General features: G+C 63.7%; 52 protein-coding genes, 3 tRNA genes, 1 other RNA gene and 1 pseudogene (2 of these 57 only partly in view). 33 read left to right on the plus strand and 24 right to left on the minus strand.

The features are described 5' to 3' along the window. Together mfd and ACGHJ7_RS01115 are read right to left on the minus strand one after the other, a co-directional pair. Positions 1 to 1515 carry the beginning of a transcription-repair coupling factor gene (mfd, locus tag ACGHJ7_RS01110; RefSeq protein ID WP_390473865.1) on the minus strand. 1980 nt of this gene lie to the left of the window's left edge, so 1515 of the gene's 3495 nt are visible here — the first part of the coding sequence; the start codon lies at positions 1513 to 1515; its stop codon lies beyond the left edge, outside the window. Between the two features lie 65 nt (positions 1516 to 1580). Continuing rightward, positions 1581 to 1859 carry a succinate dehydrogenase assembly factor 2 gene (locus ACGHJ7_RS01115; RefSeq protein ID WP_390473866.1) on the minus strand — a complete coding sequence of 93 codons (279 nt, stop codon included), beginning with the start codon at positions 1857 to 1859 and terminating at the stop codon, positions 1581 to 1583. Positions 1860 to 1916: 57 nt separating this feature from the next. Here ACGHJ7_RS01115 and recG point away from each other — a divergent pair, with 57 nt between their 5' ends. Next, on the plus strand, positions 1917 to 3980 hold the full coding sequence (recG, locus tag ACGHJ7_RS01120; RefSeq protein ID WP_390473868.1) for an ATP-dependent DNA helicase RecG: 2064 nt from the start codon (positions 1917 to 1919) through the stop codon (positions 3978 to 3980). A gap of 18 nt (positions 3981 to 3998) precedes the next feature. Here recG and ACGHJ7_RS01125 read toward each other — a convergent pair whose 3' ends face one another. Next, positions 3999 to 4472 carry a low molecular weight protein-tyrosine-phosphatase gene (locus tag ACGHJ7_RS01125; RefSeq protein WP_390473870.1) on the minus strand — a complete coding sequence of 158 codons (474 nt, stop codon included), beginning with the start codon at positions 4470 to 4472 and terminating at the stop codon, positions 3999 to 4001. 74 nt (positions 4473 to 4546) lie between these two features. On the opposite strand from ACGHJ7_RS01125, the gene ACGHJ7_RS01130 reads away from it, so the two are divergent. Further along, entirely contained in the window at positions 4547 to 6298 is a 1752-nt protein-coding gene (locus ACGHJ7_RS01130; protein ID WP_390473871.1) for a DUF885 domain-containing protein, read from the plus strand. A 20-nt stretch (positions 6299 to 6318) separates the two neighbouring features. Here the strand turns inward: ACGHJ7_RS01130 and ACGHJ7_RS01135 are convergent, their stop codons facing one another. From ACGHJ7_RS01135 to ACGHJ7_RS01155, 5 genes are all read right to left on the minus strand, one after another. Then, the gene (locus ACGHJ7_RS01135; RefSeq protein WP_390473873.1) at positions 6319 to 6465 is read right to left on the minus strand and encodes an entericidin A/B family lipoprotein; all 147 of its coding nucleotides are present in this window, start codon (positions 6463 to 6465) and stop codon (positions 6319 to 6321) included. A 57-nt stretch (positions 6466 to 6522) separates the two neighbouring features. Next, positions 6523 to 7878 (minus strand): ABC1 kinase family protein, encoded by a 1356-nt coding sequence (locus ACGHJ7_RS01140; RefSeq protein WP_390473875.1) that lies wholly within the window; start codon positions 7876 to 7878, stop codon positions 6523 to 6525. A gap of 13 nt (positions 7879 to 7891) precedes the next feature. Then, positions 7892 to 8893 carry a GDP-L-fucose synthase family protein gene (locus ACGHJ7_RS01145; RefSeq protein ID WP_390473877.1) on the minus strand — a complete coding sequence of 334 codons (1002 nt, stop codon included), beginning with the start codon at positions 8891 to 8893 and terminating at the stop codon, positions 7892 to 7894. Then, positions 8893 to 9957 (minus strand): GDP-mannose 4,6-dehydratase, encoded by a 1065-nt coding sequence (gene gmd / locus ACGHJ7_RS01150; RefSeq protein ID WP_390473879.1) that lies wholly within the window; start codon positions 9955 to 9957, stop codon positions 8893 to 8895. Before gmd ends, ACGHJ7_RS01145 begins: the two co-directional genes overlap by 1 nt. A 217-nt stretch (positions 9958 to 10174) precedes the next feature. Beyond that, positions 10175 to 10251: transfer RNA gene (locus tag ACGHJ7_RS01155), tRNA-Pro, on the minus strand. Between the two features lie 113 nt (positions 10252 to 10364). Between ACGHJ7_RS01155 and thyA the strand changes: the two genes are divergently transcribed. From thyA to ACGHJ7_RS01175, 4 genes are all read left to right on the plus strand, one after another. Next, on the plus strand, positions 10365 to 11312 hold the full coding sequence (thyA, locus tag ACGHJ7_RS01160) for a thymidylate synthase (protein ID WP_390473881.1): 948 nt from the start codon (positions 10365 to 10367) through the stop codon (positions 11310 to 11312). A 107-nt stretch (positions 11313 to 11419) separates the two neighbouring features. Then, the gene (locus ACGHJ7_RS01165; RefSeq protein WP_390473883.1) at positions 11420 to 12736 is read left to right on the plus strand and encodes a 3-methyl-2-oxobutanoate dehydrogenase (2-methylpropanoyl-transferring) subunit alpha; all 1317 of its coding nucleotides are present in this window, start codon (positions 11420 to 11422) and stop codon (positions 12734 to 12736) included. Beyond that, positions 12736 to 13809, plus strand: a complete 1074-nt coding sequence (locus tag ACGHJ7_RS01170; protein ID WP_390473885.1) for an alpha-ketoacid dehydrogenase subunit beta — start codon at positions 12736 to 12738, stop codon at positions 13807 to 13809. The genes ACGHJ7_RS01165 and ACGHJ7_RS01170 overlap by 1 nt, the downstream gene beginning before the upstream one ends. Before the next feature lie 5 nt (positions 13810 to 13814). After that, positions 13815 to 15128 carry a dihydrolipoamide acetyltransferase family protein gene (locus ACGHJ7_RS01175; RefSeq protein WP_390473887.1) on the plus strand — a complete coding sequence of 438 codons (1314 nt, stop codon included), beginning with the start codon at positions 13815 to 13817 and terminating at the stop codon, positions 15126 to 15128. Positions 15129 to 15131: 3 nt separating this feature from the next. Here the strand turns inward: ACGHJ7_RS01175 and ACGHJ7_RS01180 are convergent, their stop codons facing one another. After that, positions 15132 to 15575: a hypothetical protein gene (locus ACGHJ7_RS01180; RefSeq protein WP_390473889.1), complete on the minus strand. Its 444-nt coding sequence runs from the start codon at positions 15573 to 15575 to the stop codon at positions 15132 to 15134. A 188-nt stretch (positions 15576 to 15763) separates the two neighbouring features. Here ACGHJ7_RS01180 and ACGHJ7_RS01185 point away from each other — a divergent pair. After that, positions 15764 to 15840: transfer RNA gene (locus ACGHJ7_RS01185), tRNA-Asp, on the plus strand. A gap of 197 nt (positions 15841 to 16037) precedes the next feature. Next, the gene (locus ACGHJ7_RS01190; protein ID WP_390473891.1) at positions 16038 to 17015 is read left to right on the plus strand and encodes an NAD(P)H-dependent flavin oxidoreductase; all 978 of its coding nucleotides are present in this window, start codon (positions 16038 to 16040) and stop codon (positions 17013 to 17015) included. A 66-nt stretch (positions 17016 to 17081) separates the two neighbouring features. Here the strand turns inward: ACGHJ7_RS01190 and ACGHJ7_RS01195 are convergent. The 6 genes and pseudogenes from ACGHJ7_RS01195 to ACGHJ7_RS01220 all read right to left on the minus strand — a co-directional run bounded on the left by ACGHJ7_RS01195 (position 17082) and on the right by ACGHJ7_RS01220 (position 20623). Further along, positions 17082 to 18584, minus strand: a pseudogene (locus ACGHJ7_RS01195) (MFS transporter). A 36-nt stretch (positions 18585 to 18620) separates the two neighbouring features. After that, positions 18621 to 18836, minus strand: a complete 216-nt coding sequence (locus ACGHJ7_RS01200; RefSeq protein ID WP_390473893.1) for a DUF2842 domain-containing protein — start codon at positions 18834 to 18836, stop codon at positions 18621 to 18623. Then, positions 18833 to 19420 carry a 5-formyltetrahydrofolate cyclo-ligase gene (locus ACGHJ7_RS01205; protein WP_390473895.1) on the minus strand — a complete coding sequence of 196 codons (588 nt, stop codon included), beginning with the start codon at positions 19418 to 19420 and terminating at the stop codon, positions 18833 to 18835. Before ACGHJ7_RS01205 ends, ACGHJ7_RS01200 begins: the two co-directional genes overlap by 4 nt. 67 nt (positions 19421 to 19487) lie before the next feature. Next, positions 19488 to 19680: non-coding RNA, 6S RNA (gene ssrS, locus ACGHJ7_RS01210), on the minus strand. A gap of 32 nt (positions 19681 to 19712) precedes the next feature. Continuing rightward, positions 19713 to 20369 (minus strand): cell division protein ZapA, encoded by a 657-nt coding sequence (zapA, locus tag ACGHJ7_RS01215; protein WP_390473897.1) that lies wholly within the window; start codon positions 20367 to 20369, stop codon positions 19713 to 19715. Then, complete coding sequence (locus ACGHJ7_RS01220) at positions 20366 to 20623, minus strand: hypothetical protein (protein ID WP_390473898.1); 258 nt, start codon at positions 20621 to 20623, stop codon at positions 20366 to 20368. Before ACGHJ7_RS01220 ends, zapA begins: the two co-directional genes overlap by 4 nt. 212 nt (positions 20624 to 20835) lie before the next feature. Here ACGHJ7_RS01220 and tkt point away from each other — a divergent pair, with 212 nt between their 5' ends. From tkt to ACGHJ7_RS01250, 6 genes are read left to right on the plus strand one after another with little or no spacing between them, the layout of a single operon-like run. Then, complete coding sequence (tkt, locus tag ACGHJ7_RS01225; RefSeq protein WP_390473900.1) at positions 20836 to 22848, plus strand: transketolase; 2013 nt, start codon at positions 20836 to 20838, stop codon at positions 22846 to 22848. 16 nt (positions 22849 to 22864) lie between these two features. Further along, entirely contained in the window at positions 22865 to 23869 is a 1005-nt protein-coding gene (gene gap, locus ACGHJ7_RS01230; protein WP_390473902.1) for a type I glyceraldehyde-3-phosphate dehydrogenase, read from the plus strand. Then, the gene (locus tag ACGHJ7_RS01235) at positions 23866 to 25068 is read left to right on the plus strand and encodes a phosphoglycerate kinase (protein WP_390473904.1); all 1203 of its coding nucleotides are present in this window, start codon (positions 23866 to 23868) and stop codon (positions 25066 to 25068) included. Before gap ends, ACGHJ7_RS01235 begins: the two co-directional genes overlap by 4 nt. After that, entirely contained in the window at positions 25065 to 25511 is a 447-nt protein-coding gene (locus ACGHJ7_RS01240; RefSeq protein ID WP_390473906.1) for a PaaI family thioesterase, read from the plus strand. The genes ACGHJ7_RS01235 and ACGHJ7_RS01240 overlap by 4 nt, the downstream gene beginning before the upstream one ends. Positions 25512 to 25518: 7 nt before the next feature. Next, the gene (locus ACGHJ7_RS01245) at positions 25519 to 27039 is read left to right on the plus strand and encodes a tryptophan halogenase family protein (protein WP_390473908.1); all 1521 of its coding nucleotides are present in this window, start codon (positions 25519 to 25521) and stop codon (positions 27037 to 27039) included. After that, entirely contained in the window at positions 27036 to 28499 is a 1464-nt protein-coding gene (locus ACGHJ7_RS01250; RefSeq protein WP_390473910.1) for a tryptophan 7-halogenase, read from the plus strand. Before ACGHJ7_RS01245 ends, ACGHJ7_RS01250 begins: the two co-directional genes overlap by 4 nt. Positions 28500 to 28504: 5 nt before the next feature. On the opposite strand, the gene ACGHJ7_RS01255 is transcribed toward ACGHJ7_RS01250, so the two are convergent. Beyond that, positions 28505 to 29269: a flavodoxin family protein gene (locus ACGHJ7_RS01255; RefSeq protein ID WP_390473912.1), complete on the minus strand. Its 765-nt coding sequence runs from the start codon at positions 29267 to 29269 to the stop codon at positions 28505 to 28507. Positions 29270 to 29420: 151 nt separating this feature from the next. Here ACGHJ7_RS01255 and ACGHJ7_RS01260 point away from each other — a divergent pair, with 151 nt between their 5' ends. Then, positions 29421 to 30317, plus strand: a complete 897-nt coding sequence (locus ACGHJ7_RS01260) for a fructose bisphosphate aldolase (RefSeq protein WP_390473914.1) — start codon at positions 29421 to 29423, stop codon at positions 30315 to 30317. Between the two features lie 7 nt (positions 30318 to 30324). Here ACGHJ7_RS01260 and ACGHJ7_RS01265 read toward each other — a convergent pair whose 3' ends face one another. Continuing rightward, positions 30325 to 30747 carry a hypothetical protein gene (locus tag ACGHJ7_RS01265; protein WP_390473916.1) on the minus strand — a complete coding sequence of 141 codons (423 nt, stop codon included), beginning with the start codon at positions 30745 to 30747 and terminating at the stop codon, positions 30325 to 30327. A gap of 78 nt (positions 30748 to 30825) precedes the next feature. Between ACGHJ7_RS01265 and thiE the strand changes: the two genes are divergently transcribed. Genes thiE through ACGHJ7_RS01280 form a run of 3 tightly spaced genes read left to right on the plus strand, consistent with a single transcriptional unit; the run spans position 30826 to position 33535 of the window. After that, positions 30826 to 31461: a thiamine phosphate synthase gene (gene thiE / locus ACGHJ7_RS01270; RefSeq protein WP_390473918.1), complete on the plus strand. Its 636-nt coding sequence runs from the start codon at positions 30826 to 30828 to the stop codon at positions 31459 to 31461. A gap of 56 nt (positions 31462 to 31517) precedes the next feature. Next, on the plus strand, positions 31518 to 32807 hold the full coding sequence (locus tag ACGHJ7_RS01275; protein ID WP_390473920.1) for a L,D-transpeptidase family protein: 1290 nt from the start codon (positions 31518 to 31520) through the stop codon (positions 32805 to 32807). A 17-nt stretch (positions 32808 to 32824) separates the two neighbouring features. Beyond that, positions 32825 to 33535 (plus strand): M23 family metallopeptidase, encoded by a 711-nt coding sequence (locus ACGHJ7_RS01280; protein WP_390473922.1) that lies wholly within the window; start codon positions 32825 to 32827, stop codon positions 33533 to 33535. A 22-nt stretch (positions 33536 to 33557) separates the two neighbouring features. On the opposite strand, the gene ACGHJ7_RS01285 is transcribed toward ACGHJ7_RS01280, so the two are convergent. Then, on the minus strand, positions 33558 to 33950 hold the full coding sequence (locus ACGHJ7_RS01285; protein ID WP_390473923.1) for a hypothetical protein: 393 nt from the start codon (positions 33948 to 33950) through the stop codon (positions 33558 to 33560). 130 nt (positions 33951 to 34080) lie between these two features. On the opposite strand from ACGHJ7_RS01285, the gene efp reads away from it, so the two are divergent. From efp to ACGHJ7_RS01315, 6 genes are all read left to right on the plus strand, one after another. After that, complete coding sequence (gene efp / locus ACGHJ7_RS01290; protein WP_390473925.1) at positions 34081 to 34644, plus strand: elongation factor P; 564 nt, start codon at positions 34081 to 34083, stop codon at positions 34642 to 34644. A gap of 22 nt (positions 34645 to 34666) precedes the next feature. Next, the gene (locus ACGHJ7_RS01295) at positions 34667 to 35485 is read left to right on the plus strand and encodes an inositol monophosphatase family protein (RefSeq protein ID WP_390473927.1); all 819 of its coding nucleotides are present in this window, start codon (positions 34667 to 34669) and stop codon (positions 35483 to 35485) included. 30 nt (positions 35486 to 35515) lie between these two features. Then, positions 35516 to 35600: transfer RNA gene (locus ACGHJ7_RS01300), tRNA-Leu, on the plus strand. A 102-nt stretch (positions 35601 to 35702) separates the two neighbouring features. Then, entirely contained in the window at positions 35703 to 36293 is a 591-nt protein-coding gene (locus tag ACGHJ7_RS01305; RefSeq protein WP_390473929.1) for a hypothetical protein, read from the plus strand. 83 nt (positions 36294 to 36376) lie between these two features. Then, the gene (locus tag ACGHJ7_RS01310) at positions 36377 to 38176 is read left to right on the plus strand and encodes an SLC13 family permease (protein ID WP_390473931.1); all 1800 of its coding nucleotides are present in this window, start codon (positions 36377 to 36379) and stop codon (positions 38174 to 38176) included. Positions 38177 to 38427: 251 nt separating this feature from the next. Beyond that, on the plus strand, positions 38428 to 39768 hold the full coding sequence (locus ACGHJ7_RS01315; RefSeq protein WP_390473933.1) for an amidohydrolase: 1341 nt from the start codon (positions 38428 to 38430) through the stop codon (positions 39766 to 39768). A gap of 15 nt (positions 39769 to 39783) precedes the next feature. Here ACGHJ7_RS01315 and ACGHJ7_RS01320 read toward each other — a convergent pair whose 3' ends face one another. The 3 genes from ACGHJ7_RS01320 to ACGHJ7_RS01330 all read right to left on the minus strand — a co-directional run bounded on the left by ACGHJ7_RS01320 (position 39784) and on the right by ACGHJ7_RS01330 (position 42232). Then, complete coding sequence (locus tag ACGHJ7_RS01320; RefSeq protein ID WP_390473935.1) at positions 39784 to 40299, minus strand: hypothetical protein; 516 nt, start codon at positions 40297 to 40299, stop codon at positions 39784 to 39786. 138 nt (positions 40300 to 40437) lie between these two features. Further along, positions 40438 to 40611 (minus strand): hypothetical protein, encoded by a 174-nt coding sequence (locus ACGHJ7_RS01325; RefSeq protein WP_390473937.1) that lies wholly within the window; start codon positions 40609 to 40611, stop codon positions 40438 to 40440. A 22-nt stretch (positions 40612 to 40633) separates the two neighbouring features. Then, positions 40634 to 42232 carry an isocitrate lyase gene (locus ACGHJ7_RS01330; RefSeq protein ID WP_390473939.1) on the minus strand — a complete coding sequence of 533 codons (1599 nt, stop codon included), beginning with the start codon at positions 42230 to 42232 and terminating at the stop codon, positions 40634 to 40636. A 147-nt stretch (positions 42233 to 42379) separates the two neighbouring features. Between ACGHJ7_RS01330 and ACGHJ7_RS01335 the strand changes: the two genes are divergently transcribed. The 6 genes from ACGHJ7_RS01335 (at position 42380) to ACGHJ7_RS01360 (ending at position 50877) form a co-directional block, all read left to right on the plus strand. Continuing rightward, a complete protein-coding gene (locus tag ACGHJ7_RS01335; protein ID WP_390473941.1) occupies positions 42380 to 43759 on the plus strand; it encodes a short-chain fatty acyl-CoA regulator family protein in 1380 nt (459 codons plus the stop codon). A 64-nt stretch (positions 43760 to 43823) separates the two neighbouring features. Beyond that, a complete protein-coding gene (locus tag ACGHJ7_RS01340) occupies positions 43824 to 44114 on the plus strand; it encodes a hypothetical protein (protein WP_390473943.1) in 291 nt (96 codons plus the stop codon). A 131-nt stretch (positions 44115 to 44245) separates the two neighbouring features. Further along, the gene (locus tag ACGHJ7_RS01345; protein ID WP_390473945.1) at positions 44246 to 45631 is read left to right on the plus strand and encodes a TIGR03013 family XrtA/PEP-CTERM system glycosyltransferase; all 1386 of its coding nucleotides are present in this window, start codon (positions 44246 to 44248) and stop codon (positions 45629 to 45631) included. Further along, the gene (gene prsK / locus ACGHJ7_RS01350) at positions 45631 to 47751 is read left to right on the plus strand and encodes an XrtA/PEP-CTERM system histidine kinase PrsK (protein ID WP_390473947.1); all 2121 of its coding nucleotides are present in this window, start codon (positions 45631 to 45633) and stop codon (positions 47749 to 47751) included. Before ACGHJ7_RS01345 ends, prsK begins: the two co-directional genes overlap by 1 nt. Next, positions 47751 to 49127 carry a PEP-CTERM-box response regulator transcription factor gene (gene prsR, locus ACGHJ7_RS01355; RefSeq protein ID WP_390473949.1) on the plus strand — a complete coding sequence of 459 codons (1377 nt, stop codon included), beginning with the start codon at positions 47751 to 47753 and terminating at the stop codon, positions 49125 to 49127. The genes prsK and prsR overlap by 1 nt, the downstream gene beginning before the upstream one ends. A gap of 1 nt (position 49128) precedes the next feature. Next, on the plus strand, positions 49129 to 50877 hold the full coding sequence (locus tag ACGHJ7_RS01360) for a tetratricopeptide repeat protein (RefSeq protein WP_390473951.1): 1749 nt from the start codon (positions 49129 to 49131) through the stop codon (positions 50875 to 50877). Between the two features lie 14 nt (positions 50878 to 50891). Here ACGHJ7_RS01360 and ACGHJ7_RS01365 read toward each other — a convergent pair whose 3' ends face one another. Together ACGHJ7_RS01365 and panB are read right to left on the minus strand one after the other, a co-directional pair. Continuing rightward, the gene (locus ACGHJ7_RS01365; protein WP_390473953.1) at positions 50892 to 51959 is read right to left on the minus strand and encodes a DUF475 domain-containing protein; all 1068 of its coding nucleotides are present in this window, start codon (positions 51957 to 51959) and stop codon (positions 50892 to 50894) included. 11 nt (positions 51960 to 51970) lie between these two features. Next, positions 51971 to 52843 carry a 3-methyl-2-oxobutanoate hydroxymethyltransferase gene (gene panB / locus ACGHJ7_RS01370; protein ID WP_390473955.1) on the minus strand — a complete coding sequence of 291 codons (873 nt, stop codon included), beginning with the start codon at positions 52841 to 52843 and terminating at the stop codon, positions 51971 to 51973. 147 nt (positions 52844 to 52990) lie between these two features. Here panB and ACGHJ7_RS01375 point away from each other — a divergent pair, with 147 nt between their 5' ends. Then, positions 52991 to 54421, plus strand: a complete 1431-nt coding sequence (locus ACGHJ7_RS01375; protein WP_390473956.1) for a sodium-dependent transporter — start codon at positions 52991 to 52993, stop codon at positions 54419 to 54421. Positions 54422 to 54508: 87 nt separating this feature from the next. On the opposite strand, the gene ACGHJ7_RS01380 is transcribed toward ACGHJ7_RS01375, so the two are convergent. Next, on the minus strand, positions 54509 to 54991 hold the full coding sequence (locus tag ACGHJ7_RS01380) for a pyridoxamine 5'-phosphate oxidase family protein (RefSeq protein ID WP_390473957.1): 483 nt from the start codon (positions 54989 to 54991) through the stop codon (positions 54509 to 54511). Between the two features lie 116 nt (positions 54992 to 55107). Between ACGHJ7_RS01380 and ACGHJ7_RS01385 the strand changes: the two genes are divergently transcribed. Together ACGHJ7_RS01385 and ACGHJ7_RS01390 are read left to right on the plus strand one after the other, a co-directional pair. After that, a complete protein-coding gene (locus ACGHJ7_RS01385; RefSeq protein WP_390473959.1) occupies positions 55108 to 55926 on the plus strand; it encodes a hypothetical protein in 819 nt (272 codons plus the stop codon). 8 nt (positions 55927 to 55934) lie between these two features. Beyond that, positions 55935 to 56002: the 5' end (the start) of a DUF6504 family protein gene (locus ACGHJ7_RS01390; RefSeq protein ID WP_390473960.1), read on the plus strand. The gene runs 1540 nt beyond the window's last position; only the first 68 of its 1608 coding nucleotides appear in the window; the start codon lies at positions 55935 to 55937; its stop codon lies off the right edge, out of view.

The following is a 56002-nucleotide window of genomic DNA, read 5'->3' on the forward strand; positions in this document are numbered from 1 at the left end:
GGGTTCCAGCCCCAAATACTTGCCGATGCCGTGCTCCACATGGACCACCAGGTCGCCGCGGTTCAGGGCCTGCAATTCGGCAAGGAAGGCGTCGCTGTCCTTGCGCTTCTTCTTGCGGCGCACCAGCCGGTCGCCGAGCATGTCCTGCTCCGTCAGCAGGTGCATCTCGTCATTGGCGAAGCCGGTTTCGATCGGAAGCACCACGGCGACAGGCTTGCCCTTGGCGGATTTGCCCAGCGCATCCTGCCAGCTTTCCGCAAGCAGCGTTTCCGATCCCGCCTCCGACAGAATGGAAGCGATGCGGCTGCGGGACCCTTCCGAATAGGTGGCGAGGATCGGCCGTTTCCCAGCCTTGGTCAGGCTGGCGAGATGTTTGGATACGGCCTCGTACACATTGTCGCCGCGCGCCCGTTCCGGTGCGAAATCCCGGGCGGAGGTAAAGCCGAAATCGACGACGGCATCGCTTTCGGGTTCGGCGAAGATGACGCTGCGATGGACCGGTGTTTTGACGAGCGCCTGCTGCCACTCGTTCGCTGCGAGATACAGCGCCCCTGTCTCCAGCGGGCGATAGCCGCCCTTGGCCTGTCCCGTCGCATTGGTCCGGGATTCGCGATAATCGGCAATGTCGGAAAGACGCTCGTCGCCTGCCTGCAGCACCGCATTGTCCGCGACGACGGTATCGTCGTCTCCAAGATGATCGAACAGCGTGACCAGACGTTCCTCGAACAGGGGGAGCCAATGCTCCATGCCCGCCTGGCGGCGACCTTCGCTAACAGCCTCGTAGAGCTGGTCCTGCGTGGCGGCGGCGCCGAATTTCTCGCGATACCGGCTTCGGAAACGCTTGATACTCTCGTCATCGAGCAACGCTTCGCTGGCCGGCAGCAGCAGGAAGCTGTCGAGCGTTCCCGTGGTGCGCTGCGTCGCGGGGTCGAACAGGCGCAGCGATTCCAGTTCATCACCGAAGAAGTCGAGCCGCAAGCCCTGGTCTAGGCCCGAGGGGAAGATGTCGACGATCGAGCCGCGCATTGCGTATTCGCCGTGATCGACCACCGTGTCGGACCGGGTGTAGCCCTGCTTGCGCAGGAGTGCGGACAGGGTTTCATGACCGATTTCGAAGCCGGGCTTCAGCTCCCGCACGCTTTCCCGGATCCGGAAAGGAGTGAGCACGCGTTGCAGGACCGCATTTACGGTCGTGACGAGCAATTGCGAGCCGACCTTGCCGCGCTGCAGGCTATGCAGGGTGGCGAGCCGCTGGGCGCTTATCGAGAGCGCAGGGCTCGCGCGGTCGTAGGGCAGGCAGTCCCATGCCGGGAATTCCAGCACTTCCAGTTCCGGCGCGAAGAACCGCGCCGCATCGGCGACGGACCGCATGGCCGCTTCGTCGGGCGCGATGAAGACGCCGCGCCCCGTTGCCGCGCGCGCCATGTCCGCCATGACCAGCGGCTGCGCCCCGCGGGCCACGCTGGCAAGCGTGAGCGGCTTGTCAGCCTTCAGGATGCGGGAGAGGTCGGGCATTCTCTGGCCTTAGCGTCGCAAGGGGCAGGGCGTTCCCGTGCCGCGATGTTTTGCGCTGATTCTTCTCAGCGGGGAATATCCACGTAGTCGAGCTTGCGCATGGTATTCATCAGCGTGCCGGCAAATTCGGCAGGTATGGCCTGCGTGCCGAGCGCCCAAGCCATGATATCCACATCGTCCTCATCCAGCAGCCGCTCGAACCAGCGAAGTTCCGCTTCCTCCCATGTGGAGGAATACCGGTCGAGGAAACCGCCGATCATGAAATCCGCTTCGCGTGTGCCGCGGTGCCATGCGCGAAACCGCGCGCGGGCGAGCCGACCTTCGAAAGAGAGTGCTTCAGGCATGGATGGGCGGTTAGGCCACTCGAAATCGGCGTGCAAGCGGCTATAGGTCCGTGTCAGATGCGCACCGAGATTCTCAATCCCCTGTTTGCCGAGATAGCGACGCTGGACGGCGTCGGCCCCAAGCTGATGAAACCGCTCGGGCGTCTCGGCCTGAACCGGGTGCGGGACGTAGCCTACCACCTGCCCGAACGTTTCGTGACCCGCCGCGCGGTGCAGAACGTGGACGAGGCCGGCGAGGGTGAGCAGATCGTGGTCCAGCTAACGGCGACGGAGCACCGCCCGCCGCGTAATCCGGGGCGGGGCCCATACCGCGTGCTTGCGCAGGACAGTGCGGGCAATATCATCGCCATCACCTATTTCGGGCGCGCGTCCTATACCGGCAAGAAATTGCTGCCTGTCGGTGAGCCGCGCTGGGTAGCCGGAAGGCTCGACCGGTATGGCGACATGCTGCAGATCGTCCATCCCGACCACGTGGTCGAGGATGGCGGCGAAACGCTGAAGCGTTTGTGCGAACCCGTCTATGCCCTCGCGGAAGGTTTGACCCAGCCCAAGGTTGCGGGCCTCGCCTCCCAATCCTTGGCCAAGCTGCCGGGCCTTCCCGAATGGATCGATCCCGCCCTGTTCGAGAAAGAGGGCTGGCCGGACTGGGCCGATGCGCTGAAACTGGCGCACAAGGGAGAGAACGCGAAGGCGCGGGAGCGTCTTGCTTACGACGAGTTACTTGCCAACAGCCTCGCCCTGATGCTGGTCAGGGCCGATAACCGGCAGCGCCGGGGGCGCGCACTGGTCGGCGACGGTTCGCTGCTGGGGAAGCTGCAACTGCCCTTTCCGCTGACGGGCGCGCAGGATCGGTCCGTGCGGGAAATCACCGGCGACATGGCGCAGGCGACACCCATGCTGCGCCTGCTGCAGGGCGATGTCGGCGCGGGCAAGACCGTCGTCGCGCTGGAAGCGATGCTGGTGGCGGTGGAGGCAGGGGCGCAGGCTGCCTTGCTCGCTCCGACGGAAATCCTCGCTCGCCAGCATTTCGAGACGCTGCGGGCAATGGCACGTCCCACGGGGGTGGAGATCGCCCTGCTGACTGGCCGGGACAAGGGCAAGGCACGTACCAGCATCCTGATGGGTCTGCTCGACGGCAGCATCGACATGGTCGTTGGAACCCATGCGATTTTCCAGGACAGCGTCGGGTACAGGGATCTGGGCCTTGTCGTGATCGACGAACAGCACCGCTTCGGCGTTGCCCAGCGATTGATGCTGGCAAGCAAGGGCCGCGTCACGCCGCACACGCTGGCGATGACGGCAACCCCGATCCCCCGCACGCTGACGCTGGCCCAGTACGGCGAGATGGAAGTCAGCAGGCTCGACGAATTGCCTCCGGGCAGGCAGGCAATCGATACGCGGGTGTTTCCGCAGGCGCGGATGGACGAGGTGGTGGACGGCATCGCGCGGCATATCGCGGGCGGGCAGCAGGCCTATTGGGTGTGCCCGATGGTCCGCGACAGCGAGACGGTGGACATTGCTGCAGCCGAGGCGCGCTATGCGGGGCTGAAGGAACGGTTCGGCGACGATGTCGTGCTGGTCCACGGGCAGCTGGCATCCGAAGAGAAGGACGCGGCCATGACCCGCTTCGCCAGCGGCGAGGCAAAGCTGCTGGTGGCGACGACAGTGATCGAGGTTGGTGTCGACGTGCCGTCGTCCACGTTGATGGTCATCGAACAGGCAGAGCGTTTCGGCCTCGCACAGCTTCACCAGCTGAGGGGGCGCGTTGGGCGTGGCAGCGAGAAATCGGTCTGCCTGCTGCTGCGCGGCGAGACCCTGTCGGAAACGGGCAAGAAACGCCTCGCCCTGATGCGCGAGACGCAGGACGGATTTCGTATCGCGGAAGAGGACCTGGAACTGAGGGGAGGGGGCGAGCTTCTCGGCACGCGACAGTCCGGTGATACCCCGTTCCGCATTGCCACGCTGGAGCAGATCCAGAAATGGCTGCCGGTCGCACATGACGATGCCCGCATCCTGGTAGAGCGGGACGGGGGGCTGGCGAGCGACAGGGGACAGGCGGCCCGCACGCTCCTCTACCTGATGGAGCGCGATTACGGCGTGCAGCTCCTGCGCGGCGGTTAGGCAATCGGCGCGAGGCCGTCAGGCGCGGTCGGTAAACCTCTCGACCAGCGCCTTTGCCGCCATGTCCACATCCTCCCACGTATCGCGAAAGTTTTCTTCGCCGCCGTAATACGGATCGGCAACGGCCGCGCCTTCCCGGCCCGGAACGGCATCCATCAGCAGGCCCACGCGGGCGGTCGCGTCGGGCGGGGCAAGCCGTTGCAGGTTTTCGAGATTGGAATGGTCGAGAGCGAGGATATGGGTGAAGCGCATGAAGTCGCGCATGAGCACCTGCCGCCCCTTGTAGTTCGCAATGTCGATACCGTGGCGCGCCGCCTCGGCGATACTGCGTTCGTCCGGCGGCGAACCGACATGGTAATCGGCAGTGCCGGCACTGTCCGCATCGGCGCACAGCCCCGCTTCGGCGGCGCGCCTGCGAAAGGCAGCCTCCGCCAGCGGGGAGCGGCAGATATTGCCGAGGCATACGAACAGGACGGAGGGGCGTGGTTCCATGGTTCCAGCGATACTGGACCAGACCCCTTGCGCGCAATAGGACGGTAACGAACGAACACGAGAGGATACCGATCATGCGCAGTTTCATCGCAGCCTTGGCCATAAGCACCGCGCTGATTTCGCCGGCCCATGCCGGACCGGCCGAGGATTACACAGACCTCCGCGAGGAAATCTGGCAGGCAACCCTCGATTCCTCGCCCCAGCTCGCAACCAGCGTCGGCGACCGGCGCGGCGACGGAAAGCTGGGCGATCTGTCGCTGGAGGAATATGATCGGCAGGTGGCGGAGAACCGGGCGTTTCTGGACCGGCTGAATGCCATCGACGAAAGCGCTCTGCCCGAAGACCTGCGGATCGATTACGCGATCCTGAAACGCAGCTTCGAAGACAATATCGAAGGGGCGGCTTTCGACCAGAACCGCTATGTCATCTTCACCAACAGGGGCGGCTGGTTCACGTGGTTCGCATCGCTCCCCTACCGCTCGCCCCTGTTCACCGCGGAGGATTACGAAAGCTACGTCTCGCGGCTGGAAGCCTTTGCCGCGGTCAATGCGGACGGCATCGCGCGCAGCCGGGAAGCGGTGACGCGCGGCCTGACGCAGCCCTGCGGCCCGATGGAGGGACTGGAGGACCGCATATCCCAGCAGATCGTGGACGATTACACGCAGTCCCCGTTCTGGAGCCCGTTCGCGGAAAAGCCTTCCACCATCGGCGATGACGAATGGGAGGCTCTCAAGGACCGTGCGAGCGTCGCGCTGGAAGAGGCGGTCTTCCCGTCCTACCGCGACTTCCGCGATTTCTATGTCGAGGAATACCTGCCCGAATGCCGCACCGGTACGCCGGGCATCCTGGCGACGCCGGGCGGCGAGGATTACTACGCCTACCGCGTACGCAGTTTCACGACCACCGACATGACGCCTGACGAGGTGCACGAGCTCGGCCTGTCGGAAGTTGCACGCATTCGGTCCGAAATGGCGGAGGTGGCAGCCAGCGCCGGCTTCGACAGCCGCGAGGCCTATATCGAGCACCTGCGCACCGACCCGCAATATTACATGACCGACGCGGACGAATATGTCCGATACGTGCAGGCGCTGGCGAAGGAGATCGACGGCTGGATGCCGAAGCTGTTCGGCACGCTGCCCCGCCAGCCCTATACCGTCTCGCCGATCCCCGCTGCGCAGGCGCCGGGCAACACGACCGCCTATTACGAATCCGGCTCGCTCGATACCGGGGCTGCCGGCATCTACCGGATCAATACGACCGAGCTCGACCAGCGTCCGCTGTGGGAACTGCCCGCCCTGGGCGTGCACGAAGCCGTGCCCGGCCATCACCACCAGATCGCGCTGCAGCAGGAGCTCGACATCCATCCGCTGCGGGCCAACGGCACGTTCTTCACTGCCTTCGTCGAGGGTTGGGGCCTTTATTCGGAACGTCTCGGAATCGAGATGGGGCTATACGACACGCCGGCGAAGGAGATGGGCCGGCTGAGCTACGAGATGTGGCGTGCAGCGCGGCTGGTCGTCGATACCGGCATCCATGCGAAGGGCTGGAGCAAGCAGGAGGCGGTCGACTTCATGCTCGACAATACCGCGCTCAGCCCCGGCAATATCGATGCCGAGGTCAATCGCTACATCACATGGCCGGGACAGGCGCTCGCCTACAAGATCGGCGAACTCAAGATCCGCGAACTACGCACCCGCGCCGAAGAAGCGCTCGGTTCGGATTTCGACCTGCGATCGTTCCACGATGCCGTTCTGGAAAACGGATCGGTCCCGCTCAGCGTGCTCGATGCGCATATCGATCGCTGGATCGCATCGCAGCAAAACTGAGCGCAGCCCGGTGGCCGTGCCTAGATGGCGCGGTCACCTGCTTCGCCGACGGATTCGATATCCCGGCCAAGGCCCTTGACCGTGTTGCAGGCGGTCAGCGTCACGACCGCTGCGCCGAGCGCGAGCGCGGCAACAGTCTTGCGAGCGAAATTTGTCTTGGAATGCATGGGTCGGATCCTTGGATAGCTTGTGCTGCGCGGTAGCGCGCGCGCCTGACCGGCAGATTAATCGCCGCCGTCCGTCTTCGCCAGCGTCTCCTCCACGACGCGCCTGACATTGACCCTGGCGCCCAGCCGCGCACCCAGCAGGGCCGTGCCGCTGACCTTGCGTTGCACGAACAGCGTTTCGGCGGGAGGCAGGTGCCAGGTCTGACGGTCTTTCGCTATTTCCATGCCTTCGTCCCTCAGCAGCGGTACGAAGGAGCGATCGCCGAAGTCGAACGGCGCATCCTCGCTCATCTCGCCGACAATGACCGCGATCATGCGTTCGACGCGCTCGGGATGCCGTTCGATGACCGCAGGGCTCATGAAGCCGGCAGCGATGGCCTCCGCCTTGATCTTGTTCGAATCCCCGGCGAGCCCTGCCTCCAATAGCCTGCGATAGGCGCGTCCCACATCCGGGGCGACAGCGCGGGTCGCACCGAAGTCGAGCAGGACGACCTGTCCCGCCTCCCCGTCATCTGCGCGCCGGTACCGGAAATTGGCGAAGTTGGGATCGGTCTGCATGACGCCGAATTCGAACAGTTCGCGCGCGACGAGGCGAATGCAGCGCTCGAACACGATGTCGCGAAGGTCCTGTGGCTCCGACGCGAGGCTTTCTATCGGGATGCCGTCCTCGAAGCTCATCGCCAGGATGCGGTCCCGCGTCAGTTCCTCGTCCAGTTCCGGTACGACAAACCCGTCAGTCCCGGCCAGAAGCCGGGCATAAAGCTGCATCTGTTCGCCCTCGCGGCGGTAATCCGCTTCCTCGTGCAACTGCTCCTTCGCCGCGGTAAGCAGCGGAGCGATGTCCAGTTCCTTCGGCAGCAGTCCCGATAATTTGAGCAGGCTGGCGACATTGTCGACATCGCTGTCGATGCTCTGCGCGACGCCGGGATATTGCACCTTGATGGCCAGCATACGGCCGTCGCGCGTCAGGGCCCGGTGAACCTGCCCGATACTGGCCGCGGCAATCGGCCTCGGCTCGAACCGGCGGAACATCGTGCGCCAGTCCTTGCCCCATTCCTGCGCCAGGACGGTGTCGAGCTGGCGCGGAGGCATAAAATTGGCGCGGTCGCGCAACGTGGCGAGAATATCGGCAAGCTCCGGCGGAAGCATGTCGCCCGCATCCATGCTGATCATCTGGCCCAGCTTCATGGCGGCGCCGCGAAGATGCGACAGCCGGTCCGCCAGCCGCGCGGCGTTCCCCGGGGTCAGCAGCAGGTCTTCCATCCGGGGTCGCTGGCCGGATGCAAGTTGCCGCGCCCCTTGCCCGATGACCGAGCCGGCCACACCGCCGGCCAGCCTGCCGAATCCGGCAAGACGGGCTATGCGCCCGCTGGGCACGGCGCGGTGGCGGTCTGTGTCTTCACGATTGGCCAATGGGCGGGGTCTCCTATGCCGGGGAAATCGTCCGGCAGCGCGGCCGTTCCAAGTTCTCGGAGGAAAAGGACGCTTCGCGCGCGGTGTCCTCGTTCGCGAGAAACCACTGATAGGTCGTCGCAAGCCCGTCGCGAATTTCGATCTGCGGGGTCCAGCCCATCGCCTTCAGCCGATCGGCCGCCATGAGCTTACGCGGGGTCCCGTCGGGCTTTGTTTCGTCCCGAACGATCGTCCCTTCAAAGCCGACGACATCGCAGATCAGCGTTGCGAGATCGTAGATCGGCAAATCCTCGCCCGACCCGATATTCACGTGCTCCTCGCCGCTATAGCCCTGCAGCAGGTGAACGCATGCACTGGCGCAGTCATCGACATGCAGGAATTCGCGGCGCGGAGTGCCCGTCCCCCAGATCGTGATAGTGTCGGCGCCCGAAACCTTCGCCTCGTGCGCCTTTCGCATCAAAGCGGGGATCACATGGCTCGATTCCAGGTCGAAATTGTCGCCCGGGCCGTACAGGTTCGTCGGCATTCCGGAGATGTAGTCGCGCCCATACTGCTTGCGATAGGCCTGGCACAGCTTGATGCCGGCAATTTTCGCTATGGCGTACCATTCGTTCGTCGGCTCGAGCGGGCCGGTCAGCAGCGCGCTTTCCTGGATCGGCTGTTCGGCAAACTTGGGATAGATGCAGGAGGAGCCGAGGAAAAGGAGCCGGTCGACCCCGGTGCGGTGCGCGCCTTCTATCAGGTTCGTCTCGATGACCAGGTTCTGGTAAAGGAAATCGGCCGGATAGGTGTCGTTCGCCATGATCCCGCCAACCTTGGCCGCAGCGACCACCACGGCATCGGGCCTGCGCTGCTCCATCCAGGCGAAAACTGCGCGCTGGTCCAGCAGGTCGAGTTCGTCGCGGGTCGCGGTGATGACCGTACAGTCATGCTTTTCCAGCTGCCGGACGATCGCGCTTCCCACCATGCCGCGATGGCCGGCGACATAAATCGTCTTCCCAGCAAGTTTGAACATCAGGCGCCCTTCTGGATCGGTGCGTCTGTCATCACGCCGAGATCGGCGCGGACCATCTCGCGGGCCAGTTCCTCCACGCTGGTCGAGTGCTTCCATCCCAGTTTCTCATGCGCCTTGGACGGATCGCCGATCAGCAGGTCGACCTCGGTAGGCCGGAAATAGCGCGGGTCCACTTCGACAAGCAGCCGGCCATCATCCGCGTCATAGCCTTTCTCGTCGACGCCTTCACCTTCCCAGCGCAGGGTCACGCCGGTCTCGGCAAACGCCATGTCGACGAAATGGCGGACGGTCACGGTTTCTCCGGTCGCCAGGACGTAATCGTCGGGTTCGTCCTGCTGCAGCATGCGCCACATGCCTTCGACATATTCCTTCGCATGGCCCCAGTCCCGCTTCGCATCGAGATTGCCCAGGTACAGCTTTTCCTGCCGGCCCAGCTTGATCGCGGCGGCTGCGCGCGTGATCTTGCGCGTCACGAAGGTTTCGCCGCGCAGCGGGCTTTCATGGTTGAACAGGATGCCGTTGGATGCGTGCATGCCGTAGGCTTCGCGGTAATTCACCGTGATCCAGTAGCCATAAAGCTTTGCCACACCATACGGGCTGCGCGGGTAGAACGGCGTCGTTTCCTTCTGCGGCACTTCCTGTACCAGTCCGTAAAGCTCGCTGGTCGATGCCTGGTAGAACCGGGTCTTTTCTTCCATGCCGAGGATGCGGATCGCCTCCAGCAGCCTGAGCGTGCCCACCGCGTCCGCATTGGCGGTATATTCCGGTGTCTCGAAACTGACCGCCACATGGCTTTGCGCAGCGAGATTGTAGACTTCATCGGGCCGGGTTTCCTGCATAATCCGGATGAGATTGGTGGAGTCGGTCAGATCGCCATAATGCAGATGAAGCCGGGGATCGTCCTCGTGAGGGTCCTGGTAGATGTCTTCGATACGACCGGTATTGAACGACGAGGATCGCCGTTTCACGCCGTGAACGTCGTACCCCTTTTCCAGCAACAACCGCGAAAGATACGCGCCGTCCTGTCCAGTGACACCAGTTATCAGGGCGGTTTTTCTGCTCACATCACTTCTCTTCGCAAAACGGCTTGGACGGTTCTGCAAAGGGGGTGAGGATTAGCAAGCCCAAGCGCAAGGTATGAATCGTCCTGGATTGGGATGAGGTATTCCGCGTTCGATGGGCGACGCTCCATACGAATGCAAACTAAAGCCGGAGCCTGTCATGCAGCGCTCGCAACGGCTCGGCAGGCGGTTCGCTTATATCGTTCGCAAAAAAATAAATTGGTCGGGGAGAGAGGATTCGAACCTCCGGCCCCTGCCTCCCGAAGACAGTGCTCTACCAGGCTGAGCTACTCCCCGACCGTGTCGGTCCCGTCCAGCGCGGTGGCTGTGCGGGTCGAGGCAAGGCGCGTGCCTATAGGTGGGGGCGTGCAGGGTGGCAAGCAGGCATTTTGCCGCTAAGGCATTTCGCGATGGAAAATCGCGCAGACCCGCACCCCGAACAGCAATATCTCGACCTCATGCGCCGCATCTGGCGCGAGGGAGACGAGCGGATCGATCGCACGGGCATCGGAACGCGCTCGATCTTCGGGACGCAATTGCGATTCGACCTGGGCGGCGGGGCCATGCCGCTGCTAACGACGAAGCGCGTCTACTGGAAGACCGCCACGCGCGAGATGTTGTGGTTCCTGACCGGGGAGACCAATATCCGGCCGCTGGTCCTGCAGGGCGTGAAGATCTGGAACGAGTGGCCCCATGCCCGCTACGTCCGTGAAACGGAGGACAGCATCGCACTCGATGACTTCGTGGCCCGTATTGCCGAAGACGAATCGTTCGCGCGTCGCTGGGGCGATCTTGGCCCTGTTTACGGAAAGCAATGGGTCGACTGGCCCACCTGGCGATATCGCAAGGACGGCCTCTACGAGCCGGGCGAGGGCATCAACCAGGTGACTCAGGTCGTTGCCTCGCTGAGGGAAAATCCCGGCAGTCGCCGCCACATCATCGAGGGCTGGAACGCCGCGGAGCTCGACCGGATGGCCCTGCCGCCGTGTCACAAGACCTACCAGTTCCATGTCGCCGGGCAGGGCGCCGATGCCCGACTGAACTGCCTGCTCTACCAGCGGAGCTGCGACGTAGCGCTGGGTCTGCCCTTCAACCTGTGGTCCGCAGCGCTGCTGCAACGGATGATGGCGCAGCAGACCGACCTGCTGCCGGGCGAACTGGTCTGGATGGGCGGGGACACGCATCTCTACCTCAATCACGCCGACCTGATCGAGGAACAGCTGGGGCGGGAACCGCAGGGTCGCCCGACGCTTGAGATTACGCGGCGTCCGGAAACGATATTCGACTATGCAATCGAGGATTTCGAGGTTCACGGCTACGCGCCGCACGGTCCGTTGAAGGCGCCGGTGGCCGTGTGATGCGCGGGTTTCGGCGGGGACCTTGACCGAAAGCTTCGCGCGAAATAAAAATACGCGCGATTGAAATTATGCGTCTGGCAATTCTGCCGGTCAGCGGGAGAGAACCTATGGCCGACAGGCCTGAAGCCGAAGCGGGAGCGGGGCATAACAAGCCCGCGCTGTCCCTGCACGTCCCCGAACCCAATTTCCGCCCCGGCGATACCGTCGACTACAGCCATCTGAAGATTCCCGATGCGGGCCAGCAGATGCGCCCGGACGAGGCCTGCGATGCGATGGAAACCGCGCCGCTGGCACATGACCTGATCCGGGTGCTGGGCGATGACGACCAGGCGCACGGCCCGTGGGATCCGAAGCTTTCGCCGGACACCCTGCGCGAAATGATGCGGCATTTCGCCCTCGTGCGTGCTTTCGATGAGCGGATGTTCCGCGGCCAGCGTCAGGGCAAGACCAGCTTCTACATGAAGTGTACCGGCGAAGAGGCAACCAGCGTCGCCACCGCCATGGCGCTCGCCAGCGATGACATGGTATTCCCCAGCTATCGCCAGCAGGGCGTCCTGATCGCGCGCGATTACCCGCTGATCGAGATGATCAACCAGATCTACTCGAATAAGGGCGACAAGCTGAAGGGCCGCCAACTGCCGATCATGTATTCCAGCCGCGAGAAGAGCTTCTTCAGCATTTCCGGCAACCTCGCCACGCAGACGCCGCAGGCGGTGGGCTGGGCAATGGCCAGTGCGATCAAGGGCGACAGCCGCATCGCCGCGACCTGGGTCGGCGAAGGCAGCACGGCAGAGGGGGACTTCCATTCCGCCTGCACATTCGCGACCGTCTACAACGCGCCGGTCATCCTGAACGTCATTAACAACCAGTGGGCGATCTCGAGCTTCAGCGGGTTCGCCGGCGGCGAGCGCACGACCTTTGCCGCGCGCGGCCTCGGCTATGGCCTCGCCAGCCTGCGGGTCGACGGAAACGACCCGCTTGCCTGCTATGCGGCCGAGAAATGGGCCGCCGACCGGGCGCGCTCCAATGCCGGGCCGACGCTCATCGAATTCTTCACCTACCGTGCGGAGGGGCATTCGACCTCCGACGATCCGAGCGGCTATCGCAGCGCGCAGGAACGCGAGGAATGGCCGCTGGGTGATCCGATCAACCGGCTGAAGAAGCACCTGATAGCCATCGGCGAATGGGACGAGGAACGGCAGGAGGCGCTAGACGCCGAATGCGTCGACCTGGTTAAGAAGACGACCAAGGAAGCCGAGAAGAACGGTATACTCGGCCACGGTCTCCACCACCCGTTCCGCACCATGTTCGAAGACGTGTTCGAGGAATTGCCCTGGCACCTGAAGGAACAGGCCGAACAGGCGATCCACGAGCGGGAGACCAAGTTTCCCGAAGGACTTCCGGCCAAGGGAGGGCAGGGCTGATGAGCGAGGCTGCAACCACCGAAGCGCCGCGTGACACGGCCCCGGCCGAAGCGGGCGCGGAACGCCGCCTCAACATGATCGAGGCGATCAACGAAGCGCTCGACATCATGCTGGAGCGGGACAAGGACACGGTCGTCTTCGGCGAGGATGTCGGCTATTTCGGCGGCGTTTTCCGCTGCACGGCCGGCTTGCAGGAGAAACACGGCAAGACGCGTGTGTTCGATACGCCCATCAACGAATGCGGCATCATTGGCGTGGCAGTCGGCATGGGCGCCTACGGCCTGCGGCCGATCCCGGAAATCCAGTTTGCCGATTACATCTATCCCGGGCTCGACCAGCTCATTAGCGAAGCGGCGCGGCTGCGCTATCGCTCGGCGGCGGAATATATCGCCCCGCTGACTGTTCGCAGCCCCTTCGGTGGCGGCATTTTCGGTGGGCAGACCCACAGCCAGAGCCCCGAATCGCTGTTTACCCACGTATCCGGCCTGAAGACGGTCATCCCGTCGACGCCGTATGATGCAAAGGGCCTGCTGATCAGCGCGATCGAGGATAACGACCCGGTCATCTTCTTCGAGCCGAAGCGTATCTATAACGGGCCCTTCAGCGGCTATTACGACAAGCCTGTCGAGCCGTGGAAGAAGCACGCGCAAAGCGTCGTTCCCGAAGGGTATTACAAGATCCCGCTCGGCAAGGCACGGCAGGTTACGCAAGGCGAGCAACTGACCGTGCTGGCTTACGGAACGATGGTCCACGTGGCCGAGGCCGTGTGCCGCGAGAAGGGCGTGGAGGCCGACATTCTCGACCTGCGTACCATGGTCCCGCTCGACATCGAGGCGATCGAGGCTTCGGTGAAACGCACGGGCCGCTGTATGATCGTGCATGAGGCGACCCGCACATCGGGTTTCGGCGCGGAGCTTTCGGCTCTGGTGCAGGAACGCTGCTTCTACCATCTCGAGGCCCCGATCGAGCGCGTGACCGGTTTCGACACGCCCTATCCGCATAGCCTCGAATGGGCCTATTTCCCCGGTCCCGTCCGTATCGGCGAGGCCATCGACAAGATCCTGAAGGACTGACCGCCATGGCGAAATTCATCTTCAACATGCCCGATGTGGGCGAAGGCGTGGCCGAGGCGGAAATCGTCGAATGGCACGTGAAGGTCGGCGACACCGTGTCCGAAGACCAGCACCTGGTCGACGTGATGACCGACAAGGCGACGATCGACATCGAAAGCCCTGTCGATGGCAAGGTGATCGAAGTCGCTGGCGAGGTGGGCGACATCATCGCCGTCGGCTCCATGCTGATCACGGTCGAAGTCGAAGGCGAAGTGCCCGATCAGGACGATGGCGAGGAGCAATGGGACAATGCCGGGGATCCGGCTCCGGCCCCAGCGCCGAAGGATGAAGAGGTCGAGGAGCGGATCGAGGTCGAGACCTCAGATCCCTCGGACGCCGACGATGCCATGGCGGCCGACCCGCAGCCGGCCCCTAAACAGGAAACTGCTCCTGCGCCTGAGCCATCTCCCGCATCGAAGGTCCTCGCGACCCCGGCCGTGCGCAAACGCGCGAAGGAGCTGGGAATCGACCTGGGGCAGGTCAAACCTGCCGAGGATGGCCGCGTGCGTCATGGCGATCTCGACCAGTTCCTGACCTATAATTCCGGCTATTCCGCCGCCACTCCGGCGCGCGAGGACGAGGAGAGGAAGGTCATCGGCATGCGGCGGAAGATCGCCGAGAACATGGCCGCATCGAAGCGCAACATCCCGCATTTCTCCTATGTCGAGGAAGTGGACGTGACCGATCTCGAGGAAATGCGCGCGCAGCTTAACGCCAATCGCGGCGAGAAGCCAAAGCTGACGATACTTCCGCTGCTCATCACGGCCATCTGCAAGACGTTGCCCGATTTCCCGATGATCAATGCCCGCTATGACGATGAGGCAGGCGTTGTGACGCGTCACGGTGCCGTGCACATGGGGATGGCGGCGCAGACCGATGCCGGGCTGATGGTGCCGGTGCTGAAGAATGCGCAGGCGAAGAACGTCTGGCAGCTGGCGAACGAGATTTCCCGGCTCGCAGAGGCCGCTCGCACAGGGAAGGCGACGAAGGACGAACTGACCGGCGGCACGCTGACGGTCACATCGCTGGGCCCGCTTGGCGGGATTGCCACAACGCCCGTTATCAATCGCCCCGAAGTCGCGATCATCGGTCCGAACAAGATCGTCGAGCGCCCGATGTATGTCGGCGACGGGCAGGGCGGCGAGCGGATCGAGAAACGCAAGCTGATGAATATCTCGATCAGCTGCGATCACCGTGTGGTCGATGGCTGGGACGCGGCAAGCTTCGTCCAGGCGCTGAAGAAGCTGCTGGAAACGCCGGTCCTGATCGTTTCGAACTAGGCGCTACCGAACGACGGCAGCGAAACTGACGGTCCCGCTGCCCAGCGCGGCTTCGGCATCACTGACATACCAGCGCAGGTGCGTGACGTCCTCGGGTATTGCGCGCCTGTCGCCTGCGCGCAGCTCCTCCAGCCGGCCCCAGCTCTTGCCGCCGTCGATCGACACGCGCGCGTCGCGGCCGCCGCTGCGGCGGAAGGCGAGATCGCGTGGCAGCTTGCTGGAGACGACGAAATCGCGGTCGCGTCCCGGCGCCTTCCAGTGCAGCATGAGGACTACGCGGTCGCCCTTTTGCAAGGTGGTGGCCGGTTGCAATGCACGCACGGCCTGACCGCCGCGCATTTCCGCCTGTTCGACGAAGACGGAACGCTTGATGGCCACGGTGCCCTGGGCGGCGACTGCCGATGCTGCGAGCAATGCCAGCGAACCGGCGATATAAAATCGGCGCATGAATTTCCCCCGAAACAGGCCGGCAGGGAGGTGTCCGACCGGCCGGGAGGGGAGTGACGGCAAAGCGCCAAGATATGGTTAATTTCCGCTCAATCGGAAAAGGTTCATTTTTCCCGCAGACAGCGATTGACAGCCACGGGAGGCTGGCCTAATTGCGCCGCTCCCAAGAGGCGCTGCCGCTTGAATGCGCGGGTGTAGCTCAGTTGGTTAGAGTATCGGCCTGTCACGCCGAGGGTCGCGGGTTCGAGTCCCGTCACTCGCGCCACTTGGGACTTTTCTTCTGAAAATGATGACGAGAGACGGGTGCCCCTGGCACCTGTCGCCCGTCTGCGTGCCACGCCTGGGCGATAGTTTTCATTTCCCCCGCCAAGACGTTTCGATTTGAAATCGATGATTGAGCTTTGCGCGCGGCTCGGCAAGGGTTCGCCCCGGATTCGATAAACCGGGAAGGAACCTGCAATCATGAAAACCGCCATCACCGAAATGTTCGGCATTCAGCACCCCATCATCCAGGGCGGAATGCACTATGTCGGATTTGCCGAAATGGCAGCGGCGGTTTCCAATGCCGGGGGCCTCGGCATCATCACCGGCCTGACGCAGGGCACACCGGAGAAGCTGGCGAACGAAATCGCCAAGTGCCGCGACATGACGGACAAACCCTTCGGCGTGAACCTGACGCTGCTTCCCACCCTGACTCCGCCCGATTACCCCGGCCTGGTGAAAGCCATCATCGAAGGCGGGGTGAAGGTCGTCGAGACCGCCGGACGCAACCCTTCCGAACTGCTTCCGCCGCTGAAGGATGCGGGGATCAAGGTCATCCACAAATGCACCAGCGTGCGCCACTCGCTGAAAGCGCAGGATATCGGCTGCGACGCGGTGTCGGTCGACGGCTTCGAATGCGGCGGCCATCCAGGCGAGGACGATGTGCCGAATTTCATCCTCCTGCCGCGGGCGGCCGATGAACTCGATATCCCCTTCGTATCGAGCGGCGGCATGGCCGACGGACGCAGCCTCGTCGCCAGCCTCGCCATGGGTGCGGAAGGCATGAACATGGGCACGCGATTCATCGCGACGAAGGAAGCGCCGGTGCACGAGAACGTGAAGAAGGCCATCGTCGCGGCGAGCGAGCTGGACACCCGGCTCGTCATGCGGCCCCTCCGCAACACGGAGCGCGTCATGACGAACGAAGCTGTCGAGCGCCTGCTGGAGAAGGAAAAGCGCCTTGGCGACGACATCAAGTTCGAGGACATCATCGAGGAGGTCGCGGGCGTCTATCCCAAGATCATGATGGAAGGCGACATGGACAAGGGCGCATGGAGCTGCGGCATGGTGGCCGGCCTGATCAACGACATTCCCACCTGCCAGGAACTGATCGACGGAATCATGCAGCAGGCGGAAGATATCCTCTCGCGCATGAACGGCCTCGCCAAGGCAGGCTGATTGCGGCGACGCGCCGGGCGGCAGAAGACGTGCGGTGCAGGATGCCAGTCCGGCACCCGCACCGCGTCAGCCGCCCCGGCGTTCCTGCAGGCGGCGAAGGTTCGCCTCGTGCGTCGCTTCGTCGATGCGATAGCGTGACACGGCCCCCAGCATTCCCATCCAGAGGATGAACAGCGCCGGGGCGTAGAGTGCGCCCAGCGTGAACAGCTTGTCCTCTGCGACGCTGGACGGGTCCGCGCCGTCGGGAATGGCCACGGCCGACAGGATCAGGCCGCCGATCAGCGCTCCGATGCCGACCACGGTTTTGCGGGTGAAGGTGATGGCGGAATAATACACGCCTTCCGACCGCCTGCCGGTCCGCAATTCCCCGCCTTCCACCAGGTCGGCGACCATCGAGTAGATGACGATCTGCGCGGCGATGACCAGCGCCATGTCTATGACGTAGATAACCGCGACCGTGGGGAAGAGGGCGGGGTCGCCGTTCTCGGGCAGAAGTCCCGCCAGCCTGAGCGCGACGATCCCCGGAAGGACGGTGAAGGCGACGATCCCCAGCCGGATCACCGCGCGCTTCTTGCCCCAGACACGCACCGCCAGCGGGGCGAGCAGGAAAGCGACCAGCACGGACAGGAATACGAACGCCGTCAGCAGGAACCGCTCGCCCTCGTCGAAGCCCCAGAAATAGGTCCACATGATGAAGGTTAGCGAAGTGGACACGCCGGTTGCGGTCGATCCCAGCACGGCGGTCCAGAAAATCGCCAGGAAGCTCTTGTCGGCGAGCGATTCGTAGATTTCGCGGAAGATTTCCCGGATGCTCAGGCGTCGATCCCGCACCGGAGGGTCGCGGAAATTGGCGATTTCTCTGTGCGTGCCGATACCGCTGATAACGATGCTTAGGAACATCAGGATCGAAGCGACGAAACCGTAGGTGGAATAGGCATCGCGGTTGAGGATGCCGTCACCGAATTCCTCCGTCGGCACCAGCCATACGCCGAACATCAGCGCTGCCAGGGACGCACCGCCCAGCTAGCCGAAGAAGACCCGGTACGCCTCCAGCCGCGTACGCTCCCGGTAATTGGACGAGAGTTCGGGCAGCATGGCGGAACTGGGCGTCTGGTAGAAGGTGATGGCCGTTCGGATGATGATCGCCACCACCAGCAGGTAGGCGAACAGCTGGGCGTCGCTCCACCCGTCGGGCGGATTCCAGAGGAACCAGAAACTGACCGCACAGGGCAGGGCAGAAGCGTAGATGAAAGGGTGACGGCGTCCCCATCGGGAGCGGAAATTGTCGGACCAGTATCCTACCAGCGGATCGCTCAGCGCATCGACGAACAGGGCGATGAAAATGGCAAGGCCGACGAGGCCGGGCTCCAGTCCGACGACCGTGCCGTAGAACAGCAGCAGGAAATAGTTGAAACCCCCGTCCTTCACCCCGAACGCCACCGCGCCGAGCCCGAAGGATATGCTGGTTCGCCATGACGGCCTGTCGGAAGGGTCTCCTCCAGCGCCGTTGGCAGCTTTGGTTATGTCCTGTTCGGAAGGTCGATTTGACAGACAGCTTCCCCTCTCCACTTTCCATGGAGTACCGCAAGGAAGCGCCGAGTCAATTCAACGCGGCCTGCCCGCTTCCATCCAGACCAGCAGGCGCCGCAGCGGCAACAGCCAGACGAGACCGAAGAAGAGATAGACGACCGTCTGCAGCACGGCATGCCAGTCCCCGACCACTTCCGGCACGTACCGGGCGACGACGAGCGCATAGACGATCAGGCCGAGTATCAGACCCAATATGCCCACGGGCACCCGCCAGGTCGGTTCGTCACTCATGCGTTTTCCCTCGCGAAGGGCCCATGGAAACGAGTGGGGGTTACGATCGCAGCCATCAGCCGGTCGTGTGGTTCTGTGGGCAGGGTGCCGGCCTGCTGCACATCCCACGCCATGCCGATGGGCAGCACATCCGGGTGGCCCGCCAGCCAGCGATCGTAATGACCGCCGCCCTGACCCAGCCGCGCCCCGTCATCCGTGAACGCGACAAGGGGAACGAACAGGGCATCGGGTACGACCGTTTCCGCGTCCGCTGCCGGTTGCCGGATGCCGAACGGGCCTTCGACCAGCGCGTCCTCCTGATACGGATCGGCGAAGGTCGCGAAGTGCATCGCTTCCGCTCCGCCTGCGAAACGCGGGAGGGCGAGGGGATGGCCCTGCTCGTGGAAATATCTGGCGTAGCCCATGGTGGGCGCTTCGGCATCGGTCGCTGCGTAAACACCGATGGTCGCGCCTGCCGGGATCATCGCGGTCAGCGGCGCAGGCGGGCGATGGAACAGCAGCGCCCTGATCCGGTCCGGCTGCGCGGCGACATGGTCGCGCCGTTCCTGCCGGAAGCGTTCTCTCAAGACCGTCTTCGCTTCCACGTTGGTTCCTTGCTTTGAAGATTGCGCCGTGCAGATTGCCGCATATCGCCGCCGGGGCGAAAGGGGTGGCGGAACCACCATGGGTCGTTTGCCGGGAAATCCTCTGACGCCTAAACGTCAGGTGGGTGCCGTATACCCCGGTTCCCGGGTTCCGCTCGCGAAGCGAACGCAGGGGCCCATGTTCCAGGGTAGGGACAGCTCCCTAGGATTGCTTATAGCCTCAGGGATATTCCAATCGGGCTCGTGCCGGGCAGTTCCGCCGCGTCCTATTTAGGAAACGATCCTGCCGACCTCAAGCGCCGCGCGCTTCCAGCTTGTCGGCGGTTTCTTCCAGCAATTGGGCAAACCTCTCCAGTGCCGGGGGAAGATCGGCCTCGTCCTGTCCGGACGGCGCTCCGCCAAGGGCCTGCCTCAGGGTATCTTCCGGCGGTGTGCGAGATCTTGCCTCCTGCGCTTCGGCACGTTGCTGTTCGAGATCCGCAATCCGGGCGCGCAGCGTGTTTTCCTCTGCTTCCCAGCCCAGCTCCTTCTCGCGCAGGTCGGTCAATTCCTGGCGAATGCCGGCCGTTTCTTCCGAAGCGCTCTGCTGGGCCGACTGCATCCGGCCCAGTTCCTCCTCCAGTTCGGCAATCTTCGCCTTCAACTGGTCTCGCTGGCCGAGGGCGGTATCGGCGTCTCGCTGGCGGTCCTGCATTTCGGCGCGATAGGCATCGAACGAGTCGGCGATGACTTTCTTGTCCGCGTTCGCCATCCGGGTCGCCTTGCGCGCCTCGTGCAGTTCGTCGGCCAGCTGGAGCGATGCGAACAGCAGGTTCTGCGCGAATTGCGGGGCCATGGGCTGGAATTTTTCGTCGATCGCCGCGCCCAGTGCCTGGACGTGCTCTTCCTGCCCCTCGGGACAGGAGATCGAGAAGGACTGTCCGCCAACGCGCAGTTCGATCGTTGTCATTGCTCGAATTTCCCGACCAGTTCATCGATCCGGCGGATCTGGCCCGCGATTTCCTCGCGCAGGGCCTCGTGCCGGACGACCAGTTGCGAGACGGATGGTGGCACTTCCGTGGCGTCGGTAGCGGGCGGCGAAGCCATGCTGTCGGTTTCGGCCTGCGTGCGGACCTGCGCGGGAAGGGCTTCAGCCACCCGCGCGATGCGCGCCAGCGCGGCCTCGATCCGCTGGATGGCCTGTTCGGTGCGATTATCGTCCATGGTGCGCGCGAATTTATCGCCTGATGGCAGGAAGGGCAAAGGGTTGCCGCCTCCTGTTGATAAAATGCCCGAAGATGGGCTTCCCGGCCTTGCTAGCAACTGCCTGACCTCGCTGTGCCTTGACCTCGGGCGGGTGCGCGGCAATGGCTTCGCGACAAGGACGAATCGCGCCCGCTGCGAGGCGCGGACCTGATGCAGGAGCTGCCCTTCCGATGAGCCCCCATTCCGCCGGGTTTGATACCGCCCGCCTCGTTCCCATGGCGAATGCCATCCGCGCGCTGTCCATGGATGCCGTGCAGGCTGCCAATTCGGGGCATCCCGGCATGCCGATGGGCATGGCCGACGTGGCCGCGGTGTTGTGGTCGAAGTTCCTGAAATTCGATCCCTCCACGCCCGACTGGGCCGACCGCGACCGTTTCGTGCTGAGCGCAGGTCACGGCTCGATGCTGATCTACAGCCTGCTCCACCTTTCGGGCTATGCCGCGCCGACGATGGAGGACATCCGCAATTTCCGCCAGCTGGGAAGCCCGTGTGCCGGACATCCGGAGAACTTCCTTCTGCCAGGCGTGGAAGCGACGACCGGCCCGCTGGGGCAGGGCGTGGCGATGGCCGTCGGCATGGCGATGGCGGAGCGGCACCTGAACGCCGAATTCGGCGATGACCTCGTCGATCACAAGACTTGGGTCATCGCCGGCGACGGCTGCCTGATGGAAGGCATCAACCACGAGGCGATCGGCCTGGCGGGTCACCTGAAGCTGGGCCGCCTGAACGTATTGTGGGACGACAACAACATCACGATCGACGGGGCGGCAGATCTGTCGACCAGCGAGAACATCCTCGCCCGTTACGAGGCGACGGGTTGGCATACCGTCCGCTGCGACGGACATGATTTCAAGGACATAGAGCGCGCTCTTGCCGAGGCGGAGGAGAGCGAGCGTCCCTCCATCGTCGCCTGCCGCACCGTGATCGGCCGCGGCGCTCCGAACAAGCAGGGGACCAGCGCTACCCATGGCGCGCCGCTGGGGCCGGAAGAAATCGCAGCCGCCCGGGAGACGCTGGGCTGGGAACACGATCCCTTCGTCGTGCCGGACGATATCCTGGGCGACTGGTCCGAAACGGCGAAATACGGCCGTGATGCACACGCCGCATGGGCGGGCCGCCTATCGGATTCCGGGCGCAAGGCGGATTTCGAGAACCGGATGGCTTCGGTCGCCGATCTGGCCGGCCCCGCGCTCGAGGAGCATATCGCGGCGCTGGCAAAGGAACCGCAGAAGGTCGCCACCCGCAAGGCATCGGAAATGGCGCTGGGCCCGCTGACGGCGAAGATCCCGCACCTGGTCGGCGGTTCGGCCGACCTGACCGGCTCCAACAATACCAAGACCGCGAGCACAGCGCCGTTCACCGCCGACAATTACGATGGCCGCTATGTCTATTACGGCATCCGCGAGTTTGGTATGGCTGCAGCCATGAACGGCATGATGCTGCATGGCGGCATCGTACCGTACGGCGGTACGTTCCTGATTTTCAGCGATTATTGCCGCAATGCGATCCGCCTGTCGGCCCTGCAGCAGGTGGGGGCCGTCTATGTCCTGACGCATGATTCCATTGGCCTTGGCGAAGATGGCCCGACCCACCAGCCGATCGAGCAGGTGATGAGCCTGCGCCTGATCCCCAATCTCAATGTCTACCGTCCCTGCGATACGATCGAGACGGCGGAATGCTGGGCGCTGGCCCTGCAAACGCCCGAAACGCCTTCCGTCCTCGCGCTATCCCGCCAGGGCCTGCCGCAGCTGCGCGGCGAGGGCGACGAGGACTGGTCGGCTGCGAACAACCGCAGCGCGAAGGGCGCCTATCGGCTCCGCGAAGCCGGTGCGGCGCGCAAGGTCGTCATCGTCGCAACCGGTTCCGAAGTCGCGCTGGCGATGGAATGTGCCGAGCGGCTCGAGGCGGATGGGACCGGCTGCGATGTCGTATCGATGCCTTGCATGGACCTGTTCGAACAGCAGGACGATGCCTACCGCACTGACCTGCTGCCGGAGGATGCGCTGATCGTCTCGATCGAGGCGGGCAGCACGCTGGGCTGGGAACGCTATACCGGGCGCAGCGGCCTCAATATCGGTCTCGACCGGTTCGGGGCGAGTGCGCCGGCGGGCGATCTGTTCGAGAAATTCGGCTTTACCGCGGACACCATCGTTCCGCAGATCACCAACAAACTCAACGCTTAAGCAGGAGCTTTTCATCATGGCTACCAAAGTCGCAATCAACGGTTTCGGCCGCATCGGACGCCTCGTGGCGCGCGCCCTGCTGGAGCGGGACGATCACGATCTCGAACTGGTCGCGATCAACGACCTCGCGGATACCAAGTCGAATGCCCTGCTGTTCGGCTTCGACTCGACCCATGGCCGGTTCCCCGGCACGATCGAGCACGGCGATGGCGAGATGACCGTCAACGGCAAGAAGATCGCCGTCACGTCGGAGCGCGAACCGGGCAATCTGCCGCACAAGGAAATGGGCATCGACCTGGTGCTGGAATGCACTGGTTTCTTCCAGAGCGACGAAGCCTGCCGCCCGCATCTGGAAGCAGGCGCGAAGAAGGTCCTGATCTCCGCCCCGGCCAAGGGCGTGTCGAAGACCGTCGTTTTCGGCGTAAACCAGGACACGCTGACGGCAGAGGACGTCATCGTCTCCAACGCCAGCTGCACCACTAACTGCCTGGCCCCCGTGGCCAAGGTGCTGAACGACACCGTCGGGATCGAGCGCGGTTTCATGACCACGATCCACAGCTACACCAACGACCAGCGGATGCTCGACCAGATGCATTCCGACATGCGCCGTGCACGCGGCGGGGCGCAGAACATGATCCCGACCACGACCGGCGCCGCCCGCGCGGTGGGCCTCGTCCTGCCGGAACTCAACGGCAAGCTCGATGGATCGAGCGTGCGTGTCCCGACCCCGAACGTGTCGCTGATCGACCTCGTCTTCACGCCCAGGCGCGACACCAGCGCAGAGGAACTGAACGCTGCGCTGGAGGCTGCGGCCGATGGCGCGATGAAGGGCGTTCTCGACTACACCGACCTGCCGCTGGTGTCGGGTGATTTCAATCACCACCCGGCCAGCTCGACCATCGACAGCTTGGAAACCAGCGTCATGGAGGGCAAGCTGGCCCGCGTCGTCAGCTGGTACGACAACGAATGGGGCTTCTCCAATCGCATGATCGACACCGCCGGGGTCATGGCCTCGCTGTGAGCAGTTTTCGCACCCTCGACGACTTGCCGGAGGATCTCTCCGGCAAGGTCGCGTTCGTCCGTGTCGATTTGAACCTGCCGATGCAGGACGGTTCGGCCACCGATGTCACCCGCGTGGAGGCGGCGAAGCCGACCATCCTGGAGCTGTCGGGCAAGGGTGCGAAAGTCCTGCTGCTGGCCCATTTCGGGCGGCCGAAGGGCCAGCGCAATTCCATGATGAGCACCAGCTTCGTGCAGGGCGACGTCGAGGAAGTGCTGGGCAAGGAAATCATGTTCGTGCCCGAGGTTTCGGGACCGGTGGTCGAGCAGTCGATCGGCATCCTTGGCGATGGCGATATCGGCCTTCTCGACAATGTGCGGTTCTGGCCGGGGGAGGAGGCAAACGACGCCGATTTCGCCAAGGCCATCGCCGCGCATGGCGATATCTACGTGAACGACGCGTTTTCCGCCGCGCACCGTGCCCATGCCTCCACCGAAGGGCTGGCACGCCTGCTGCCGGCCTATGCCGGCCGCGCCATGGAAGCCGAGCTGAAGGCGCTGGACGCCGCCCTCGGCAATCCCGAAACGCCGGTGGCCGCCGTCGTCGGCGGGGCGAAGGTTTCGACCAAGCTCGACGTGTTGCAAAACCTCGTCGGCAAGGTGCAGCACCTCATCATCGGCGGCGGCATGGCCAACACCTTCCTCGCCGCGCGCGGGGTCGATGTCGGCAAGTCGCTGTGCGAGCATGACCTGACCGCCACGGCGAACCAGATCATGGAAACTGCCGATCACGCGGGCTGCACGGTGCACCTGCCTTACGACGTGGTGGTGGCGAAGGAATTTGCCGCCAATCCCGCGTCCCTGCGAACCTGCAACGTCCACGAAGTCGCCGCGGGCGAGATGATCCTCGATATCGGTCCGCAGGCGACGGAGGCGCTGGCCGATGTGCTCAAGACGTGCCGCACGCTGGTCTGGAACGGACCGCTCGGCGCATTCGAGACGCAGCCCTTCGACGAAGCGACGGTGGCGCTTGCAAAGACTGCCGGCGCGCTGACGCAGGACGGTTCGCTCATTTCCGTGGCCGGCGGCGGCGATACCGTGGCGGCGCTCAACCATGCAGGTGTGGCGGATGATTTCACCTTCGTCTCCACCGCAGGCGGTGCGTTTCTCGAATGGATGGAAGGCAAGGACCTGCCGGGCGTCGCGGCGCTGAAAGCATGAGCGAAGCTGTTTTTCCCGGCGGTCACATCGCCGAAGACGGAGAGTTCGCTGGCTGGTCCTACTGGCAGGGCGATCCGTTCGAAACACGCAGCGGACCGTTCTATACGCAGCGCGAAGAGGACGGGAGCTTCGTGTGCGCCTTCCGCGCGGAAGAGCGGCACATGAACGGTGCAGGCTTCATGCATGGCGGCTGCCTGCTGACCTTCGCCGATTACGCGCTGTTTTCCATCGCGACCGACGAACTGGCTGGCGACATGGCAGTCACCATGAACCTGTCCGGGGATTTTCTCGATTCCGCGCAGAACGGGCAGCTGATCGAAGCGCGGGGCGAGGTGACGCGCGCCGGGGGGCGGACGATCTATGTCCGCGGTCTGGTGACGGCAGACGGAAAGTCCGTCCTCAGCTTTACCGGCATCATCGCAAAGGTGCGCAGGAAGGGATAATGTTCGGGTGACGAAGGGGCGGATCCGGCGTGTCGTGATCGTCGGCGGGGGAACCGCCGGATGGATGACGGCGGCAGGCCTGTCCCGCGCCCTCGGTCAGTCGGACCTGTCCATCACGCTGGTGGAATCCGATGCCATCGGAACCGTCGGCGTGGGCGAGGCGACCCTGCCGCAAATCCGCGACTTCAACCGCCTTGCCGGAATAGACGAGCGCGAGATGATGGCGCGCACGGCGGCCACCATCAAGCTGGGCATCGAGTTCTGCGACTGGGGCGAGCCGGGCACTCGCTACATCCACCCGTTCGGAACCTATGGCGAGGCCATCGGACCTGCACCGTTCCATCATTATTGGCTCGCGGAAATGGCGAACGGCAATGTGCGCGATTTCGGGGAATATTCGCTCCCCATCGTGGCGGCACGCGCAGGCCGCTTCGAACCGCCTGCCGAAGAGGAAGGGTTGGGCGCCTACAATTACGCGTTCCAGTTCGATGCCGGCCTGTATGCGGCATACCTGTCGGACGTGGCGCAGCGATCCGGTGTCCGGCGCCATGAGGGGCGGATCGTCGAGGTCGAAAGCGATGGCGAAACGGGCGAAGTGGCAGCCGTCGTCATGGAGACGGGGGAGCGGATCGAGGGCGATCTCTTCATCGACTGCTCCGGCTTTCGCGCATTGCTGATCGAGCAGGAATTGCAGACCGGCTTCGAAGACTGGAGCCATTGGCTGCCCTGCAACCGCGCCTGGGCGGTGCCGTGCGCGACAAGCGCGGAGACGGCGCCTTACACACGGGCGACGGCGCGCGAGGCCGGATGGCAATGGCGCATTCCGCTGCAGCACCGGGTGGGCAACGGGCACGTGTACTGCGACCGCTACATCAGCGATGATGCCGCGGCCGAAACCCTGCTCGCCAATCTCGAGGCCGAGCCTATCGCCGAGCCGCGCCAGCTGCGCTTCACGACCGGAAAGCGGCGGCGGATGTGGAGCCGCAATGTGGTTGCCATCGGCCTGTCGGGCGGTTTCCTGGAGCCTCTGGAATCGACCAGCATAGACCTGATCCAGAGCGGCATCCTGAACCTCGTGACGCTGTTTCCGGCGGGCGCGATCGACGAGGCGGACGTGTCGGAATACAACCGGCTGATGGACCTGGAATATGATCGCATCCGCGATTTCCTGATGCTGCATTATGTCCTGAACGCGCGCCATGGCCAGCGCTTCTGGGACGACATGCGGGAGATGGAGCTACCCGCCAGCCTCGCGGAAAAGATCGACGCGTTTCGGCAGCGCGGACTGACGCCGGACTATCAGGAAGGGTTGTTCCTGCAGCAAAGCTGGCTCTCGGTGTTCATCGGGCAGGGCGCCGTGCCGGAAGCCTTCGACCCTAGAGTGACATCGATGAGCGCATCCGATCGGCACGCGCGGATGGAGCGCATCCATTCCGCCATCGCGGGGCGGGCCGGGAGGCTGGAACCGCACCTCTCCTTCATCGGGAAATACGGAGCGGCCTATCGCGGGGAGGGTATCCGACGGTGACGGCCGCGCCTTCACAAACAGTCCGTTCCGTTTTGCTCGCCGGCTTACCGCGGGACGTATGGCCGGTTGCCGCGCTGCTTGCGCGCGAATTGCCCGAATGTACCGCGATGACCGTGGTCGTGGACAAAACGCCCGTGCCTCCGGCCGGCGCGGTCGTCCCGCTGGCCAGTCGCTATCACGAACGGTTGGGGCAGGATCTTGCGGCCTTCGTCCGGGATTGCGGGTCCATCCCTTCGCTCGGGAGCGTGCTGCAAGGTTTTGCGGGGGTGGGCCATTCGCTCGTCGTTGCGCCGTCGGGCGATTTGCCTGCCATTGCGGGAGCATCGCTGCACCAGTTCCTACCGCGCGCGCAAGCTGACGGGGGCAATGGCGCGGGCTTTCTTGCGGCCTTTGCGCCCTTTCGTTTCGCAGCCCGGGCGGCGGAGGCGGGCAAGTTCGCCTTGCCGGGCGACGGACCGAATTCGCCACTTGCCATGCTCGGCCCGCAAGTCGGTTTCGACCGCGATCGCTATGCTCTGATGCTGCGTGAGGGATGTGCCTGGCGATGCGAAGTGAAGTCGGGAACGGTCGCGGGCGGCGTGCTGGGACCGGACGGGCATGTGAAGTCCGTCGCTTTGGAAGGCGGCGAGGCAATCGAGGCGGATTTCTTCGTCGACTGCTCGGGCCGGATCGCTGCGTTGCTGGATGCCTCGCCGGAACGGATCGACAGCCCGGCTTCGATATTCGGCAAGATCACCTGCGCTGTGGAGCCACTTCGGGGCGACGCAACGCTCCCGACGTGGACGGCGGATGCTCACGGGATCGCAGCGCGCATTCCCACCGAGGACGGCGACATCGTTTCCTACCGGCACACCGGCGAGGTGGCGGACGAACACTTCTCGAACATTGCAGGCCCCGATGCGGTGACGCAGGACGCGCCAGCAGCGCCGGTTGCTGCGGCATGGCAGGGCAATTGCGTCCGGCTCGGCGAAGCGGTTGGCTCTCTGGGCAGCGCCTTGTGCGGGGATGCGGCGCTGCTCGCGGAAATGGCGCTCCATCTCGCCGAGTGCCTGCCAGCGCGAACGGCGATGGCGGCAGAGGCGAGGGCCTTCAATCGCAGGTATCGCGAAACCCTGGCGGCGCTCAGCGATTTCGCGAGTGCGCCCCTCCTTCTCAACAGGCGAAGCGAAGCGCCGTGGCAGTCCCTGGCACGCGGAGCCCCGTCCGCCACGCTGGGCACACGCATCGAGCAGTTTGCCAGCCGGGGACATATCCCCTCGTTCGAGCGGGAATATGCCGACCGGCAGACCTGGACCGAGATGCTGGCAGGGCTGGGTATCAGGCCCAAAACCTATGATCGCCGCGTAGACACCGTTCCGGAGCAGCAGGCAGGACAGATCCTCCTGACGATACGGCGACAGCTGGAAACCTCGCTCGCCGCCATGACGTCACGCGATGCCTATCTGGCGCAGCTCGGCTAGCGCCCTCAATTGCGGCGATGTTCCGGGTTGGGCCATCCCGGCTTGCTCCCGTCGTCCCATTCGCTGCGAACGTTGCCGACCGGCGGGTAACCGCCAGCGTCTTTCAGCATGCGCGCTGCATGGAGCAGGTTGAACGCCATGAAAGTGGTGTTGCGCTGGGTGAATTCGTTGTCGAAACCGGCGCGGCTGCCATCGTCCTGCTCGTCGCCATAGGACGGCCCCGGTCCCGCTTCGCCGATCCATCCGCAATCGGCCTGCGGCGGAATGGTCATGCCGACATGCTGCATCGAATACAGCACGCTCATCCCGACATGCTTTATGCCGTCCTCGTTGCCGGTCACCACGCAGCCGCCGACCTTGCCATAGAAGGCATATTGCCCGGCATCGTTGGTCTGCCCCGAATGGGCGTAGAGTTTCTCGATGAAGGACTGCGCGACCGAACTTTTCTGGCCCAGCCAGATCGGCGTGCCGAGGACCACGATGTCGGCATCGAAAACGTCGGGCGAGAGCCTGGGCCAGTCGTCTTCCGGCCAGCCGTGCTCGGTCATGTCCGGATAGACGCCCGGCGCCAGCCTGTAGTCGGTCAGGCGATGCCGCTTCACCGCGACGCGCTGCGTTTCGAAGATCTCGGCCACGACGTCCAGCAACGTATCGGTGTGCGAGGCTTTTCCGGGCGGCTTCAGCGTGGCGTTGAACAGGACGGCCTTCAGGTCCGAAAAATCGATCTCGCTCCCTTCGCAGATGGAGGTCTGGGTATCGTTGAGGGCCATGCTGTGTCCTTTCGTGAAGCAGCCGAAATGCGGTGGCTGAGGGCGCCTGTGCGCAGGGTATGTTGCGGGACCTCGAATGCGTGGCTAAGGCGCTGGCGCTGCATTCGTATGCAACCCAGTCCTGACACCTGATAGCCCGAGGAACCCACCGATGAATTTCGACGAGATGAAAGCCAAGATTGCCGCAGGCGACGGCTTTATTGCAGCGCTTGACCAGTCCGGTGGTTCCACGCCCAAGGCGCTTGCCGGTTACGGCGTCGGCGAGGACGAATGGTCGGGCGACGAGGAAATGTTCGCCAAGATCCACGAAATGCGCTGCCGCATCGTGGAAAGCAACGCATTCACCGGCGACAAGGTCGTGGGCGCGATCCTGTTCGAAAAGACGATGGAAGGCTGCAACCCCGAAGGCATGCCGATCCCCGAACGCCTTGCCGGCAAGGGCATCGTTCCGTTCCTGAAAGTCGACAAGGGGATGCACGATACCGAAAACGGTGTGCAGCTGATGAAGGAAATGCCCGAACTCGACGCCAATTGCGCGCGGGCGAAGGAACTGGGCGTCTTCGGCACGAAAATGCGCAGCGTCATTCACGAGGCGGACGAGAGGGGCATTTCCGACAATGTCCGCCAGCAGATGGATTTCGGCCTCCAGATCCTGAGCAACGGCCTGGTCCCCATCCTCGAGCCGGAAGTGAGCCTGAAGAGCGAGAGCCGCCCGCAGGCCGAAGCCCTGTTGCTGGCCGCCATGCTCGACGAACTGAACCGCGTGCCCGAAGGTCAGCAGGTGATGCTGAAGCTGACCATTCCCAGCCAGCCCGACCTCTACAAGCCGCTGACCGAACATCCCAAGGTCCTGCGCGTCGTGGCGCTTTCGGGCGGGTATTCGCGCGACGAAGCCTGCACCGAACTGGCCAAGAACCACGGCATGATCGCCAGCTTCAGCCGCGCCCTGCTGCAGGAACTGCGTGCCCAGATGGACGAGGCCCGCTTCGACGAAGCGCTCGAGAACGCGATCGACGCCATTTATACAGCGAGCAAGCAGCCGAGCTGACTTGGCTTCAGGAGCCCGTAAACGCGAAGCGGTATCGCGTTTCGTCGGGCTCCGATTCCGTTGTCCGTTCGGGCGTTGCACTGACGAGGCGCACGGGAACACCGTGCGTCTCGTAAAGCTCGCCCAGCGTCAGATTCGTCGTATCGCGCCAGCCGTCGCCGTCGATCTGTGTCCGCACGATGACCCGTCCGGCCCAGACGCACCGCGCATTGACCGGGCAGCGGCTGTCCTCGACCAGCTTGCGAGGCGTAACGACGACGCTTCCGACCTGGACCGGGCGCCCGATGCCGACCTGGTATCCCTCAGGCGCGGCGGCCAGCGGCACCTGTCCACCATCCGGAATTACGGCACATCCTCCGAGCGAAAGCAAAGCGGCCAGGGCAAGAGCGAGAGCGGGGGCAACAACGGGGGAAGGGGCGCTTTTCTTCATGACCGCGAAACTGCTCCGGCCCCCATTGCCGCCACGTGAATGGTGACGCGCGCACTTTCGCTCGTTAGGGCGCGGGCCATGTCCGAAGAACGCGAACCCTGCCAGCTCTACCTCATCTCCCCGCTCGAAACCGGGGGGGACTTTCCCGACCGGTTGGAACGGGCGCTGGAGGCCGGACAGGACATCGCGACCGCGTTCCAGTTCCGGGTGAAGGGGCTGGACCAGCATGAGGCGGCGTCTCTGGCGGCTCCGCTGCAGGAAATCTGTTCCGCGCGCGACGTGGCATTCATCGTCAATGACAGCGTGCCGCTGGCGAAAAGGCTGGGCGCGGACGGGGTGCATCTGGGGCAGGGCGATGGCGACCCGAAGGAGGCGCGCGAAGTGCTGGGCCGCGAGGCGCAGATCGGCGTGACCTGCCATGACAGCCGCCACCTCGCGATGGAAGCGGGCGAGGCCGGGGCGGATTATGTGGCCTTCGGGGCCTTCTTTCCCAGCACGACGAAGCAGAGCGACCACCGGCCGGAACCCGAATTGCTGGAATGGTGGAGCGGCCTGTTCGAAATTCCCTGTGTGGCGATCGGCGGCATCACGCCGGACAATGGCAAGCCCCTGGTGGATGCCGGGGCCGACTTCCTCGCGGTATCGGGCGGCATCTGGGGCGGGGACGAGGTCGAGGCGATGAAAGCGTTCGCCGCGATTTTGCGTGACAAGTAGCGGACATATTTCGCTTCTCACGCGTTGGGTACGCATATCTTCATCGGAGAATTTCCATGCGCACCCTGACTATCCGCCCGCTCCTGGCCGCCGTTTCGATCCTCGCCCTGACAGCTTGCGGGCTGGAAGGCACGGACAGCCAGGAACAGGAAACGGCTCAGACCTCGTCCGATACGCCCGACGATTACGGCTACCAGACCTATAGCGACGACAATCTCGCCGACAGCATGGCGTCGAATGACGACGCGGCAAACAATACCCCAACCCGCTCCGGCGAAAGCGTGTCGGGCGATGCCAGCAATATGGGCGCGGATAATGCCATACCCGACAGGGAGGAACGCCCCACCATGCAATTGCAGGTCGTGCTGGACCGCCAGGGCTTCGGCCCCGGCGTCGTTGATGGCAAGATGGGTATGAGCACGCGCCACGCGCTGAGCGGGTTCCAGGAAGCCAACGACCTCGAAGTAACCGGGGAACATGACGAGGCGACGAAGGAAGCGCTGGCGCAGTATGACGGCATTGCTGCCACGCGGATCGTGACCATCCCGGACGACTGGGGCGATCTTGAATTTACCGACATGCCTGAAAGCACGGCCGACAAGGCGGAAATGGAAAGGCTGGGCTACACCTCGCTCGACGAGAAGCTGGCCGAGCGATTCCATACGACCGTTGCCGTGCTCAAGGAACTGAACCCCGGCGGGAAGCCTGCTGGCATGGAAAGCGATGCGGGCGACGGCGCGGGTGAAGCCACCTCGCCTGATGGCGAAGACGCGTCTTCCGGAGAAGGATCCGCCGATACCTCAAAGTCGTTTTTCGCCGCAGGCCAGCAGATCCGCGTTCCCAATGTCGGGGCCGACCGGATCGAGCCGGGAGCGATACAGGATCGCGGATGGCAGATGACGCTCGCAAGCCTCGGCGTGGGAACCGAACAGCCGCAGGTCGACCGCATCGTCGTCAGCAAGGAAGGCCAGACGCTGAAGGCCTATCAGGGCGAGAAGCTGGTAGCGATCTTCACCGTCAGCTCTGGCTCGTCGGAATTCCCCCTGCCGCTGGGCGAATGGGACATCGTGGGCGAGGCGTACAACCCGCCCTATTCCTACGACCCCGAAGTGCTGGGTAATGACGACCCCGACGGGAAGACCTACACGCTCCCGCCCGGGCCGAACGGTCCCGTCGGCATCGTGTGGATCGACCTGAGCAAGGAACATTACGGCATCCACGGCACGCCGGAGCCGGAAACCATCGGCCGCGCGCAGAGCAGCGGGTGTGTCCGCCTGACGAACTGGGATGCTGCGCGCCTGGCGCAGATGGTCGATACCGAAACGCAGGTGATTTTCGAGGCATGATGGGCTAGGCTGCCGGCATGAAGTTTCTCGACCGCCTGCTGACCATCGTGGTCACCGCCACCCTGACATCGGCCGTGTGGATTGTTGCAGGCGGCAGCCTGATCGAGAATGCGACCGGTTCCAGCCAGCGCGATACTGTCCGCCCGGCAGAGGCAGCGCCCAGTCCTTCGGCCACCGACACCTCTGCAGGGGTCGATCCTGCAGACGGCGGCGTAGGGGATGACGGGGTGGCGCCACCACTGGGCGGGAACGACGTGTCGACGCCTTCGGCAGAGGAGCGGGCGCAATTGCTCGTGCCCGTGCTCAATGTCCGCCCCTCCGACCTCAGCGATACCTATAGCGACGAGCGTGCCGGCGGGGAGCGGCTGCACGAGGCGATCGACATCATGGCGCCCGAAGGCACCTCGGTTATCGCGGCGGCCGCGGGCGAGGTGGAAAAACTGTTCCGGTCCGATGCCGGCGGGCTGACGATCTATGTCCGCTCGGGCGACCGGCAGACGATCCATTATTACGCCCACCTGTCGGAATATGCGCCCGGCCTTCGCGAAGGGATGCGTATTCGTCGGGGACAGCGTCTGGGTTCTGTCGGCAGCACAGGCAATGCCGATCCCGAGGCACCTCATTTGCATTTTGCCATCCTGCGCACGACGTCGGATGCCGAGTGGTGGGAACCGGCCAACGCGGTCAATCCCTATCCGCTACTGGCGGATCGCGAACGCGCGGAGTGACGCCGCAGCGACGGTCCGGCGCCTAGCGCTGGGTCCGCACGCAGCGCAGCCTGCCGGGGGAACCGTCCGCGTTCATTTCCTGCAGCATGCTGGGGCCGCGGCGCAGGAACTTCGCGCCTTTCAGCGGCCCCCGCGTGAATGTCACGGTGCGGTCGGTCGCCAGATAGGTCCCGCTGCCGCGTGTGGAAAAATAGCTCGACGCATTGCCGATGGCGAAGTCCTTCTCGCGTACGGGCACCCATGCCGCACCGTCCGCGCTGCCGGGCAGGGAGCACCGGTACTGGCCAAGCGGCAGGGTCTCCAGCCGGCCCTCCGCCTGCGCCATCGCCTGCGTGCCGCCGGACGTCGCGGATGCCACGCAGACTAGCGTGCCGAGCGCGAGTGCGCCGAGCTTCGGGCGGATGCTCCTGAACATGGTTCGTGTTCCTATCATCTGACGCGCCATACCGCCACACTCCTTGCCGCCGGCTTACCAAGCGGCTAAGCGCAGGCCATGTTCCGGCGGGCCTTCCACGGCCTCGTCGCCATTCCCAAGAGGCAAACCCATGAAAATCAGCGGCGTGGACATCCGTCCCGGCAACATCATCGAATATGAAAAAGGCATCTGGAAAGTTGCCAAGATCCAGCACACCCAGCCGGGCAAGGGCGGGGCGTACATGCAGGTCGAGATGAAGAACCTGCAGGATGGCCGCAAGACCAATGTCCGCTTCCGCAGCGCCGACACGGTGGAGAAGGTGCGTCTGGAAACGCAGGAATACCAATTCCTGTACGAAGACGGCGACATGCTGGTCTTCATGGACCAGAACACGTTCGAACAGATCAACCTGCCGAGCGACCTGCTGGGCGATGCCCGCCCGTTCCTGACCGACGGCATGACCGTGACGCTGGAACTGTGGGAGGAAAAGCCGATCTCCGTCGCGCTGCCCGAACAGGTCGAGGCAACCATCGTCGAGGCGGATGCCGTGGTGAAGGGGCAGACCGCTTCCTCCAGCTACAAGCCCGCCGTGCTCGAGAACGGCGTGCGCGTGATGGTCCCGCCGCATATCGAGAGCGGCACGCGGATCGTCGTCGACGTCTACGAACAGACCTATGTCGGTAAGGCGAGCTGAGCGCATTTAGAAGGTTTCTGGCATGTCTATGTATTCAGGCCTGATCCGCGTCATGGAACGCGCCGCGCGAAAGGCCGGTGGCAAGCTGCGCCGCGATTTCGGCGAGGTCGAGCACCTGCAGGTGAGCCGCAAGGGCCCGGCCGATTTCGTGTCCAAGGCCGACCGGATTGCCGAGCGCACGCTGTATGACGAACTGATCGCGGCGCGGCCCGACTGGGGTTTCGTGCTGGAAGAAGGCGGCATCATCGAAGGCGACCCGGACAAGCCGCGCTGGATCGTCGACCCGCTCGACGGGACGAGCAACTTCCTCCACGCCATCCCGCATTTCGCGATCTCCATCGCGGTGCAGGAGCCCAAGCTCGGCGGCGGCGGATGGGGCGATGTGACCGCCGGGGTCATCTACCAGCCGATCCTCGACGAAACCTACTGGGCGGAAAAATCGCGCGGCGCATGGCTGCATGACGGGCGCCTTCGGGTGTCTTCGCGCCGCAGCCTGCCCGACGCGCTGATCGCAACCGGCATCCCGTTCCAGGGCCATGGCGACTTTGCCGAATGGGGCCGCATCTTCGGTGCCATCGGTCCCGAGGTCGCAGGTATCCGCCGCTTCGGCGCAGCCTCGCTCGACCTCGCCTGGCTTGCTGCCGGACGCTTCGACGGGTTCTGGGAAAGCGGTCTGAACGACTGGGATACTGCCGCTGGTTGCCTGCTGGTGCGCGAGGCGGGCGGGTTCGTGTCCGATTTCCGCGGCCGTTCGCAGCCGATCCATTCGAAGCAGGTGCTGGCAGCCAATGACGCGCTGCATTCCCGCCTGCACAAACTCTTGGCAAATGCGCTGAAGTAACGCTATCCGCGCGGCCTGCCTCGCAGGCGTGCCCCTGTGGTGGAATTGGTAGACGCGCTCGACTCAAAATCGAGTTCCTTACGGAGTGCCGGTTCGACTCCGGCCAGGGGCACCACCCTTTTCAAAAATTTGGCGATCCGGCTGTAACCTTGCCCGATCCGCTGGCGAAACAGCCCCGGACACCGCCTGCGCTTTGCGGGCGCAAGGGGATACCAGCATGATTTTCACCATTCGCCGAGCGGCCGTGATCGTGGCAGCCGCGCTGTTCACAGCCGTCCTGTCGCAGGTGTTCTACATCACGATCGTCTCGAACACAGAGGGCGAGACGCTGCGCCGCATCACGTGGATGACGGAAATGGCGCTGTTCACCATCCCCGCGACCGTGGGCATCGTGCTGGCGGCAAAGGACCGGGCCCATCCGCTGGCATGGGCGGCCATCGCGGTCGGCGGCATGGTCAACCTGATCCAGGTCGCCATGGGGCTCGCCATGTTCGGACCTGCGCGAGAGGCCGCGGATGCAGCCGTCTTCCAGACCGTACTGCAGGGTGCCTTCTTCCTCTATTTCCACGGCAAGGCGATGTTCGGCCTCGCAGCTATCGGTTTCGGCATTGCAGCCCTTCGCGGCGGCGCGATTGCCAAGGGGCTGGGTATCGCCGGCATCCTGTCGGGCGGCGCGGCCGCGATCCTGTGCCTGCTGGGCATGGCGGACGGCATGGCGTGGGTCCAGCCGGCAGGCGCAGCCGGAACGCTGGCTACGGCCATGCTTGCTCTGCTGATCGTTTTCACCGGGCGCGGTCAGGCGGAATGAAGGGATAGATCGGGAGCCAAGTTCCGGCGAAAGATTAAAAGACTTGCGCTCAGGCATCCCGGATGGGAGTCGGGGCGCACGCCATGATACCCCCACCATCACCGCATGCGATTGCAGCCATGGCCGTCACGGTGGCCATGTTCATCGGCTTTGCCCGCAACAAGCTCAGCATCGAGATCATTTCGCTGCTGACGATCGCGGTCATCGCGGTGGGCCTCTATTTCTTCCCGCTGGAAGGGAACGACCCGACCGATGGCCTGGTCCTCGCCTTCGCAGGCTTCGGCCATTACGCGCTGATCACGATCTGCGCGCTGATGATCATGGGGCGGGGACTCGTGGTGACCGGCGCACTGGAACCGGCGGCGCGGTTCCTGGAAAGCGTGTTCCGCTACAATCTCCAGCTTGGCCTGCTGCTGTCGCTGGTGATTGCATTCGTGCTGTCTATGGGCGTCAACAATACGCCCGTCCTGGTCCTGCTGATGCCGATCTTCGTCGCGCTGGCGCATCGCGGCGCGTTGCCTGCCTCCAAGACGCTGATCCCGCTCAACGCCGCATCCCTGATCGGCGGGGTGGCCACCACGATCGGCACCTCGACCAATATCCTCGTCGTTTCGATCGCAGTGGACCTTGGCATGCCGCGCATGGGCGTGTTTCACTTCACGCCGATCGTGCTGGTCGCAGGCGCCATTGCGCTGCCTTATCTCTGGCTGGTGATGCCACGCCTGCTGGGCGACAATCGGGTGGAGAAGAACCACGCGGAGCGCCGCTTCATGGCCCGCCTCCGGATCGAGGAAGATAGCCCGCTGAGGGGGCAGGACGCAGCCGACATACAGGCGAACCTGCCCGACGGGGTCGATTTCGTGGACCCGCCCTCAGGTCCGCTTGAGGCGCAGCAACGCCTGCTGCTGTCGGGCACGCATGAAGGCCTGGAATCCGCCATGCGGATGCTGGACAGCGAAGTCGCGCCTGCCTGGGTGCTCGACCGTATCCGGCGCCAGTCCACGTCGCTTTCGCAGGATATCGCTGTGGTGGAGATGGCGGTAACCGCCGACAGCCGCCTGATTACGCGCACCCTGCCAAGTTCCGGCATCGCCGATCTTTACGGCGTGGCCGTTCTGGGCATCCACCGGCCCGAAAGGCTGGTCGCCGAAAAGACCGTCTATAGCGAAGGCGGCGATTTGCGGATCGCGGAAGGCGACGTGATGCTCGTCATGGGCCTGCCGGAAGACCTGGAGGAGTTCTCCCGCACCGACAGCCTGCTGATGCTGGAAGGCATGCGGGAACTTCCCCGCCGGTCAAAAGCGGTTCTGGCGGCGGCCATCATGGGCGGTTCGGTCGGGCTGGCCTCCATGGGCCTGATCCCGATCGCGATCGCGGCGCTGGCCGGATCGATCCTGATGTTCCTGACCGGCTGCGTGAAGTTCGATCGCGTGGGCAGGGCCCTGTCCGGGCAGGTCATAGTGCTGATCGCCGCCAGCATCGCGCTGGGACGGATCATCGACGAAAGCGGCGCCGCCGAATGGCTCGGCCTCGTGCTGGCCTATGGCCTGCAATATCTGACACCGGCCCTGGTGCTTGCGGCAGTGATGCTGTTCGTGACGGTGCTGACGAATTTCGCCTCCAACGCGACGGCAGCGACCGTGGGCACGCCCATCGCCTTCAGCGTGGCAAACCAGCTGGGCATTCCGGCGGAACCGATGGTGCTGGCGGTGCTGTTCGGGTGCAACCTTTGCTATGCGACGCCCATCGCGTACCAGACCAATATGCTGATCATGTCGGAGGGTTCGTACGAGTTCAAAGACTACATCAAGACCGGCGTTCCGCTGGTCCTGCTGATGGTCACGACGCTCTCTTTCCTGCTGGTGGTCACCTACAATATCTGAGGCGATTGGCGGCTATGTAGCCGCCGCGCGCATCGCGGGGCTTTCCTACAGGCAGGCAATCTGCCACCTTCACTCCATCGGGACGCCCGGGGTGTTTTCCTTCCTTCCACGCGCGATGTGTCAACTTCGCTCAGAGGCCGGGAAAGGACGGAAATACAAGGCGTCGACGGCATAAATGGCCTTGGGGCCGAACGGCGCAAGTGTGTTCTTTGTCAACTTCGCACACGCTCGCCGGAAGAGGGGAAACGACGATGAACCGCATGACACGTTGGACGATCGGCGCCGCGGCGGCAGCGCTTCTGGCGGCAGGCCCTGCGGCCGCGCAGGACGATACGCTGCGCAGCGATCTGGCCGCCGACATGCCGGGACTGATGGAGCTTTACCGCGACCTGCACGCCAATCCCGAACTCAGTTTCGAAGAGGTGGAGACGGCAGCGAAACTTGCCGCGCGGATGCGGGCCATGGGGTTCGAAGTGACCGAAGGTGTGGGCAAGACAGGCGTGGTCGCCATGATGCGCAATGGCGATGGGCCGATGGTCATGCTTCGCGCCGACATGGACGGCCTGCCCGTCAAGGAACAGACGGGTTTGCCCTATGCATCGAAGCAGGTCGCCATTCCCGCCTCGGGCGTGGAAACGGGCGTCATGCATGCCTGCGGCCACGACACACACATGACGGGCTGGATCGGCGCGGCGCAATTGCTGGTCGATCGCAAGGACGAATGGTCGGGCACGCTGATGATGATTGCCCAGCCGGCAGAGGAGATCGGCGAGGGCGCGCCTGCCATGCTGGATGACGGTCTCTACCAGCGTTTCGGCACGCCCGATTACGCCATCGCCTTTCACGACGCGGCCCAGTTTCCGGCAGGCATGATCGGCTATTCGCCGGGCTTCGCGCTGGCCAATGTGGACAGCGTGGACATCACCGTTCCGGGGATCGGTGGACACGGCGCCTATCCGCACACGACGAAAGACCCCATCGTCCTTGCCAGTGCGATCGTCATGAAGCTGCAGACGCTGGTGAGCCGCGAAAGCTCACCGCTCGATCCTGCCGTCGTCACTGTCGGCAGCTTCCATGCAGGTGCGAAGCACAACATCATTTCCGACGAGGCGAAACTGCAACTGACCGTCCGCAGCTATTCGGACGAATCGCGCAAGGCGCTGCTGGACGGGATTGCCCGTATTGCGCGCGGCGAGGCGATGGCGGCGGGAATGCCGGAGGACAAGATGCCCACCGTCTCGGTCGCGGACCAGTACACGCCTGCCACCTTCAACGATCCGGACTTTACCGAGACAATCATGGCAGGATTCGCGGCGCGGTTCGGGGAAGACCGGGTGCAGCAGGTCCCCAGCGTCATGGGCGGGGAGGATTTCGGCCAGTTCCGCCGCTACGCACCGGAGGAAGTGCAATCGCTGATTTTCTGGGTCGGCGGCGTGCCGCAGGAAGAATTCGACGCGGCGCAGAGCGGGGAAGGGACGCTGCCCTCGCTTCATAGCCCCTTCTGGGCACCCGACGCCGAAAAGGTGATTGCCACCGCCGCGGAAGCGCTCGCCGATGCAACCCTGAGATTGATGCCCGCTGGCGGAGAATAACGCCCGGTCAGGCCATCAGTCCGGGGCGTCGTCGGAGGGTTCGGTGCGGCCGGCACGCTCCATCGACTCGCGCGAAATGCGGGCCATCGTCGCGCCGTCGATCCCGTAGCCTGGCAGGGTTTCGAGCAATTCGGCCTGTTCGTCGCGGCTGAGCGCCTCGAATTCTTCCCGGGTCATGCCGAGCAGGACCCAAGGCTCTACGCCCGGCGCATAGCGGTAGGCCGGGCGGGAGCTCGACACACCGTTACCCGCAAATCCGACCCAGCTGTCGGACCCGAACTCGCCCTCGACTTCGCGCGATTCGGAGGCGTCGACCAGCTGGCCGGTCCCGAATTGCTCCCTGCTGGCCCGCTTGAACTCGCGGCTTGCCTGGTCCGATTTCGCTTCGGCGGTAGTCACCGCCTTCTCGAGTTTCCGCTCGCTGGCAGGATCGACCATGAATGCGACGGCAGCCGTCACTGCCAGCGTGATGACCGCGAAATGCCGGTATAGTTTCGCCGGTTCCGGCTTCTTTCTGGACCGCTTGACCATGGCCTGCGCGCTAGCAGAGGTGGGTTAAGCAATTCCCTGCACCGAGGTGGCGTGCAGTTTTTTGCGCGCAAAAAATTGGGCGGCAGGCGGAATGAACCGCCTGCCGCCCGTCTCCTCCCCAGGAGATGAGGTCAGCTGTCAGCTGTAATTGCCGAGCCGGTGGTGGAGGGCGTTGATCTTGGCCAGCTCCTCCCGGTCGTCCAGCGTCCTGGCGTGGCTTTCCAGCGCGCGCCGCAGCAATTTGAAGTCGGCCGTGGAGAGCAGGGCACGTGCGCGCCCTGGCTCTTTTTGTCCGGTAGTTTCTTCGGTCATCGTGATTCTCCCGTCGCGGGGGTTATGCGGCCGCGAACTGGTTCATCGTATTGTCCTTGCCGCCTGCCTTCAATGCAGCTTCGCCGGCAAAGTATTCCTTGTGGTCGTCCCCGATGTCCGAACCGGCCATGTTCTGGTGCTTCACGCAGGCGATACCCTGCCGGATTTCCTCGCGCTGGACCTGCTTCACGTAACCCAGCATCGCTTCCTCGCCGAAATAGCGCTTCGCGAGATTGTCGGTGCTGAGCGCAGCCGTGTGATAGGTCGGCAGGGTGATGAGATGGTGGAAGATGCCTGCCTCGCGCGCTGCATCGGCCTGGAACGTCTTGATGCGCTGATCCGCTTCGGCAGCGAGATCGGTATCGTCGTAGTCGATGCTCATCAGCTTCGCACGGTCGTAGGCGGACACGTCCTTGCCCTCTTCTTCCCAGGCATCGAAGACCTGCTGGCGGAAGTTGAGCGTCCAGTTGAAGCTGGGCGAGTTGTTGTAGACCAGCTTCGCGTTCGGAATGACTTCGCGGATACGCTTCACCATGCCGCCGATCTGGCCGATATGCGGCTTCTCGGTCTCGATCCACAGGAGGTCGGCACCGGCCTGAAGGCTGGTGATGCCATCGAGGACGCAGCGATCCTCGCCCGTTCCGGGGCGGAACTGGTAGAGGTTGGACGGCAGGCGCTTGGGACGAAGCAGCTTGCCTTCGCGGCTCAGGAAAACGTCGCCGTTCTTGATGTCTTCGGGCGAGACTTCCTCGCAATCGAGGTAGCTGTTGTACTGGTCACCCAGATCGCCTTCTTCCTTGGTGTAGGCGATCTGCTTGGTCAGGCCGGCGCCGAGCGAGTCGGTGCGGGCGACGATGATGCCGTCTTCCACGCCCATTTCGAGGAAGGCGTAGCGGATGGCGCGGATCTTCTGGTGGAAGTCCTCGTGCGGGACGGTGACCTTGCCATCCTGGTGACCGCACTGCTTCTCGTCGGAAACCTGGTTCTCGATCTGCAGGGCGCAGGCGCCTGCTTCGATCATCTTCTTGGCGAGCAGGTAGGTTGCCTCGGCGTTGCCGAAGCCTGCATCGATGTCGGCAATGATCGGGACGACGTGCGTTTCGTAATTGTCGATGGCGGACTGGATCCGCTTCGCCTCGACTTCGTCACCGGCTTCGCGTGCCTTGTCCAGATCGGCGAACATCAAGCCCAGTTCACGGGCGTCGGCCTGCTTCAGGAAGGTGTACAGTTCCTCGATCAGAGCGGGGACGCTGGTCTTCTCGTGCATGGACTGGTCGGGAAGGGGGCCGAATTCGCTACGCAGCGCCGCGACCATCCAGCCGGACAGGTAGAGGTAACGCTGCTTCGTGCCGCCGAAATGCTTTTTGATCGAAATCATTTTCTGCTGCGCGATAAAACCGTGCCAGCAGCCCAGCGACTGCGTGTACTGCGCCGGGTCGGCGTCATAGGCTTCCATGTCCTGGCGCATGATCTTCGCCGTGTACTTCGCGATGTCGAGGCCGGTAGGGAAACGGTTCTGCAGACGCATGCGTGCTGCACTTTCCGCGTCGATCGCATTCCACGGCGCGCCGTTGGCGTCGATCGTCTTGGCGATTTCGTTGGTGGTATCCTGATAGGTCATGTCGGTCTCCGTTCATGGGGGAGGGATGGCGTTACCCAGTCTTCCTGCCATCGTTCGGCGCTTTGCGACATGAAAAATGACAAACTATCTTGTCTGATTGCGCAGTTTGCGCAAGAGAAGCCTGTCACCATGTAAAAAACTTTACAAATGAGCGAATCTACACTCCTTGCAGGCCCCGCCCTGCGCCGCCTCCGCAAACGAGAGGGTCTTACACAGGCCACCATGGCCTCGCGCCTCGGCATATCCGCCAGTTACCTCAACCTCATCGAGCGCAACAAGCGGCCCGTGTCGGCGCGCGTCGTCGTCCAGCTCGTCGAGCAGTTCGACCTCGACCCGAGGCGATTGAAATCGGACGAGTCCATCGGGGGCCTCGACGGACTTGCCCGCAGGCTATCGGACGAGCGTTTTGCAGATCTCGGTATCGACCGGGACGAAGCAGCCGAATTTCTTGCCGCAGCTCCGCAAGCGGCGGCGGCTTTCGCGCGGCTGTTCGACAAGGCAGGTAATGTGGACGACGCAGGCTACGATCCGCTGGTCGCTTCGCGCCGCGAGATCGAACGTTGGAAAAACCATTTTGCCGATCTCGACAATGCCGCAGAAGAACTGGCCGACGAATTGCGCCTGTCCCGGGCGGATTTGTCGGCCGCGCTTACCGAGAGGCTGCGCGAGCGTCACCAGCTGGCGATCCGCATCCTCCCTCGCGACGTCATGCCGGAGACCCTGAGGCGGCTCGATCTCCATGCCAGGCAGGTCCAGATATCGGAGATGCTCTCGCCAGCCTCGCGCAATTTCCAACTGGCGCTGCAGCTTGCGCAGCTTGAACAGGGCAGTGCGATTACACAGCTTGCGGCCGGCTCCCAGTTCGAGGACGAGGCCGCGCGCAAACTGTTCGAACGCCATTTGACCGGTTATTTCGCGGCCGCATTGCTGATGCCGTATTCCAGGTTCCTGAGGGCGTGCGAGGCAACCGGATACGATCTGCCCGTGCTGGAACGGCGGTTCAACGTCAGCCCCGAACAGCTTGCCCACCGGCTCACGACCCTGCAGCGGGTCGGGCAGAGGGGGCTACCCTTCTTCATGGCGCGCATCGACCGTGCGGGGCAATTTTCGAAGCGGTTTTCCGGCGCGAGCGGCACGCCGCTGCTGGAGAGCGAGAATTCCTGTCCGCTGTGGAATGTGCACGAGGCGTTCGAGCGGCCCGACAGGTGGGTCGCTCAGACAGTTCGGATCGACGATGCCGGAGAGAACGCGAAAGAATGGCTGACGCTTTCCCACGCCGTCGATGCAAGTGGGGGCGGGGGGAAATTCGCCATCGTCCTTGGCATCGATGCAAATCTGGCGGCACCGATCGCGCAGACGCGGCAGGGTTTGACCGGCATTGCCGCAGCGCAGCCGATCGGACTCGGCTGCGCGAGGTGCCGGAGGGAAGATTGCCGCCAACGCTCCCTTCCGCCGAAAAACGCGTCGCTTTCATTCGACCGGACCAAGCGCAGTTCGACCCCGTTCGATTTCCAGACTGCCAATTGATGGTGAGAGCAGGCGGAACTGTTCGTGTACGTCGAGAATTGTGCTTCCATCTGGAGATAACGCAATGACCGAAGAACGTATCAGTACCACCCGCGAGCCCGATGGCACCACGACTACGACACGCACCACGTCGGTCCATGACGGCGCTTCCTCCTCGGGCGGAGGAAAGATACTGCTGGCTGTGGTCCTCCTGATTGCGGTCGTCGCGGCCATTTTCCTTTTTTCCGGCATGAGCGATGCTGAAATCGCCAAGGATACCGCGATCACTGACGCCGCCGGCGAAGTAGGAAACGCTGCACAACAGGTAGGCGATGCTGCGCAGGACGCTGCCGACAGCGTCACCGGGCAGGAGTAAATGGCCTGCTAACCAACGAGGCCCGCCGATCACTGATGATCGCCCAAATCCTGTAAAATTTACCGACATTTCATTCTTCGCCCGTAGCCCGGGAGGCCGATTGAGAAGCCTCCCGGAAAACTGCGCGGACGATGATACGGTTATTCAAGCATTACATCCCGCATGCCGTGCTTTTGCTCGGCCTGGTCGATCTGCTCCTGCTGTTGCTATCGGGTGAATTGGCCTGGCATTTGCGGGCATCCCAGATCGGCACCAGCGTGGGTCCCGTTTCGGGGCGCATCGTACCGCTCGCCGGTTTCGCGGTGACGATCTGGATCGCGATGATCTCGGTCGGCGTGTACGGATCCGACGCCCTGCGTTCCATGCGTTATGCATGCGCGCGGCTGCTCGTCGCCATCAGCCTGGGCATCATCGCGCTTTCGGTCATCGATTTCATCGCGCCGGGAGCAACGTTCTGGCGCTCGACGCTGCTTTACGCGATGGGCTTTGCGATCGGCCTGCTCATCACCGGACGCCTTTTCGCCAACAGCTTCATCGGCACATCTGCCTTCAGGCGCCGTGTGCTCGTCCTCGGCGCGGGCGAGAGGGCGGAACGCCTTCGCAAGCTTGCCGACCGGCCCGAAAGCGGGTTCGCCATTGTATCCTATCTCGCCATGAACGAGGGCGCGCCCGTGGTGGAGGAAGCCATCCCCCGCGCGGCAATCCACGACATGGGAAAATTCGTCGAGAACCTCGGCGTAAGCGAGGTCGTTCTCGCATTGGAGGAACGCCGCAATTCGCTGCCCTTGAAGGACTTGCTCCGCGTCAAGACCCGGGGTGTTCACATCAACGAATTCAGCAGCTTCCTCGAGCGTGAGACCGGGCGCGTCGATCTCGATACCGTCAATCCAAGCTGGCTGATCTTCTCCGACGGATTTTCTTCTGGCCGGATGCTGTCGAGTGCCAGCAAGCGGATTTTCGACATCATCGCCAGCGGACTGCTGCTTGTCCTTACCCTGCCGGTGATCGCGCTGTTCGCATTGCTGGTGAAGCTCGACAGCAAGGGACCGGCGTTCTTCCGCCAGACGCGCGTCGGCCTTTTCGGCCAGCCATTCGATGTCATCAAGCTGCGATCGATGACCGCCGACGCGGAAAAAGACGGGCAGAAATGGGCGGAGAAAAACGACGTCCGCGTGACCCGGATAGGGAAATTCATTCGCAAGGTCCGGATCGACGAACTGCCCCAGACGTGGAGCGTCCTGAAAGGCGAGATGAGCTTCGTGGGACCTCGTCCCGAAGTTCCGAAATTCGTCGCCGACCTGGATGACAAGCTACCGTATTATGCGGAGCGCCACATGGTGAAGCCCGGGATCACGGGCTGGGCGCAGATCAATTACCCCTATGGCGCAAGCATCGAGGATGCGCGGCACAAGCTGGAATACGATCTCTACTACGCCAAGAACTATACGCCCTTCCTCGACCTGCTGATCCTGCTCCAGACACTACGCGTGGTGCTCTGGTCGGAGGGGGCGAGGTGATGACTGCGCCCGTCCTGAGTGCACCGACGCTGATGCTGGCGCTGCATTTTGCGGCCGCCGTCGCGTGCGGGCTCGGGGCTGCCTGGCTTGCACGCGGGGGAAGGGGCGGGCTGCCCGCGCGGACCGCCACGCTGGCGGCCCTGGTCGCAATGGCGGTCTGGGCAGCCTGCGTCGCGGCGTCGGGACCGTGGACGCTCTATTCCGGTCTCGCCGAAAGCGTCAGAAACATCGCCCTCATCATCCTCCTTCACCAGCATTTCGATACGGTGGGGCAAAGGCTCACCCTACGTCCAATCGTCATCGCGCTCGTCGGTGTGGAGCTGGTCCAAGCCCTCATAGGCGTTCTTGCACTTGGCTATTACGGTCCTGCTGCCGGCCTCCTGCACGCCTCTTTCATCATGCGGATGATGGTCGCGGTGGGCGCGCTGCTGCTGGTTCATAATCTCTACGCCGGGATGGGCGAAAAAGACCGGATCGGGCTGCGCTCTGTCGTTTTCGGAATGGCGGGGCTGTGGGCTTTCGACCTTAATTTCTACGTCATATCCTTCCTGGTCGGTCAGCCCGCGGTCGAGGTCGCGATCTTGCGCGGCCCGGTTGTCGCGATGGCTGCCCTGGGCCTGGTGCTCGGCTCGCGCCCGGGGGACGAGCCGATCCAGCTACGCCCGTCGCGCGTCGCGGCCTTGCAGACGATCTCGCTCGTGGTGGTAGGCGGATACCTGATGGCGATGCTGGCCCTGTCCGAGCTCCTCGCCTTGTTCGAGGGCGACGCGGCGCGGCTGACGCAAATCGGCCTCCTGGTCGGAACGATGGTGCTGGGGCTGATCTGGTTGCCAAGCAAGCGAGCACGGGCGTGGATCAAGGTCATCGCGCTCAAGCACTTTTTCCAGCACCGCTACGATTACCGGGAGGAATGGCTGCGGTTTACCCAGACCATCAGCAGCCAGGGCAGCTCCGAGAGCCCGCTGAGGGCGCGGATACTCAAGGCGGTGGTCGACATCACCTCAAGCCAATCTGCGCTGCTGTTCCTGATCGACGAGGACGGGCGGTTTGCAGAAGCGGGTCACGACGGGCAGCTCCTCGCTCCCGAAGAAGGCGTTCTCCTTCCGCCGGCGCTCGTGTCGGTGATGGAGCGCGAGGGCGATATCATCGATGTCGATGCCGTGCGTTCGGGTGTCGATCGCGCAGGTGAACTCGCCGCTGTCCCTGATTGGATACTGGATGACGAACGCTGCTGGGCAATCGTTCCGCTGGTCCATTTCGACAGGCTGGTCGGGGCGATCCTGCTTTCCCGCCCGCCGGACAAGCGGGAACTGGACTGGGAGGACTTCGATCTCCTCAAGCTCGTCGGCAGGCACGTGGCCAGCTATCTGGCGGAACAATCGGGTCACGAGGCCTTGATGCAGTCGGCCCAGTTCGACCAGTTCAACCGCCGCATCGCCTTCGTCATGCACGATATCAAGAACCTCGCCAGTCAGCTGAATCTGCTTGCCAGCAATGCGGAACGCCATGCGGAGAAACCGGAATTCCGCAAGGACATGCTCGTCACCCTCAGAACGGCATCGGGCAAGCTGCAGAACCTACTCGACAGGCTCGGGGGATACACTGCTGGCCAGGACGGCGCGGTAGAGGCCGTTCCCATCAACGGGATCCTGGCGGGGGTAGAGCAACGGTTCAAAGCCACTGGCAGGCTGAATACCGCTTGCGACAACACGGTCATCGTGCAGGCCAACCGGGAAGGCCTCCAGCAGGCGCTGATCCATCTCGTCCAGAATGCGTTCGACGCAAGCGAAGAAACGGATATCGTCCAGCTGGCCGTGTCCAGCGACGCGGTGAACGCGATTGTCGAGGTCATCGACGACGGCGAGGGGATGGAGCCGGAATTCCTTCGTGGCGGACTGTTTCGCCCATTCGTCTCCTCCAAGAATGGCGGGTTCGGCATCGGGGCATTCGAGGCCCGCGAACTGGTCAGGGCCATGGGCGGAACCCTGGACGTGACGTCGCGCAAGGGACTTGGCACCCGCTTCACCATCAAACTTCCGCTGGCCGGCCCGGCCGGGCTTCTAAGCAGGCTGGGCGAGCGGAAAGACCCTGTATTCACATCACTCAATGAGGTCGCATAATGGCGAATGCGAAAGACAAGGCTTTGCCCAAACTGCTGGTTGTCGAAGACGACGAGGGGCTGCAGGCGCAGCTCAAATGGGCCTATGAGGATTTCGATGTGACCATTGCCGGGTCGCGCGAAGCGGCCATCGCCGCCCTGCGTGCGGAAGAGCCGGCCGTCGTCACTCTCGACCTGGGCTTGCCGCCGGACCCCGATGGGGTGAGCGAAGGGCTCGCTGTTCTCGATGCGATCATGGCGATCAAGCCGGATACCAAAGTCATCGTTGCATCCGGCCACGGTGCGCGGGAGAGCGCGCTGGGCGCGATTGCGCGCGGTGCGTACGATTTCTACCAGAAGCCTGTCGACATCGATACGCTTGGCCTGATCGTACGCAGGGCGTTCAACCTGCATGCCATCGAGGCAGAGAACGCGCGGCTTGCGGACCGGGTCGGGGACGACAAGACGGTTCTGGGCACGATGATTACGGGCGCGCCTGAAATGGCGAAGGTCGCCCGGACGATCGAGCGCGTGGCCAATACCAGCGTGTCGGTCATGCTTCTGGGAGCGAGCGGTACGGGCAAGGAACTGCTCGCCCGGGGCCTGCACGAATCGAGCGACCGCAGCGACCGGCCATTCGTCGCCATCAATTGCGCGGCCATCCCCGAGAACCTGCTGGAAAGCGAACTTTTCGGGCATGAGAAGGGCGCCTTTACAGGTGCGGTGAAGACGACCGAAGGCAAGATCGAGCAGGCGCATGGGGGAACCCTGTTCCTCGACGAGGTCGGCGACATTCCCCTTCCTCTTCAGGTCAAATTGCTGCGTTTCCTTCAGGAACGGGTCATCGAGAGGATCGGCGGGCGCAAGCAGATCGATGTCGATGTCCGGATCGTATGCGCGACCCACCAGAACCTGGAACAGATGACCGCCGACGGACGGTTCCGCGAAGACCTCTTCTATCGGCTCGCGGAAATCGTCGTGAAGATTCCCTCGCTCGCCGAGCGTCCGGGAGATGCAACGCTTCTTGCGAAAGCCTTCCTCCAGCGATTTGCGGCCGAGATGAATCCGCAGGTCAAAGGATTCGCGCCCGACGCCCTGTCCGCCATCGACAGCTGGAACTGGCCGGGCAATGTCCGCGAGCTGGAGAACCGGGTCAAGCGCGCGGTCATCATGGCCGACGCACGGCTTGTCAGCGCAGCCGATCTCGACCTCGAAAGCGAAGAAGACGGCGAGGGCGAGGTCCTGAACCTGAAGGCAGCGCGCGAGCAGTCGGACCGCAAGGTCATCCGCCATGCCCTGGCGCGTACCGAAGGGAATATCTCCAGCACGGCCCGCATGCTGGGTATCAGCCGGCCCACCCTGTACGATCTCTTGAAACAGTACGACCTTCAATCCTGAGATGCGCGGCAGGCTTCTCCTCGCCCTGACGGGGGCGCTTGCCCTTGCCGGGTGCGAGGACTCTGCCGAGCAGCAACCGGCGGCAGACAAGGCAGCTATGGCGCTGGCCCGGGGCGATGGGTTTGCGGCCGAAGATGCGCTGCGTGAGCAATTGCGCTCAGGCGCGGCGCGCGAGACCGTCGCGGCTGCAATGGGCGAGGCGGAATTGCAGCAGGGGCAGTTGGCGGAGGCTCGCAAGTGGCTCGGCCCCGGACGCTTTACCGAGGACACTGCAGGCCGGGGTTTCCTGATGCTGGGCAGGCTGGAAATGCGCGCGGGCAATCTGCCTGCCGCGGGCACAGCATACGATCAGGCGCTCAGATACATTCGCGACGACGCCGAATTATGGGTCGATATTGCTCGACTGCGCTATCGAGGCGGCGAGCAGACGCAGGCTGTGGATGCGGCCTTGCGCGCGATGGAACTCGACCCCGACAACCCGTCGGCCCTGCTGCTGCGTGGGCAACTGGCCCGCGATGCGGAAGGCATGGCCGCCGCGCTCCCTTTCTTCGAGAAGGCGCTGGAACGCCAGCCGGACAATCTCGACCTGCTGGCCGAATATTCCGCCACTCTCGGCGAACTGGGGCGGGCCAGCGAAAGCCTGGCCATGGCCCGGCGGATCGTGAAGATCGACCCGGCGTATCAGCGGGCCTATTTCCTGCAGGCCGTGATTGCCGCGCGCGGGGCGAAATTCGACCTTGCCCGGAAACTGCTCACCATGAGCGGAGACCATGGTCGCGATACCCCTGCCGGCATCATGCTGGGCGGGGTCATCGACATGGAACAGGGTAATCATGCCAGCGCTGCGCAGGCATTCGACAGGTTGAACCGATTGCAGCCGGAGAACCGCCAGGTACGCGAATTGCTGGCGCGCTCGCTGTCGCTGGGCGGCAATCACCGTGAGCTCGTCTACCGCTTCGACCGGGAGGCGCGACTGCGCAGCGCCTCGCCATATATGCGTATCATGGTGGCCAGGGCGCATGAGGCGCTGGGCAATCGCGATCTGGCCGCGGCTCTCCTGGACCGCGCGGCCGATCCGCAGGACGATGACCTGGTCGCCATGCAACCGGCCGTGGCGCTGTCGGTGACCGCCACACGGGGTGTTGGCGATGCGCAGGACGCGCTGTCGCTTGTCAGGGGGCGTATCGTTACCGGCGATCGTAGCGGTGCGCTGGCGGCTGCGAGGGCATTCCAGAGACGCTATCCCGGTTCCGCCGACGCCTTTGCATTGCTGGGCGATGCGTATCTGTCCAATCGGCAGGTCGGTCCGGCATTGCAGGCTTACGAGAAGGCCGCCGGGGTCCGCCGCACATGGCCGCTTGCCCGCCGAATGATCGCTGCCCTTCGTGCGTCGGGTCGCAGGGACGCTGCCATTGCGCTGGGCGAGTCCCATCTCGCTGGCAATCCTTCAAACGGCGAACTGGCATCGATGCTGGCGCGGTTCGCTTATGACGCGGGCGATATGGGCCGCGCCTCGAGATTGCTCGATCAGGCCATGAGCCATGGTTACGACCGCGATGCGGATGTTCTTTCGCTGAGGGCGATGATTGCAAAGCGTGAAGGCCTCGACACGCTCGCTCTCCAGTTGGCGCATCGTGCCGTTTCCATTCAACCGCAGGGGAGAGCCGCGTTGCAGGCGCTTTCCATGGTTGAGCAGGGGGACACAGCCCGCAGCGCTGTCGCCAAGGCGCGCATGCTGGACGAGAACTGACCGGCCCGATCGCTTCAGTCGGCGGACATCGTCTCCGCGCCGGGATTGCGGCGATTGTACCGGACCGACCACCATAAAGAGATGCCGATCAGGACCGCACCGATCAGACCGGTGATGGTTTCGGGAATGTGCCAGCGCGCCGATAGCAGCATGATGAAACCGAGCGCGATGATCGCCCAGAACGCGCCATGCTCGAGATAACGATACTGGGCGAGCGTCCCTTGCCGGACAAGATGGATGGTCATCGAGCGGACGAACATGGCGCCTACGGACAGGCCCAGCGCAATCACGATCATGTTGTTCGACAGGGCAAAGGCACCGATGACCCCGTCGAAGCTGAAGCTGGCATCGAGCACCTCAAGATACAGGAAACCGCCCATGCCGCTGCGAACGACCGCGCCGGCCGCTTTCTTGCGCGCCTCGGCCTGTTCGATCAGTGCGCCGACGGCGTGCACCGCGATAAAGGTGATCAGGCCAAGGACGGCTGCGGCAAGGAAGGTCAGCGCTTCTGCCGGGTGTAGCAGGGTAGAAACGCCGTAACAGATGAGCAGGACGAGGCCGATTTCGATGGCTGGAACACTGGAAATCCGCATGATCTTGCGCTCGATCACGGCAATCCAGTGCACGTCCTTGTCGGAATCGAAGAAGAAGGTCAGCCCGACCATGGCGAGGAAGGCGCCGCCGAAACCGGCGATGCCGATATGCGCGCTGGATACGATCTCTTCATACCGGACTGGATCGTTCAGGGAGAGTCGCACTGCCTCGACCGGGCCAAGACCGGCCGCAATCGCAACGATGGCGATGGGAAAGACGATCCGCATCCCGAAGACGGCGATCAGAATCCCCCAGGTCAGGAACCGCCTCTGCCATACCGGGTCCATCTCGCGCAGGACCGTGGCATTGACCACGGCATTGTCGAAGCTGAGCGAGACTTCGAGGATCGATAACACGATGACGATCCACAGGATGGACAGCATCCCGCCGACCGTGCCGGTGCTGGCCCATCCATACCATGCGCCCAGCGCCAGGCAGACAGCCGTGAAGGCGAGCGAAAACGTATAGAACCGAAGCAGGGTCTGCATGGGATGGGTGCTTATTTCTTTGGCTGGTAGGTCTGTTCGTCGCCCGGGAAGCTGCGGTCGCGCACTTCCGCGGCGTATTGGGCAGCCGTATCGGATATTACGCCGGCGATGTCTCCGTATTTCTTCACGAACCGGGGCACGCGCTCGAACATTCCCAGCATGTCTTCGGTCACCAGCACCTGCCCGTCGCATTGCGCGGACGCCCCGATTCCGATGGTGGGGGCGGATACGGCCTTGGTCACCTCGATGGCGATGGGTTCGACCACGCCTTCTATCACGATGGCGAAGGCACCTGCTTCGTCCAGGGCCTTGGCATCGCCGACGATCTTGTCGGCTTCCGTATCGCTGCGACCGCGCGCCATGTAACCGCCAAGAACGTTGACCGCCTGCGGCGTCAGGCCGACATGGCCCATCACCGGAATGCCGCGCGAATTGAGGAACTGCACGGTTTCCGCCATCGCTTCACCGCCTTCCAGCTTCACTGCGGCGGCGCCGCTGGCCTTGAGCAGCATCGCCGCATTCTCGAACGCCTGCTCGGGCGATTGTTCGTATGACCCGAAAGGCATGTCGACGACGACGACCGCGTGATAACTTCCGCGGACGACCGCGGCGGCGTGGTTCGCCATCATGTCCAGCGTGACGGGAATGGTGGAGGGCAGGCCGTAAATGACCTGGCCCAGCGAATCCCCGACCAGCAGAAGATCGCAATGCGCGTCCAGAAGCTGGGCCTGCCGCGCGGTATAGGCGGTCAGCATGACGAGCGGTTCTTCCGTCACCCCGTCCGTCTTGCGCGCCCTGATCCGCGGAACGGTCAGGCGCTTCATCGGGGCAGGGGTCGGATTGGCCCGACTGGTCGAGGTGTCGATCTGGAACGTTGTGGACATGGGCAAGCGGTTAGCGATGCGGGAGGCGATTGGCAAAGGTCGATAAGGCGCGGCGTACCACTTGGCGCGGGCGCGGAATTCTTGCATGACCGATCGCCAAACAAGAACATGCAGGGCCGGGCGGTCCTGCCTTGGGAGAATATACAGATGGCCGTAGCACCCGGAACCACCAGCAAGGAGGGCTGGTCGTCCCGATCCGCATTTATCCTCGCCGCCATCGGCGCGGCTGTCGGACTGGGGAATATCTGGCGCTTTCCGACGCTGGCGGGGGAGAACGGGGGCGGTGCCTTCGTCCTGTTCTATATCGGCTGCGTGTTCCTGCTCGGCCTGCCTCTGGTCCTGTCGGAGATTTTCATCGGCCGTGCTGGCCAGACTGACGCCGTCGGGTCCATTCGCAAGGTTGCGCGCGAATCGCGTTCTTCGGAAAAATGGTCGATCTTCGGCGGTATCGGGGCCTTGGCTGCATTCCTGATCGTCTCGTTCTACTCGGTGGTGGCCGGCTGGGTGCTTTACTACGTGGGCGTGATGGGGGCCGACCTGCTGCAGGCGATTGTCGCCGGAGACCCTTTTCGCGGCGCGCTGATGGGAGAATCGCAGGAAGCGATCCAGGGCCGCATGGGCGATCTGTTCGCCAACCCGATGCTGCTCCTGGGGATGCACCTTGTCTTCATGGGCGCGACGCTGTTCATCGTGGCGCGCGGCGTCAGCGGCGGGATCGAGAAGGCGGCGACCATTCTGATGCCGGCGTTCTTCGTGCTCCTGATCGGCATTACCATCTACGGCGCAGTCGTAGGCGATATCGGCGAGGCGGCAGCCTTCCTCTTCACGCCCGACTGGTCGCTTCTGACCCCGCAGGCGATGAACGAAGCGCTCGGGCAGGCGCTGTTTTCCCTGTCGCTCGGTGTTGCAGGGCTGATTACCTATGGTTCGTATATCCGCGAAAATTCCGGTCTCGGCAGCACGGCATTGACCATCGCGGTGGCCGATACCAGCGTCGCGCTGCTGTCCGGCCTGATGATCTTCCCCATCGTCCTTGCTGTGGGCCTCGATCCCGCAGCCGGCCCTACGCTGGTGTTCCAGTCGCTGCCCTTCGCGTTCCAGACGATGCCGGGCGGGGCGCTGATCGGCTTCCTGTTCTTCGTGCTGATCCTGGTGGCCGCGGTGACCAGTTCCATCTCCTTGCTGGAAGTGCCGACCGCCTGGGGCATCGGGGAACTGGGCTGGAAGCGGACGACGTCTTCGCTGATCTTCGGCGGCGGGGCCTTCCTGATCGGCATCGCCTGCCTGCTGGGCTACAATGTATGGGCGGATGTACGCCCGCTCAGCTTCTGGTCGATCTTCGCCGAAACCGATATCCTCGATACGATCGACGGGTTCACGGGCAAGGTGATGCTGCCGGTGGGTGCGCTGCTGACGGCATTGTTCATCGGATGGAAGGCCGACAAGAACCTGCTGAAAGTGACTACGGGCCTGTCGTCGGGATCGTTTGCGATCTTCCGGTTCCTGATCGCGTGGCTTTGCCCGCTCGCGGTTGCGATTATCCTGGTGACGGGCTTGTTCCCGGGCGTCCTCGGGTAAGGCTGCTTCCGGAGGCCGGTCATCGGTCTTGCAACGAAAAAGGGCCGCTCCCTGCCGGGGCGGCCCTTTCTTTTTCGTTCGATCGGATCAGAGCGTCGTTTCGGTGTGTTCTTCGCGTGCTTCGCCGCGAACGTCCTTGCCCATGAGCATCTTCGCCGTGGTCAGTACACCGAGGTCGCTGTTCCAGATTTCGGCCTGGCCCAGTTCCATGCGCATCATCAGCAGGTTGGGATCGTCCTTGCCGCCGGGGAACCACGCCTCGACAATGTTATTCCACTGCTTTTCGAGGCGCTCGCGGCTCGTTTCCTCGACCAGCGTCCCTTCGAAGCGGGCAAACATGTCATGACCCTTGCCGGCGAAAGTCGCAATGGCGGGGCCCATATTGGCGAGGTGATGATCCTTGGTGGTGAAGAACCAGATCTCGCTGTCGGCATCCTTGTCGAGCTGCGCGGTCATGACGACGGCCTTTTGCGGATCGCTCTTGCGCTCGAGGAAAACGAAGGGGGAATCGGCCAGTGCCTTCCAGAAATCGTGCTTCAGGTCTTCGCTCTTGTTTTCATCGTAATGCATTATCGTCTCCTTTTGAGAGACCAACGGAGCGGGGGTAAACTTGGTTCCATGCGGGGCGGTAGCGTTGCAATGCGGTCAGGCGTGGAACATAATAAGAACACAAGAGTCGATTCGTCATGCCATTGCCTTCTCTCGACAGCCTGCCGGAAGCGGCAAGGCTCAGCAGTGCGGAGCTTTCCGCGCTGACCGCTTCGCGCGCCTCGCACTGGCGCCCGGGGCTTGGAGCCGCGCAGGGTACGGCGCATCACAGCGAAGTCTTCGCCAGCGGGCGCGACGGGGCGGGTGCAGGTCTCGCACTGGCACTGGCGCTCGACACGCTGCGCACACGTGCTGCCGAACGCGAAGCCGATCCTGCACGCGAGGCGGAGGACCGCCGGGCGATCCTGTGGGTGCAGGACAAGTCCGCAATTCGCCTGACCGGACGCCCCTATCGGCCGGGATTGCCGGAAGAGCTTCAGGGACGGGTGATCCACGTACGCGCCGAAACCGCGCAGGATGCCTTGTTCGCGCTGGAAGAAGGGGTGCGATGCCGCGATCTGGCCTGTGTGATCGGCGAACTGGGCGGCAATCCGCGTGCGCTCGATTTTACCGCGTCGCGCCGCCTCAGCCTGGCGGCAGAGCGGCATGGCGTACCGTTGTGGCTCGTCAGGATCGATGCTGAGCGCGACCTGTCCTCGGCCCGACTCCGGTGGGAAGCCCGCTCCGCTCCGTCGCCCGCCCCGCAATGGAACCGGCAGGCTCCCGGTGCCCCGGCATGGGCGGCCGAACTGTTCCGCGCGCGCAGCCATGCACCCGGTGAATGGACGCTTCGGGAACATGGCGGCGTGCTGGTTGCAGGTCCGAAGTACAAGGATGGCGCGACCGTGGGGATGAAGCTGGCGGCCAATATCAATACCGGTCCGATCGACGGCCCCGGCAACCTGGTCGCGCTCTGAGGTGGACAATGCAGCCGCCTTCCGCCCCCTCGACCCCTCCGCGCCGCATCCTGTCGATCTGGTGTGCCCGCCTCGC

The sequence above is a fragment of the Altererythrobacter sp. MTPC7 genome, from assembly GCF_042851395.1.
GTDB lineage: Bacteria > Pseudomonadota > Alphaproteobacteria > Sphingomonadales > Sphingomonadaceae > CAJXSN01.

Bases quoted from the DNA above. Each gene is read 5' to 3' on its own strand.
- ACGHJ7_RS01135 (WP_390473873.1), bottom strand. From the start codon at position 6,465: ATGCATTCCAAGACAAATTTCGCTCGCAAGACTGTTGCCGCGCTCGCG.
- ACGHJ7_RS01295 (WP_390473927.1), top strand. From the start codon at position 34,667: ATGTCTATGTATTCAGGCCTGATCCGCGTCATGGAACGCGCCGCGCGA.
- efp (WP_390473925.1), top strand. From the start codon at position 34,081: ATGAAAATCAGCGGCGTGGACATCCGTCCCGGCAACATCATCGAATAT.
- tkt (WP_390473900.1), top strand. From the start codon at position 20,836: ATGAGCCCCCATTCCGCCGGGTTTGATACCGCCCGCCTCGTTCCCATG.
- ACGHJ7_RS01115 (WP_390473866.1), bottom strand. From the start codon at position 1,859: ATGCCTGAAGCACTCTCTTTCGAAGGTCGGCTCGCCCGCGCGCGGTTT.
- recG (WP_390473868.1), top strand. From the start codon at position 1,917: ATGCGCACCGAGATTCTCAATCCCCTGTTTGCCGAGATAGCGACGCTG.
- ACGHJ7_RS01145 (WP_390473877.1), bottom strand. From the start codon at position 8,893: ATGTTCAAACTTGCTGGGAAGACGATTTATGTCGCCGGCCATCGCGGC.
- ACGHJ7_RS01200 (WP_390473893.1), bottom strand. From the start codon at position 18,836: ATGAGTGACGAACCGACCTGGCGGGTGCCCGTGGGCATATTGGGTCTG.
- ACGHJ7_RS01380 (WP_390473957.1), bottom strand. From the start codon at position 54,991: ATGCATTACGATGAAAACAAGAGCGAAGACCTGAAGCACGATTTCTGG.
- prsR (WP_390473949.1), top strand. From the start codon at position 47,751: ATGGCGAATGCGAAAGACAAGGCTTTGCCCAAACTGCTGGTTGTCGAA.
- ACGHJ7_RS01335 (WP_390473941.1), top strand. From the start codon at position 42,380: ATGAGCGAATCTACACTCCTTGCAGGCCCCGCCCTGCGCCGCCTCCGC.
- ACGHJ7_RS01315 (WP_390473933.1), top strand. From the start codon at position 38,428: ATGAACCGCATGACACGTTGGACGATCGGCGCCGCGGCGGCAGCGCTT.
- ACGHJ7_RS01165 (WP_390473883.1), top strand. From the start codon at position 11,420: ATGGCCGACAGGCCTGAAGCCGAAGCGGGAGCGGGGCATAACAAGCCC.
- ACGHJ7_RS01385 (WP_390473959.1), top strand. From the start codon at position 55,108: ATGCCATTGCCTTCTCTCGACAGCCTGCCGGAAGCGGCAAGGCTCAGC.
- ACGHJ7_RS01360 (WP_390473951.1), top strand. From the start codon at position 49,129: ATGCGCGGCAGGCTTCTCCTCGCCCTGACGGGGGCGCTTGCCCTTGCC.
- thiE (WP_390473918.1), top strand. From the start codon at position 30,826: ATGTCCGAAGAACGCGAACCCTGCCAGCTCTACCTCATCTCCCCGCTC.
- zapA (WP_390473897.1), bottom strand. From the start codon at position 20,369: ATGACAACGATCGAACTGCGCGTTGGCGGACAGTCCTTCTCGATCTCC.
- ACGHJ7_RS01345 (WP_390473945.1), top strand. From the start codon at position 44,246: ATGATACGGTTATTCAAGCATTACATCCCGCATGCCGTGCTTTTGCTC.
- ACGHJ7_RS01190 (WP_390473891.1), top strand. From the start codon at position 16,038: ATGAAAACCGCCATCACCGAAATGTTCGGCATTCAGCACCCCATCATC.
- thyA (WP_390473881.1), top strand. From the start codon at position 10,365: ATGGAAAATCGCGCAGACCCGCACCCCGAACAGCAATATCTCGACCTC.
- ACGHJ7_RS01240 (WP_390473906.1), top strand. From the start codon at position 25,065: ATGAGCGAAGCTGTTTTTCCCGGCGGTCACATCGCCGAAGACGGAGAG.
- ACGHJ7_RS01170 (WP_390473885.1), top strand. From the start codon at position 12,736: ATGAGCGAGGCTGCAACCACCGAAGCGCCGCGTGACACGGCCCCGGCC.
- ACGHJ7_RS01330 (WP_390473939.1), bottom strand. From the start codon at position 42,232: ATGACCTATCAGGATACCACCAACGAAATCGCCAAGACGATCGACGCC.
- ACGHJ7_RS01285 (WP_390473923.1), bottom strand. From the start codon at position 33,950: ATGTTCAGGAGCATCCGCCCGAAGCTCGGCGCACTCGCGCTCGGCACG.
- ACGHJ7_RS01130 (WP_390473871.1), top strand. From the start codon at position 4,547: ATGCGCAGTTTCATCGCAGCCTTGGCCATAAGCACCGCGCTGATTTCG.
- ACGHJ7_RS01220 (WP_390473898.1), bottom strand. From the start codon at position 20,623: ATGGACGATAATCGCACCGAACAGGCCATCCAGCGGATCGAGGCCGCG.
- prsK (WP_390473947.1), top strand. From the start codon at position 45,631: ATGACTGCGCCCGTCCTGAGTGCACCGACGCTGATGCTGGCGCTGCAT.
- ACGHJ7_RS01325 (WP_390473937.1), bottom strand. From the start codon at position 40,611: ATGACCGAAGAAACTACCGGACAAAAAGAGCCAGGGCGCGCACGTGCC.
- ACGHJ7_RS01310 (WP_390473931.1), top strand. From the start codon at position 36,377: ATGATACCCCCACCATCACCGCATGCGATTGCAGCCATGGCCGTCACG.
- panB (WP_390473955.1), bottom strand. From the start codon at position 52,843: ATGTCCACAACGTTCCAGATCGACACCTCGACCAGTCGGGCCAATCCG.
- ACGHJ7_RS01265 (WP_390473916.1), bottom strand. From the start codon at position 30,747: ATGAAGAAAAGCGCCCCTTCCCCCGTTGTTGCCCCCGCTCTCGCTCTT.
- ACGHJ7_RS01180 (WP_390473889.1), bottom strand. From the start codon at position 15,575: ATGCGCCGATTTTATATCGCCGGTTCGCTGGCATTGCTCGCAGCATCG.
- ACGHJ7_RS01275 (WP_390473920.1), top strand. From the start codon at position 31,518: ATGCGCACCCTGACTATCCGCCCGCTCCTGGCCGCCGTTTCGATCCTC.
- ACGHJ7_RS01320 (WP_390473935.1), bottom strand. From the start codon at position 40,299: ATGGTCAAGCGGTCCAGAAAGAAGCCGGAACCGGCGAAACTATACCGG.
- ACGHJ7_RS01305 (WP_390473929.1), top strand. From the start codon at position 35,703: ATGATTTTCACCATTCGCCGAGCGGCCGTGATCGTGGCAGCCGCGCTG.
- ACGHJ7_RS01375 (WP_390473956.1), top strand. From the start codon at position 52,991: ATGGCCGTAGCACCCGGAACCACCAGCAAGGAGGGCTGGTCGTCCCGA.
- gap (WP_390473902.1), top strand. From the start codon at position 22,865: ATGGCTACCAAAGTCGCAATCAACGGTTTCGGCCGCATCGGACGCCTC.
- ACGHJ7_RS01175 (WP_390473887.1), top strand. From the start codon at position 13,815: ATGGCGAAATTCATCTTCAACATGCCCGATGTGGGCGAAGGCGTGGCC.
- ACGHJ7_RS01280 (WP_390473922.1), top strand. From the start codon at position 32,825: ATGAAGTTTCTCGACCGCCTGCTGACCATCGTGGTCACCGCCACCCTG.
- ACGHJ7_RS01340 (WP_390473943.1), top strand. From the start codon at position 43,824: ATGACCGAAGAACGTATCAGTACCACCCGCGAGCCCGATGGCACCACG.
- ACGHJ7_RS01260 (WP_390473914.1), top strand. From the start codon at position 29,421: ATGAATTTCGACGAGATGAAAGCCAAGATTGCCGCAGGCGACGGCTTT.
- ACGHJ7_RS01255 (WP_390473912.1), bottom strand. From the start codon at position 29,269: ATGGCCCTCAACGATACCCAGACCTCCATCTGCGAAGGGAGCGAGATC.
- ACGHJ7_RS01365 (WP_390473953.1), bottom strand. From the start codon at position 51,959: ATGCAGACCCTGCTTCGGTTCTATACGTTTTCGCTCGCCTTCACGGCT.
- ACGHJ7_RS01125 (WP_390473870.1), bottom strand. From the start codon at position 4,472: ATGGAACCACGCCCCTCCGTCCTGTTCGTATGCCTCGGCAATATCTGC.